The organism is Neobacillus niacini (assembly GCF_023715415.1).
Taxonomy (GTDB): domain Bacteria; phylum Bacillota; class Bacilli; order Bacillales; family Cytobacillaceae; genus Neobacillus; species Neobacillus niacini_C.
The window spans coordinates 288,357-346,027 of record NZ_JAMBOB010000001.1 but is presented as its reverse complement, the minus strand read 5'-3'; the positions used below and the strand labels follow the sequence as shown (position 1 = coordinate 346,027).

55 protein-coding genes and 1 other annotated feature (2 of these 56 cut by a window edge) are annotated in these 57,671 nt (G+C 38.2%); of the genes, 54 read left to right on the top strand and 1 reads right to left on the bottom strand.

The features are described from left to right. From M3189_RS01545 to pyrE, 45 genes are all read left to right on the top strand, one after another. On the top strand, positions 1 to 406 hold the end of the coding sequence (locus tag M3189_RS01545; RefSeq protein WP_251631157.1) for a 2-dehydropantoate 2-reductase. The gene continues 503 nt to the left of window position 1, outside the view; the window shows 406 of its 909 coding nt (coding positions 504-909); the start codon falls outside the window, past its left edge; it ends in the stop codon at positions 404 to 406. Continuing rightward, a complete protein-coding gene (locus M3189_RS01540; RefSeq protein WP_251631155.1) occupies positions 403 to 795 on the top strand; it encodes a DUF3397 domain-containing protein in 393 nt (130 codons plus the stop codon). The genes M3189_RS01545 and M3189_RS01540 overlap by 4 nt, the downstream gene beginning before the upstream one ends. 79 nt (positions 796 to 874) lie before the next feature. Then, on the top strand, positions 875 to 2,509 hold the full coding sequence (gene bshC, locus M3189_RS01535) for a bacillithiol biosynthesis cysteine-adding enzyme BshC (protein ID WP_251631153.1): 1,635 nt from the start codon (positions 875 to 877) through the stop codon (positions 2,507 to 2,509). 356 nt (positions 2,510 to 2,865) lie between these two features. Next, entirely contained in the window at positions 2,866 to 3,297 is a 432-nt protein-coding gene (gene mraZ / locus M3189_RS01530) for a division/cell wall cluster transcriptional repressor MraZ (protein ID WP_251631151.1), read from the top strand. 61 nt (positions 3,298 to 3,358) lie between these two features. Beyond that, complete coding sequence (rsmH, locus tag M3189_RS01525; RefSeq protein ID WP_251632056.1) at positions 3,359 to 4,291, top strand: 16S rRNA (cytosine(1402)-N(4))-methyltransferase RsmH; 933 nt, start codon at positions 3,359 to 3,361, stop codon at positions 4,289 to 4,291. A gap of 23 nt (positions 4,292 to 4,314) precedes the next feature. Further along, on the top strand, positions 4,315 to 4,674 hold the full coding sequence (gene ftsL, locus M3189_RS01520) for a cell division protein FtsL (RefSeq protein WP_251631149.1): 360 nt from the start codon (positions 4,315 to 4,317) through the stop codon (positions 4,672 to 4,674). Next, a complete protein-coding gene (locus M3189_RS01515; RefSeq protein ID WP_251631147.1) occupies positions 4,671 to 6,914 on the top strand; it encodes a penicillin-binding protein in 2,244 nt (747 codons plus the stop codon). The genes ftsL and M3189_RS01515 overlap by 4 nt, the downstream gene beginning before the upstream one ends. A gap of 89 nt (positions 6,915 to 7,003) precedes the next feature. Then, positions 7,004 to 8,923: a stage V sporulation protein D gene (locus M3189_RS01510; RefSeq protein ID WP_251631145.1), complete on the top strand. Its 1,920-nt coding sequence runs from the start codon at positions 7,004 to 7,006 to the stop codon at positions 8,921 to 8,923. A 183-nt stretch (positions 8,924 to 9,106) separates the two neighbouring features. Then, positions 9,107 to 10,567, top strand: a complete 1,461-nt coding sequence (locus M3189_RS01505; RefSeq protein WP_251631143.1) for a UDP-N-acetylmuramoyl-L-alanyl-D-glutamate--2,6-diaminopimelate ligase — start codon at positions 9,107 to 9,109, stop codon at positions 10,565 to 10,567. 2 nt (positions 10,568 to 10,569) lie between these two features. After that, positions 10,570 to 11,025 carry a hypothetical protein gene (locus M3189_RS01500; RefSeq protein ID WP_251631141.1) on the top strand — a complete coding sequence of 152 codons (456 nt, stop codon included), beginning with the start codon at positions 10,570 to 10,572 and terminating at the stop codon, positions 11,023 to 11,025. A 2-nt stretch (positions 11,026 to 11,027) separates the two neighbouring features. Beyond that, positions 11,028 to 12,002: a phospho-N-acetylmuramoyl-pentapeptide-transferase gene (mraY, locus tag M3189_RS01495; RefSeq protein ID WP_251631139.1), complete on the top strand. Its 975-nt coding sequence runs from the start codon at positions 11,028 to 11,030 to the stop codon at positions 12,000 to 12,002. Next, entirely contained in the window at positions 12,003 to 13,355 is a 1,353-nt protein-coding gene (gene murD / locus M3189_RS01490) for a UDP-N-acetylmuramoyl-L-alanine--D-glutamate ligase (protein ID WP_251631137.1), read from the top strand. Between the two features lie 63 nt (positions 13,356 to 13,418). Beyond that, the gene (gene spoVE, locus M3189_RS01485) at positions 13,419 to 14,519 is read left to right on the top strand and encodes a stage V sporulation protein E (protein WP_251632054.1); all 1,101 of its coding nucleotides are present in this window, start codon (positions 13,419 to 13,421) and stop codon (positions 14,517 to 14,519) included. Positions 14,520 to 14,673: 154 nt separating this feature from the next. Continuing rightward, the gene (gene murG, locus M3189_RS01480; RefSeq protein WP_251631135.1) at positions 14,674 to 15,777 is read left to right on the top strand and encodes an undecaprenyldiphospho-muramoylpentapeptide beta-N-acetylglucosaminyltransferase; all 1,104 of its coding nucleotides are present in this window, start codon (positions 14,674 to 14,676) and stop codon (positions 15,775 to 15,777) included. Between the two features lie 63 nt (positions 15,778 to 15,840). Then, positions 15,841 to 16,749, top strand: a complete 909-nt coding sequence (murB, locus tag M3189_RS01475; RefSeq protein ID WP_251631133.1) for a UDP-N-acetylmuramate dehydrogenase — start codon at positions 15,841 to 15,843, stop codon at positions 16,747 to 16,749. 193 nt (positions 16,750 to 16,942) lie between these two features. Continuing rightward, on the top strand, positions 16,943 to 17,743 hold the full coding sequence (locus M3189_RS01470) for a cell division protein FtsQ/DivIB (protein ID WP_251631130.1): 801 nt from the start codon (positions 16,943 to 16,945) through the stop codon (positions 17,741 to 17,743). Continuing rightward, a complete protein-coding gene (locus M3189_RS01465; protein WP_251631128.1) occupies positions 17,724 to 18,431 on the top strand; it encodes a DUF881 domain-containing protein in 708 nt (235 codons plus the stop codon). The genes M3189_RS01470 and M3189_RS01465 overlap by 20 nt, the downstream gene beginning before the upstream one ends. A 50-nt stretch (positions 18,432 to 18,481) precedes the next feature. After that, on the top strand, positions 18,482 to 19,222 hold the full coding sequence (locus M3189_RS01460) for a DUF881 domain-containing protein (RefSeq protein ID WP_251631126.1): 741 nt from the start codon (positions 18,482 to 18,484) through the stop codon (positions 19,220 to 19,222). Next, a complete protein-coding gene (locus M3189_RS01455) occupies positions 19,222 to 19,584 on the top strand; it encodes a small basic family protein (protein ID WP_251631124.1) in 363 nt (120 codons plus the stop codon). Before M3189_RS01460 ends, M3189_RS01455 begins: the two co-directional genes overlap by 1 nt. 129 nt (positions 19,585 to 19,713) lie before the next feature. After that, a complete protein-coding gene (gene ftsA, locus M3189_RS01450; RefSeq protein WP_095247735.1) occupies positions 19,714 to 21,003 on the top strand; it encodes a cell division protein FtsA in 1,290 nt (429 codons plus the stop codon). A 42-nt stretch (positions 21,004 to 21,045) separates the two neighbouring features. After that, positions 21,046 to 22,182: a cell division protein FtsZ gene (gene ftsZ / locus M3189_RS01445; RefSeq protein ID WP_251631122.1), complete on the top strand. Its 1,137-nt coding sequence runs from the start codon at positions 21,046 to 21,048 to the stop codon at positions 22,180 to 22,182. Positions 22,183 to 22,421: 239 nt separating this feature from the next. After that, positions 22,422 to 23,360 carry a sigma-E processing peptidase SpoIIGA gene (gene spoIIGA / locus M3189_RS01440; protein ID WP_251631120.1) on the top strand — a complete coding sequence of 313 codons (939 nt, stop codon included), beginning with the start codon at positions 22,422 to 22,424 and terminating at the stop codon, positions 23,358 to 23,360. Between the two features lie 44 nt (positions 23,361 to 23,404). After that, complete coding sequence (sigE, locus tag M3189_RS01435) at positions 23,405 to 24,124, top strand: RNA polymerase sporulation sigma factor SigE (protein WP_063251599.1); 720 nt, start codon at positions 23,405 to 23,407, stop codon at positions 24,122 to 24,124. Positions 24,125 to 24,292: 168 nt separating this feature from the next. Continuing rightward, complete coding sequence (sigG, locus tag M3189_RS01430) at positions 24,293 to 25,072, top strand: RNA polymerase sporulation sigma factor SigG (protein WP_251631119.1); 780 nt, start codon at positions 24,293 to 24,295, stop codon at positions 25,070 to 25,072. Between the two features lie 197 nt (positions 25,073 to 25,269). Then, positions 25,270 to 25,539, top strand: a complete 270-nt coding sequence (locus M3189_RS01425) for a YlmC/YmxH family sporulation protein (RefSeq protein ID WP_251631116.1) — start codon at positions 25,270 to 25,272, stop codon at positions 25,537 to 25,539. A gap of 72 nt (positions 25,540 to 25,611) precedes the next feature. Continuing rightward, complete coding sequence (gene pgeF / locus M3189_RS01420) at positions 25,612 to 26,436, top strand: peptidoglycan editing factor PgeF (RefSeq protein ID WP_251631114.1); 825 nt, start codon at positions 25,612 to 25,614, stop codon at positions 26,434 to 26,436. Next, the gene (locus M3189_RS01415) at positions 26,433 to 27,125 is read left to right on the top strand and encodes a YggS family pyridoxal phosphate-dependent enzyme (RefSeq protein WP_251631112.1); all 693 of its coding nucleotides are present in this window, start codon (positions 26,433 to 26,435) and stop codon (positions 27,123 to 27,125) included. The genes pgeF and M3189_RS01415 overlap by 4 nt, the downstream gene beginning before the upstream one ends. Further along, positions 27,122 to 27,556, top strand: a complete 435-nt coding sequence (locus M3189_RS01410) for a cell division protein SepF (protein ID WP_179160913.1) — start codon at positions 27,122 to 27,124, stop codon at positions 27,554 to 27,556. Before M3189_RS01415 ends, M3189_RS01410 begins: the two co-directional genes overlap by 4 nt. Positions 27,557 to 27,561: 5 nt before the next feature. Next, positions 27,562 to 27,825: a YggT family protein gene (locus M3189_RS01405; protein WP_095247726.1), complete on the top strand. Its 264-nt coding sequence runs from the start codon at positions 27,562 to 27,564 to the stop codon at positions 27,823 to 27,825. 34 nt (positions 27,826 to 27,859) lie between these two features. Further along, a complete protein-coding gene (locus M3189_RS01400; protein ID WP_251631110.1) occupies positions 27,860 to 28,633 on the top strand; it encodes an RNA-binding protein in 774 nt (257 codons plus the stop codon). Positions 28,634 to 28,726: 93 nt separating this feature from the next. Further along, a complete protein-coding gene (locus tag M3189_RS01395; RefSeq protein WP_095247724.1) occupies positions 28,727 to 29,242 on the top strand; it encodes a DivIVA domain-containing protein in 516 nt (171 codons plus the stop codon). Between the two features lie 50 nt (positions 29,243 to 29,292). Beyond that, positions 29,293 to 29,532: a binding site (T-box leader), on the top strand. 74 nt (positions 29,533 to 29,606) lie between these two features. Further along, positions 29,607 to 32,378 carry an isoleucine--tRNA ligase gene (gene ileS / locus M3189_RS01390; RefSeq protein ID WP_251631108.1) on the top strand — a complete coding sequence of 924 codons (2,772 nt, stop codon included), beginning with the start codon at positions 29,607 to 29,609 and terminating at the stop codon, positions 32,376 to 32,378. A gap of 146 nt (positions 32,379 to 32,524) precedes the next feature. Further along, complete coding sequence (locus tag M3189_RS01385) at positions 32,525 to 32,821, top strand: hypothetical protein (protein WP_251631107.1); 297 nt, start codon at positions 32,525 to 32,527, stop codon at positions 32,819 to 32,821. Between the two features lie 77 nt (positions 32,822 to 32,898). Further along, on the top strand, positions 32,899 to 33,390 hold the full coding sequence (gene lspA, locus M3189_RS01380; RefSeq protein WP_251631105.1) for a signal peptidase II: 492 nt from the start codon (positions 32,899 to 32,901) through the stop codon (positions 33,388 to 33,390). Next, on the top strand, positions 33,362 to 34,273 hold the full coding sequence (locus M3189_RS01375) for an RluA family pseudouridine synthase (protein WP_251631103.1): 912 nt from the start codon (positions 33,362 to 33,364) through the stop codon (positions 34,271 to 34,273). The genes lspA and M3189_RS01375 overlap by 29 nt, the downstream gene beginning before the upstream one ends. A 178-nt stretch (positions 34,274 to 34,451) precedes the next feature. Further along, the gene (pyrR, locus tag M3189_RS01370; protein WP_251631101.1) at positions 34,452 to 34,994 is read left to right on the top strand and encodes a bifunctional pyr operon transcriptional regulator/uracil phosphoribosyltransferase PyrR; all 543 of its coding nucleotides are present in this window, start codon (positions 34,452 to 34,454) and stop codon (positions 34,992 to 34,994) included. Positions 34,995 to 35,155: 161 nt separating this feature from the next. Beyond that, complete coding sequence (locus M3189_RS01365; RefSeq protein ID WP_251631099.1) at positions 35,156 to 36,466, top strand: solute carrier family 23 protein; 1,311 nt, start codon at positions 35,156 to 35,158, stop codon at positions 36,464 to 36,466. Positions 36,467 to 36,627: 161 nt separating this feature from the next. Beyond that, the gene (locus tag M3189_RS01360) at positions 36,628 to 37,572 is read left to right on the top strand and encodes an aspartate carbamoyltransferase catalytic subunit (RefSeq protein WP_251631096.1); all 945 of its coding nucleotides are present in this window, start codon (positions 36,628 to 36,630) and stop codon (positions 37,570 to 37,572) included. Then, positions 37,532 to 38,821, top strand: coding sequence for a dihydroorotase (locus M3189_RS01355; protein ID WP_251631094.1), 1,290 nt, complete (start codon positions 37,532 to 37,534; stop codon positions 38,819 to 38,821). The genes M3189_RS01360 and M3189_RS01355 overlap by 41 nt, the downstream gene beginning before the upstream one ends. After that, positions 38,818 to 39,924 (top strand): carbamoyl phosphate synthase small subunit, encoded by a 1,107-nt coding sequence (locus M3189_RS01350; protein WP_251631092.1) that lies wholly within the window; start codon positions 38,818 to 38,820, stop codon positions 39,922 to 39,924. Before M3189_RS01355 ends, M3189_RS01350 begins: the two co-directional genes overlap by 4 nt. Further along, positions 39,903 to 43,109, top strand: a complete 3,207-nt coding sequence (gene carB / locus M3189_RS01345; protein ID WP_251631090.1) for a carbamoyl-phosphate synthase large subunit — start codon at positions 39,903 to 39,905, stop codon at positions 43,107 to 43,109. The genes M3189_RS01350 and carB overlap by 22 nt, the downstream gene beginning before the upstream one ends. Continuing rightward, a complete protein-coding gene (locus M3189_RS01340; RefSeq protein WP_251631088.1) occupies positions 43,106 to 43,879 on the top strand; it encodes a dihydroorotate dehydrogenase electron transfer subunit in 774 nt (257 codons plus the stop codon). Before carB ends, M3189_RS01340 begins: the two co-directional genes overlap by 4 nt. Next, a complete protein-coding gene (locus tag M3189_RS01335; RefSeq protein ID WP_251631086.1) occupies positions 43,876 to 44,817 on the top strand; it encodes a dihydroorotate dehydrogenase in 942 nt (313 codons plus the stop codon). Before M3189_RS01340 ends, M3189_RS01335 begins: the two co-directional genes overlap by 4 nt. Then, positions 44,789 to 45,505, top strand: coding sequence for an orotidine-5'-phosphate decarboxylase (pyrF, locus tag M3189_RS01330; protein WP_251631084.1), 717 nt, complete (start codon positions 44,789 to 44,791; stop codon positions 45,503 to 45,505). The genes M3189_RS01335 and pyrF overlap by 29 nt, the downstream gene beginning before the upstream one ends. Next, positions 45,502 to 46,134, top strand: a complete 633-nt coding sequence (gene pyrE, locus M3189_RS01325) for an orotate phosphoribosyltransferase (protein ID WP_251631082.1) — start codon at positions 45,502 to 45,504, stop codon at positions 46,132 to 46,134. The genes pyrF and pyrE overlap by 4 nt, the downstream gene beginning before the upstream one ends. A 30-nt stretch (positions 46,135 to 46,164) precedes the next feature. On the opposite strand, the gene M3189_RS01320 is transcribed toward pyrE, so the two are convergent. Continuing rightward, positions 46,165 to 47,877, bottom strand: a complete 1,713-nt coding sequence (locus tag M3189_RS01320; protein ID WP_251631080.1) for an Rqc2 family fibronectin-binding protein — start codon at positions 47,875 to 47,877, stop codon at positions 46,165 to 46,167. A 213-nt stretch (positions 47,878 to 48,090) separates the two neighbouring features. Between M3189_RS01320 and M3189_RS01315 the strand changes: the two genes are divergently transcribed. The 9 genes from M3189_RS01315 to fmt all read left to right on the top strand — a co-directional run. Next, positions 48,091 to 50,769, top strand: coding sequence for a calcium-translocating P-type ATPase, SERCA-type (locus tag M3189_RS01315; RefSeq protein WP_251631078.1), 2,679 nt, complete (start codon positions 48,091 to 48,093; stop codon positions 50,767 to 50,769). A 119-nt stretch (positions 50,770 to 50,888) separates the two neighbouring features. Then, a complete protein-coding gene (locus M3189_RS01310; protein ID WP_251631076.1) occupies positions 50,889 to 51,764 on the top strand; it encodes a YicC/YloC family endoribonuclease in 876 nt (291 codons plus the stop codon). A gap of 60 nt (positions 51,765 to 51,824) precedes the next feature. Then, positions 51,825 to 52,088 (top strand): extracellular matrix/biofilm regulator RemA, encoded by a 264-nt coding sequence (remA, locus tag M3189_RS01305; protein WP_251631074.1) that lies wholly within the window; start codon positions 51,825 to 51,827, stop codon positions 52,086 to 52,088. Positions 52,089 to 52,099: 11 nt separating this feature from the next. After that, positions 52,100 to 52,714, top strand: a complete 615-nt coding sequence (gene gmk, locus M3189_RS01300; protein ID WP_251631071.1) for a guanylate kinase — start codon at positions 52,100 to 52,102, stop codon at positions 52,712 to 52,714. Beyond that, complete coding sequence (gene rpoZ, locus M3189_RS01295; protein WP_090758072.1) at positions 52,715 to 52,960, top strand: DNA-directed RNA polymerase subunit omega; 246 nt, start codon at positions 52,715 to 52,717, stop codon at positions 52,958 to 52,960. A 138-nt stretch (positions 52,961 to 53,098) separates the two neighbouring features. Further along, positions 53,099 to 54,322, top strand: coding sequence for a bifunctional phosphopantothenoylcysteine decarboxylase/phosphopantothenate--cysteine ligase CoaBC (gene coaBC, locus M3189_RS01290; protein WP_251631069.1), 1,224 nt, complete (start codon positions 53,099 to 53,101; stop codon positions 54,320 to 54,322). Then, on the top strand, positions 54,309 to 56,720 hold the full coding sequence (priA, locus tag M3189_RS01285; protein ID WP_251631066.1) for a primosomal protein N': 2,412 nt from the start codon (positions 54,309 to 54,311) through the stop codon (positions 56,718 to 56,720). The genes coaBC and priA overlap by 14 nt, the downstream gene beginning before the upstream one ends. Before the next feature lie 119 nt (positions 56,721 to 56,839). Beyond that, positions 56,840 to 57,325 (top strand): peptide deformylase, encoded by a 486-nt coding sequence (def, locus tag M3189_RS01280; protein WP_251631064.1) that lies wholly within the window; start codon positions 56,840 to 56,842, stop codon positions 57,323 to 57,325. Continuing rightward, positions 57,322 to 57,671: the beginning of a methionyl-tRNA formyltransferase gene (gene fmt / locus M3189_RS01275; RefSeq protein ID WP_251631062.1), read on the top strand. 607 nt of this gene lie beyond the right edge of the window; only the first 350 of its 957 coding nucleotides appear in the window; its start codon is at positions 57,322 to 57,324; the stop codon falls past the right edge of the window. The genes def and fmt overlap by 4 nt, the downstream gene beginning before the upstream one ends.

Sequence of the window (57,671 nt, the reverse complement as noted above, 5' to 3'; positions counted from 1 at the left end):
TCCTATTGTAATAAAAGACAATTATTATCAAATGATGGTAAATAAATTAATTGCCAATGCAGTAATTAATCCTTTAACAGCGATTCTTCAAGTTAAAAATGGAGAATTAATTACAAACACTTTCTATTTTGCTGCAGTTAAAAAACTATTTCTCGAAATCGCTTCTATTTTAAACTTAAAAGATCCAATTAGAAAATTTAGAAATATGCTTAGAATATGTAAAAATACAGCTGATAATCAGTCCTCTATGCTAAAAGATTTGGAGGCAGGAAGAAGGACAGAGGTTGATGCGATTCTTGGCTTTCTGTTAGATGAAGCAAAAAAACAACAAAAGCAGGCAATAAATATTGAGAATTACTATTATTTATTAAAAGGGAAAGAAAAGGCTAGGGAGGGAGTTAATTGAATTCATTTATCTCATCAATCATTACAATTTTCTTAACAGTACCTCTACTAGGATTTTTTATCATTTTTGTAATAAATAAGTTAATTACTAAAAACGCTCGAAAATCTTTTCATAAAGCCTTGGACTACTCAAACATTTTATTTATCTTGGCCGTTCACTTTTTATTAATAACCATATGGGGGAAATCCTTTTTCTGGTGGATTCTGTTATTTTTAATTATCATTGCAATGGTTTTTGCTGTAATACATTGGAGGATAAAGGGTGAAATTATCTTTACGAGGGTGTTTAAAGGCTTTTGGAGATTTAATTTTCTAATCTTCTTTTTAGCTTATATATCCTTAACTTTATTCGGTATATTACGGAGTGCGGTAACTTTTACATTTTCCTAAGCAAAGATTTTTTTTATTAGGATAGAAGATGTTATACTCATATGGAATGAATACGGTTGATTAGAAAGGAAGTACATAAATGGAGATTTTAAATCTCTCATTATCAGCAACGAACCGATTTGCTTCTAATTATCTTGAGCAATCTCCTGATATTTTGTCCTTTTTTCATTATCGGTTTAATGACTTTGGCGAAGATCAGAAGAGATTGGATGAATTAAGTAATAGAAGCTTTCCGCGTGAAGAAGTAGCTGATTACATTGAGAAATTTATGGAGCGTTTTCCATCCTCAGAGGCAGTAAATACATCTCTTGAAAAATTAAAAAAGTCAAATAGTGTAGTTGTCATAGGTGGTCAACAAGCAGGAATACTCACTGGACCGCTTTATTCAATACATAAAATAATCTCAATCATTAAATTGGCTGAGGAAAAAGAGAAATTGCTTGGAATTCCCGTTGTGCCTGTATTTTGGATAGCAGGGGAAGACCATGATTATCATGAGGTTAATCATGTGTTTATGCCGGTGGAGCAAAGAGTAGATAAATGGTCTTATCCAGAAAAAGTTAAACAAAAGAAGATGGTCTCGGATATTACCCTCAATAAAGAAATTTGCAGGGAATGGGTAAATAATCTTATTGAAAATTTCGGGGAGACGAATCATACTAAACAGTTAATTCGTTTTGCAGAAGGAGCGTTAGTGAAATCAACTACCTTTGTTGACTTTTTTGCCAATATTGTTATGGAACTTTTTAAAGAGAATGGCTTATTAATCGTGGATTCAGGTGACATCAATTTCCGTCTTTTACAAAAAGAAAACTTTTCTAAACAAATTCAGCACCATAGGGAAATTACGAATTATTTACTCGAACAGCAAAGTGTGATAGACAGGAATGGGTTTCCTATTACAATTGATTCAACTGAAAGAGCAGCGAATATCTTTTACTGTCATCCAAAATCACATGAGCGAATTTTACTCGAATTTGATTTGGAAAGTAATCGTTTTGTGGGGAAAAGTGGTGGAGTTTCCTTTACAAAAAACGAATTACTTGAAATTGCCAGCCATGATCCTGCGAAACTTAGTAATAATGTGGTGACACGCCCCTTAATGCAAGAGTGGCTATTTCCGACACTGGCTTTTATTGCTGGACCGGGTGAAATTTCTTATTGGGCTGAATTGAAGCTTGTCTTTGAACATTTTGATATAAAGATGCCACCTATTATGCCAAGATTAAACATTACCCTGTTGGAAAGAGCCGTTGAAAGTGATATAAATGAGCTGCAATTAGAGTTATCAGAGGTTTTAAGCAGGGGAAGTGTAGAAGAAAGAGATCGATATCTAGAATCTATAAAAGATAAAGAAGTTTCAGAACTATTCTCTTCACTAAAGTCTCAAGTTTTAAAGCAGTATGAGCTTATTGAAGCAAAAACAAATAAGCTGGATAAGAGTTTGCTGCCGTTAGTAAAGAAAAATGAAAACTATCTATTAAAGCAAATTGGATTTATGGAAACAAAGCTGGAAGAATCAGTAATGCTAAAGTTTGATGTGATTCTTAGTAAGTTTAACCGTATTGATTTATCCTTGCGTCCGGATGGTTTCCCTCAAGAGCGAGTGTGGAATATATTCTATTATTTAAATCAGTATGGAACTAATTTTATTAAAGAATTAATGGAACTTGAGTACCTATTTGATGGCCGGCATAAGGTAATAAAACTTTAAGAAACTTTACTTCAATGTGAGGTTTCTTTTTTTTTTTTTTTTTTTGCAATGCTGTGTTAAAGCTAATTATTGATATTGCACCCTGTTGATTTGCGCGGAAGGCACGAAGACTCCTGCAGGAGTACGGAGCAGGGGAGACCCCACAGGCGCCTTTTGCGCCGAGGAGGCTCCCCGCAACGCCTGCGGAAAGCGAAGTGCCTGGAGTGTAAATCAACAGGTCCGATTAACACAGCCATTTTTTTAAAAAAATTCTGGATAAAAAAGGATTTTAGCCAGCAATCAAGAATTATTAAAAAATAGGTGGAGGAAAGTGGGGGATTGTGGTACATTTTATATAGAAAGTGGGGGTACCGGGTATGTTCATGGGTGAATACCATCATAGCATTGATATCAAAGGTCGAATGATCGTACCATCCAAATTCCGCGAAGAACTTGGCGAAATGTTTATCATCACACGCGGATTGGATCAATGTCTATTTGGTTACCCATTATCAGAGTGGGCGCTGATTGAAGAAAAGCTTAAAGGCCTGCCTCTGACGAAAAAAGATGCCCGTGCATTCACCAGATTCTTCTTTTCTGGAGCTACAGAAAGCGAACTAGATAAACAAGGAAGAATCAACATTCCGGCACCATTGCTTCAATATGCAAAATTAGAAAAAGAATGTGTAGTTTTAGGAGTTTCCAATCGAATCGAAATATGGAGCAAACAGATTTGGGAGGACTATTTCTCACAATCTGAAGATTCTTTTGCTGAAATTGCAGAAAATATGATTGGTTTTGATATATAATGGACAAGTTATTCTATTATAACTTGAGTTTTATATCGTTCGATTGGAAAAGGTGATAATGATGTTTGAACATACAACTGTGTTACTGGATGAAGCTGTTAATGGATTGAATATTAAACCAAACGGCATTTATGTGGATTGTACTTTAGGTGGAGCTGGCCACAGTTCCCAGATACTTTCAAAACTTACTGATAACGGAAAATTGTTTGCCTTCGATCAAGACGAAATAGCTATTGCGCATGCAAAAGAGAAATTGTCACTCTATGGTGAGCAACTAACAATAATTAAAAGCAATTTCTTATACCTGAAGGAAGAGCTTGAAAAGCTTGGAATTGAAAAAGTTGACGGGGTTTTATATGACCTTGGTGTGTCCTCTCCTCAATTAGATACTCCTGAGCGAGGCTTCAGTTATCATCATGATGCACCGCTGGACATGAGAATGGATAATGAAGCGCATATATCAGCTTATGATGTCATTAATCATTGGTCTTATGAGGATTTGGTCAGAATCTTCTTCCGCTATGGAGAAGAGAAATTCTCTAAGCAAATTGCCCGAAAAATAGAGGCCAGAAGAGAGATTCAGCCAATTGAAACCACGTTTGAGTTGGTTGACCTTATAAAGGAAGGGATTCCTGCCCCTGCAAGAAGGAAGGGCGGACATCCAGCTAAGCGGATTTTTCAAGCCGTAAGAATCGCCGTAAATGATGAATTGGCTGTTTTCGAGAAGTCTATACAAAAAGCGATTGATATTCTTAATCCTGAAGGAAGGATAAGTGTTATTACCTTCCATTCTTTAGAAGACCGAATTTGTAAGGCTGCTTTTAAAAAGGCAAGTGAAATACCAGATTTACCGCATGGTTTACCTGTGATACCAGAGGAATTCAAACCTATTTTGAAATTAATAACTAGAAAGCCAATTCTTCCATCAGAAGAAGAATTAGAACATAATAATCGTGCCAGATCTGCAAAGCTACGAATAGCAGAAAAAATATAAAAAAATTATGTGGAGGGGAAAGAATGAGTAATCTTGCCAGGAAATTTCAGCAACAACAGCAAGTAGAACAGACAGTACAGGAACGTACTATTGTAAAAACAAAAAAGCACTGGCTTACACCTGGGGAGAAAATAATCGGAATCGTATTTACAGGGTTGGTTTGTTTTGGTGCTGTCAACCTCATCTCGAATCAAGCGGAAATTTACCAGGTAAATAAGGATATTCAGGAAGTTCAAACTTCGATAAATGAACTAGAAAAGGTAAACAATGACCTCCAGGTTCAAGTAAGTGAGCTTAGTACCTATGAACGGATTTGGGAAAAAGCAAAACAAATGGGGCTTGTTTTAAACGAAAATAACGTCAAGGTTGTGCACGAGAAATGAATAGGAAACAGCCAAATATGAATTTCGGAGCAGCTGGATTGTTTGTAATCTTCGGCCTGCTCTTTTTTATATTGCTTATTAGATACTTTTCCATTCAAATTACGGGTGAGGTCGGTTCCCAGCCGCTTGCAGCAAAAGCACAGCAGAAATACAGCCGAACTGGGAATTTGGATGCGGTAAGAGGTGTGATTTACGATCAAAAAGGGGAAGTTATCGCTGAGGATACAACTTCTTATACGTTGATTGCCGTTTTAGATAAAAAGATGACGACGAATCCCAAAAAACCTAATCATGTTACGGACCCGGAGAAAACCGCAAGGGAATTATCAAAGTTTATCGATATGGAAGAATCTAAGATTTATAATGTTTTAACGAAAGATCAGTTTCAGGTTGAATTTGGGAAAGCGGGAAGAGATATTTCGCACCAAACAAAAAAAGAGATTGAAGCTCTAAAACTTCCAGGAATTACATTTAAACGCGACTCGAAAAGGTTTTATCCGAATGGAATCTTTGCTTCTCACCTAGTTGGATATGCAGACAGAATTGATGAAAGTGATGGAAGCTACAATTACGTTGGGAAAATGGGAATTGAACAGACCTTAAATAAGGAGTTAACCGGTAAGGATGGACAAATTAATTACGAAAGTGATTTATGGGGGTATCTGCTTCCAAACGGTGACCAAAAGGTTACCCCAGCCAAGAACGGAAACGATGTCTACTTAACGATTGACAAGAAAATTCAAACATTCTTAGAAGATGCGATGAACAAAGTAGTAGAGGAATATAATCCGAAGAAAATCATTGCCATTGTTGCTGATCCAAAAACAGGTGAAATCTTAGCGATGGGACAGAGACCTTCCTTTCATCCTAAAACAAAGGAAGGGATTGATAACAGCTGGCATAATGAAGCCATTGAAACTTCTTTTGAACCAGGTTCAACGATGAAGATTTTCACGCTTGCTGCGGCAATTGAAGAAAATCAATTTGATCCCAATGAATTATTCCAATCTGGTTCTTATCGAGTAACATCTAAAGACAGGCCGATACATGACCATAATAGATCTGGATGGGGAACCATTTCCTACCTTGAGGGAGTTCAGCGCTCTTCGAATGTTGCATTTGCAAAGCTGGCAAATGAAAAGTTAGGTTTTGAAAAATTTCATGAGTATTTAATAAAATTTGGATTGGACCGGGCAACTGGTATCGATCTTCCAAATGAAACGTCTGGAAAAATTCAATTCACCTGGCCTATTGAAAAAGCCACTACTGCATATGGACAAGGGACAGCTATTACGCCAATCCAGCAAATTCAGGCGGCAACAGCGATTGCAAATAAGGGGAAAATGATGAAGCCTCATGTGGTGGACAAAATCGTCGATCACGACACAGGAAAGGTAATTCGTGATAATGTGCCAGAAGTTGTTGCCACTCCTATTTCTGGGGAGACTGCGAAGAATGTCCTCGATATTCTTGAAACAGTCGTAACAAATCAAAAAACGGGTACGGGGAATCGATATCAAATTGATGGCTATAGTGTAGCAGGAAAAACAGGAACGGCAAGTATACCAGATCCTAAAGGCGGTTATTTAGGGGGCCAAGAGGATTATATTTTTTCATTTTTAGGGATGGCTCCTGTAGATGATCCAAAATTAATTGTTTACGTTGCAGTTCAACAACCAGAAATTGAGCACTATTCTTTGGGCTCTATTCCTGTTTCTATGGTTTTTAATCCCGTAATGAAAAACAGTTTACAATACTTAAATATTCAACCTTCACAACAAGAAAAAGCCTCTACAACAAAACTAGGAGAGTTCAAAGGTCAAGCAGTAACAGAAACAATGAAAAAACTTGAAGAACAGGAACTTGAGGTAGTTGTTTTAGGAAAAGGAACAAAAGTAACGGGACAGCTTCCAGCTGCCGGTACAAAGGTTCTCGAAGGTGAAAAAGTTATCCTTCAAACTGAGGGTGAATTGAATGCACCTGATTTTACTGGGTGGTCACTCCGGGACGTGATGAAGGTTGCAAAAATATCAGGTGTTAAACTAAATTCTACTGGCAGCGGTTATGTGGTTAAGCAAAATCTCAAAGAGGGTGCGCTTTTACGGGAAGGAGATTTTTTAATCATTGATTTAAAAACTCCAGAAGAAATCTTGCAGTTAGAAGAAGAAGAAAATAAGGAAGTTGATGAAAATAGTAAGTTACCTGATGAAGTGACAGAAGATGTCCCATTAGGTGGATAATAGGCCTAGAACGGTATTAGTATTCGTTCTAACCAAATAAGTACAAGCATATAAATGAACGAGTAGGATAAAGGAGGCTCGTTCATTTTATGCGTGTTTCAAATGTAACTGTCCGTAAGAGGTTAATGATTGCATTGTTCGTGGGAATTCTAATCTTTTTAATCATTGATGTCCGACTTGGTTATGTACAGTTTGTTCTAGGTGATATGTTGACCGGTCAAGCTAAAGGATCTTGGAGTAGAAATATTCCTTTTGAACCCGAGCGCGGCGAAATAATAGACCGTAATGGTGTCCCATTGGCCACAAATGTTAGTGCTCCAACTGTATATGTAGTCCCAAGACAGGTCAAAGACCCTGCTGCAACTTCTGAAAAATTGGCAGCTGTATTAAATATTCCTAAAGAAAATGCCTATCGACAAATCACCCAGGGTGAATCGATTGTAAGGATAAAAGAAGGAAGAAAGATTTCTCATGAAAAAGCAAAAGAAATCAGGGCATTAGGACTCGAGGGAGTTTATATAGGTGAAGACTCAAAAAGGCATTATCCGTTTGGAAGCTATCTTTCACACGTTTTAGGATTTTCAGGAGTGGACAACCAGGGGTTAATGGGATTAGAACTGTACTATGATAAAGAGCTAAGTGGTGAAAGAGGATCCGTTAAGTTTTACGCTAATGCCAAGGGAGAAAGAATGGATGACATGGCTGATGACTACGAGCATCCTGTAGACGGCTTAGATTTAAAGCTTACCATTGATACCAAAATTCAAACGATTATTGAGAGAGAGCTTGATATCGCGGAGGCAACCTATAATCCTGATGGAATTATTGCAATTGCGATGAATCCAAATAATGGGAAAATTTTAGGAATGTCAAGTCGACCAACATTTGACCCAGCAAATTTTAGAAATGTTCCTCAAGAAGTGTATAACCGGAATCTTCCTGTATGGTCCAGCTATGAGCCAGGTTCTACTTTTAAAATCATCACGCTAGCAGCTGCGTTAGAGGAAGGAAAGGTGAATTTAGAAAAAGAACATTTTCATGATCCTGGTTCAGTAGAAGTTGCGGGTGCAAGGTTGAAATGTTGGAAACGCGGCGGACATGGAAGCCAGACTTTTTTAGAAGTAGTCCAAAATTCTTGTAACCCTGGATTTGTGGAACTAGGTCAAAGATTAGGGAAAGATACCTTATTTAAATATATAAAAGATTTTGGTTTTGGGCAGAAAACTGGGATTGATTTAGCTGGTGAAGGTTCAGGGATTTTATTTAATTTAGATCGAGTAGGTCCTGTTGAACTAGCAACAACTGCTTTTGGTCAAGGTGTATCGGTAACACCCATACAACAGGTTGCAGCCGTTGCCGCAGCAGTAAACGGCGGAATTCTTTATAAGCCATATATCGCAGAAGAATTAATTGATCCTGTTACAAAAGAAGTTGTGATGAGAAATACACCTGTGGAGAAACGAAGAGTTATCTCTGAAGCAACCTCTAAGGAAATTCGCCATGCTCTAGAGAGTGTTGTCGCCCAAGGTACAGGTTTTAGGGCTTTTGTTGACTCCTATCGAATTGGCGGTAAAACAGGAACAGCACAAAAAGCGCAAAACGGAAGATATTTAGAAAATAACTTTATCGTTTCATTTATGGGCTTTGCCCCTGCAGATGATCCAGAAATCGTTGTATATGTGGCGGTAGATAACCCCAAAGGCGGATTGATCTTCGGGGGAACCATAAGTGCTCCAATTGTAGGCAGTATTATGAAGGATGGACTTATGGCCATGGGTGTAAAGCCTAGAAAAGATCAAATTGAAAAAGAATTAAGATGGCCGGACACGGCGCCAATAACACTTCCTGACTTAACAGGTTTAACGAAGTTGGAAATTACCGAACAGCTGCTAAATCTTAAAATTGATGCAAGTGGTGAAGGTGATATTGTTGTAAGACAGTCCCCTGAACCTGGTACAAAAGTAAAAGAAGGTTCCACAATAAGACTTTATTTTGGTAAAGAGGAATAATTAAAGAAATAAAATTCTTTAAGTTAGGCGGCCGGAATGATTTCCGCCGCCTGTTTTTTTGAAATACTAAAGGATAAATGGCATTCTACTTTGTTTTGCTGTAAAATAAGGTGAATCTTTTTAAGAGAAAATTTTATGTGAATAATTGTTAGTATTGCAAAAGGCAAGAGAGGATTTGAGATTATGAAACTACATGACCTACTTCAACATTTGCACCTCCTCGTTCCTTATCAAGGGACGAATCCTGAAATTACAGCGATTGAAAATGACAATCGTAAGGTGCAAAAGGGAAGTTTATTTATTTGTATTAAAGGATATACCGTCGATGGCCATGATTATGCAGAATCAGCAGTGAATAATGGTGCTGCTGCAGTATTAGCTGAGCGTCCACTAGCTCTTTCTGTACCTGTCATAATCGTTAATGATACAACTAGGGCGATGGCAGTATTAGCTGATGCTTTTTATGACCATCCAACAAAAAAACTACATTTAATTGGAATTACAGGAACAAATGGGAAAACAACCACAAGTCACCTTATCGAAAAAATATTTTCTGATGTAAATCGGAGTACTGGTCTAATAGGTACCATGTATACAAAAATAGGCAGCCAGAAGATTGAAACGAAAAATACAACACCAGAAAGTTTAATCCTTCAAAAGGGTTTCCAACAAATGCTTGATGCTGGTGTAGATACAGCGATTATGGAGGTTTCATCGCACGCCTTACATATGGGAAGAGTCCATGGGTGTGACTATGATATAGCTGTATTTACAAACCTCAGCCAAGATCATTTAGACTACCATAAAACAATGGATGACTATAAGCACGCTAAGAGTTTATTATTTTCTCAGCTAGGAAATACATTTGACCCTAATAAACCTAAATATGCAATTTTAAATGCTGATGACTCTGCTTCTGAGATGTATCGAAAATCAACAGCGGCTCATGTTGTGACATATGGAATTGATAATGAGGCCGATTTCCATGCTAGAAATATTAAGATGACTTCTGCAGGGACTACTTTTGAAATAGTATTAAAAGAGAAGTGTTATCCAATCAACATACAGTTAATTGGGAAGTTTAGTGTTTATAATGTTTTGGCTAGTATCGCTGCTGGTTTTGTTTCGAATATTCCGATTGAGGAAATTATTCACTCTATCGAAAGTGTTAAAGGGGTAGACGGAAGATTTGAACTCGTAAATGCAGGACAAGAATTTACCGTTATCGTTGATTATGCACATACACCGGACAGTTTAGAAAATGTCTTGAAAACAATACAAAGTTTTGCGAAAAAGAGGGTTTTTGTAGTTGTGGGATGTGGAGGAGACCGTGATAAAACCAAGCGGCCATTAATGGCTGAAATTGCTTGTCGTTATGGTACAAATCCTATTTTCACTTCAGATAACCCAAGAAGTGAAGACCCTTTAGCAATATTAAGAGATATGGAGAATGGTGTCTCTGGGGAAAGCTACATTACCATTCCTGATAGAAAAGAAGCTATTGTTAACGCAATTAACCAGGCAGCTGATGGGGATGTAATCTTAATTGCAGGTAAAGGTCACGAAACATACCAGATTATTGGCAGTAAAGTTTATGATTTTGATGACCGAGTCATTGCTCGGGAAGCTATCGAGGAGAGATAGAAATGTATTTAGCGTTTGAAGATTTAGTAACAATATTCCCAGATTATAAGGGTATAAGAGAGGCAGATCATTTATATTTTACGGTTTCTGACAATGCAGACACAGAGCAGACAAGAGGTCTATTTATACCGTTAAACGATGATTCAGGGGAACTATTAGATGCCATCGCAAATGGAGCCATTGCAGCAATTTGGGATAAACAGAAACAGCTGCCGAGATATACCCCAAATCACTTTCCCATCTTCTTTACTGAAAATCCAACATCAGGAGTCCGGGATTTGTTACGATTTTATTTAGAAAAAATAGACGGAGATAATAAAGAGAAAATGAATATGACTAAATTCGCATTTTTAAATAAAAAACTTCTCAAAGAAAATAAAGAAACATATGATATAGCTGTAATGTTAGAAAAGATAGCTATTAATAACTCGAATAATGATATAGAGAGGAGGGGATAAGAATGCTGGAGCAAGTTATTTTTTTCACAATTTTAATGGGCTTCCTGATTACTGTATTGCTTTCTCCCATTTTTATTCCCTTCTTAAGAAGGTTGAAATTTGGACAAAGCATTAGGGAGGAAGGTCCCAAATCCCATCAAGTAAAAACGGGTACACCAACGATGGGCGGAATTATGATTTTGTTTTCCATTATAATTACCACTCTTGTCATGACTGGAAAGTTTTCTGAACCGACTGTTAAAACCTACCTGCTTATTCTCGTGACATTTGGATTTGGTTTACTTGGATTTTTGGATGATTTTATCAAAGTTGCATTAAAGCGTAATTTAGGGTTAACCTCTAGACAAAAGCTTTTAGGGCAAATTATTATTTCTGTTATATTTTATCTAGTTTATAAAGAAAATGGTTACCCTACGGAAATTACTATTCCAGGTAGTGATTACTCCATCGAATTAGGCTGGTTTTTTGTGTTTTTTATTGTTTTTTGGCTGGTAGGATTCTCAAATGCAGTCAATTTGACAGATGGATTAGATGGATTACTTTCGGGGACGGCCGCAATCGCTTTTGGTGCCTATGCTGTCCTTGCTTGGAATCAATCGCAGATGGAAGTGGCAATCTTTTCAGTTGCTGTAGCTGGGGCAGTTTTAGGGTTCCTAGTTTTTAATGCCCATCCTGCAAAAGTATTTATGGGGGATACAGGGTCACTCGCACTTGGTGGGGCGATTGCAACCATTGCTATTTTAACAAAGTTAGAATTATTGTTAGTAATTATAGGTGGAGTATTTGTAATCGAAACCTTGTCGGTTATTTTACAGGTTATCTCTTTTAAAACAACTGGTAAAAGGATTTTTCGGATGAGTCCGCTGCATCACCATTACGAGCTGCTTGGCTGGTCAGAGTGGAAGGTTGTTGTAACATTTTGGAGCGTTGGATTAATACTAGCGATACTAGGTATCTATATTGAGGTGTGGTTATAAGTGAAGCAGATAAATACGTATCTTCATAAAAAAATTCTTGTCCTTGGGCTGGCAAAAAGCGGGGTAACAGCTGCTGCTCTTCTACATAAGCTTGGTGCGTTCGTGACGGTAAACGATAAAAAACCATTATCAGAAAATCCAGAGGCCAGGGGGCTATTAGAGCAAGGTATTAAAGTCATATGTGGTGAACATCCTGTTGAACTACTTGATGAAGGATTCGAACTCATTGTTAAAAATCCCGGCATTCCTTATCAAAACCCAATCATTGAAGGTGCTACCCAGAAGGGAATACCTGTATTGACTGAGGTCGAGCTTGCTTACAAAATCTCTGAAGCGCCTTTCATTGGTATAACCGGAACAAATGGAAAAACAACCACGACAACGTTAATTTTTGAAATGTTAAATGCAGGTAAAAAGAAGCCTTTAATTGCGGGGAATATTGGAACGGTAGCATCTGGTGTAGCGGAAGAGGCAACTGCAGAAAATAATATCGTTATTGAATTATCATCCTTTCAATTAATGGGAATAGAAACGTTCAATCCTAAAATAGCCATTATTACAAATTTGTATGATGCGCATTTAGATTATCATGGAACTAGGGAAGAGTATATTAAAGCAAAAGCAAATATCACTAAAAATCAAACAGAAACAGACTACTTTATTTATAACGCAGATCAGCAGGAAGTGGTGGAAATTGCTGAACAATCCAGAGCTGCTGGTATTCCATTTTCGACAAAGCGTGTGTTGACGGAAGGTGCGTACATTAATGAGGGCTGGATTTGTTTTAAAGGCGAAAAAGTAATGTTAGTAGATGAAATCGCACTTCCAGGTGTTCATAATCTTGAAAATATCTTATCCGCTATGGCAGCTGCAAAGTTAACCGGTGTTAAGAATGATGCTATTCAAAGTGTCCTTAGAACGTTCACAGGCGTTAAACACCGTCTTCAGTACGTTACAGAAATTGCTGATAGAAAGTTCTATAACGACTCAAAGGCAACGAATATACTTGCCACTATACCTGCGTTACAGGCTTTTAAAAATCCTATTATTCTGCTTGCCGGCGGTCTTGACCGGGGAAATGAATTTGATGAATTAAAGCCATACTTGGAAAATGTGAAAGCATTAATCACTTTTGGTCAAACTGCAGCGAAAATTCAGCGTGTAGGGGAAGAAGCAGGAATAAAACAAATTAACACTGTCGATAATGTTGAAAAGGCCGTGCCTGTTGCTTTTGAATATTCAGAACCAGGTGACGTTATTTTGTTATCTCCTGCATGTGCAAGCTGGGATCAATATAAAAGTTTTGAAGTCAGGGGAGACATTTTTATCGAAGCGGTGCATAAGCTTAAGTAAGGGCTTGTCTTACAAGGGGGTTACCCCGGGATGCCCTAAAACTTGCTATTCGAGGTGTTAGGTGTGCCGACAAAGAGAACAACTCCTGATTTTATATTATTAATTTGTACATTTACGTTATTGGCAGTAGGGCTTATTATGGTTTATAGTGCGAGTGCGGTATGGGCGGAATATAAATTCGATGACTCATTCTTCTTTGCAAAGAGACAAACGCTTTTTGCGGGTGTTGGGATTGCAGCCATGTTTTTTATTATGAATATTAATTATTGGACATGGAGAGAGTGGTCAAAGGTTATTTTGATAATTTGCTTTGTATTACTTTTACTCGTACTCATTCCAGGGGTTGGAAATGTTCGGAATGGCTCGCGAAGCTGGATTGGCGTAGGTGCCTTCTCAATTCAGCCTTCAGAATTTATGAAGCTTGCCATGATTGCCTTTTTAGCAAAGTTTCTTTCTGAAAGACAGAAGTTAATCACCTCCTTTAAACAAGGACTTGTGCCTTCATTAGGCCTTGCATTTGTTGCCTTTGCCCTGATTATGCTCCAACCAGATTTAGGTACTGGAACAGTAATGATTGGCACATGTGTGGTGATGATCTTTATTGCTGGCGCTAGAGTTGGACACTTTGCCTTTTTGGGTTTAATCGGATTAGCAGGATTTGTAGGTTTGGTTGCTTCTGCACCCTATAGGATGAAAAGAATCACTTCTTTCTTAGACCCTTGGCAGGATCCGCTGGGGAGTGGTTTTCAAATTATCCAATCGCTTTATGCAATTGGTCCTGGCGGCTTATTCGGACTAGGACTTGGTGAAAGCAGACAGAAGTTCTTTTACTTGCCGGAACCACAAACTGACTTCATTTTTGCGATATTAGCAGAAGAACTAGGTTTTATTGGCGGATCCTTCATTCTACTTTTATTTGCATTGTTGTTATGGAGGGGAATACGTATTGCCCTAGGGGCACCTGATTTATATGGAAGCTTTCTGGCAGTTGGTATCATTTCAATGGTAGCGATTCAAGTTATGATTAATGTCGGAGTAGTAACTGGATTAATGCCTGTTACTGGAATCACTCTTCCGTTCCTAAGTTATGGCGGATCCTCTCTAACCTTAATGTTGATGGCTATAGGTGTTTTATTAAACATAAGCCGTTATTCTAGATATTAATTTACCCTGTTCAGTGAGGCAGGGTCTTTTTATTTATCTCCTTTTTTGTTTACATTTAGATAACATTCTTTTATCAATCATTTTCTTCTGTTAATTTTATAGTAAGATAGGATAAGAAATGAGCGTAATGCATTTTTTAATTTGAGGTGAACATATGAAAATAGTAGTTAGTGGCGGTGGAACTGGGGGGCATATTTATCCAGCTCTAGCTCTCATAAGAGAAATACAAAAAGACAATAAAAATGTTGAGTTTTTATACATAGGAACTAAAAGCGGTTTGGAAAGTACAATTGTTCCTCGGGAAAAGATTCCTTTTAAATCCATCCATATTACCGGATTCAAAAGAAAATTATCCTTAGATAATATCAAAACGATAGTAAGATTTTTAAAAGGTGCCAGGGACAGTAAAAAAATGTTAAAAGAGTTCCAACCTGATATTGTCATTGGAACAGGTGGATATGTTTGTGGGCCTGTTGTATATGCAGCTGCCAAATTAAAGATACCAACCATTGTCCACGAGCAGAATAGTGTTCCTGGGTTAACAAATAAATTTTTAAGCAGATACGTTAACAAGATTGCTATTTGTTTTGAGGAAGCAAGAGAATATTTTCCTAAGGAGAAAGTGGTGTTTACTGGTAACCCGCGGGCTTCAGAAGTCATTGGGCAAGATGGCATTAGAGGAAGACTTTCGACAGGATTAAGCACGACAAAGCCAGCAGTATTAATTTTCGGGGGAAGCCGTGGTGCAAGACCTATAAATGATGCTGTAGTTAAGGCGCTTTCTGAATTTGGTGAAAAGCCCTATCAAGTACTCTATGTTACGGGTGATGTGCATTTTGCTGATGTACAAAAAGAAGCTGAACTTGTCGGAAATCCTAAAAACGTAGTTATTAAGCCTTTTATTCATAACATGCCTGAGGTTCTGGCAGGGATTGACTTAGTTGTTTCAAGAGCTGGTGCAACGACACTTGCAGAAATCACGTCATTGGGGATTCCGAGTATTCTCGTGCCAAGTCCTTATGTTACGAATAATCATCAAGAAAAAAATGCTAGGTCATTAAGTGACCACGGAGCTGCAGAATTACTAATCGAGAAAGACTTAAATAGCAAAAGTTTAATTCAACATATAGACAAAATTCTGTTAGACGATGAGAATTTACAAATGATGAAAATAAAAGCAAAGAATTTAGGGGTGCCGGACTCGGCTGATAGGTTGTATAAACTTATGAAACAGCTTGTCCAAGGAAAACAAAAGTAGCCCAATACAGTTTTTAGCATAAACTAAAACTATACGTTTGTTTTGAAAGATAGGGTGATAAGAATGGACGGATTATTTACAGAATTACAAGAATTAAATATTGGCAAGGTTAAGAGAAATGAACTGCTATCCCAGCATACAACAATGAAAATTGGAGGACCTGCGGATATCCTTATTGAACCATCATCATTGGAAAATATCCAAAAAGTAATGACCTTGATTAAAGAACGTCAACTCCCATGGAGAGCTATTGGCAGAGGCTCCAATCTTCTTGTTTCTGATAAGGGGATTGAAGGTGTGGTAATAAAGTTAAGCTCCGGATTAAACCATCTATCCATTAATGAGTCCACGATTACGGTTGGAGGTGGACATTCTTTAGTAAGCCTATCAACATTGATTTCAAAGAAGGGCTTGTCTGGACTTGAATTTGCCAGTGGTATTCCTGGATCAGTTGGCGGTGCAGTTTACATGAACGCAGGAGCACATGGTTCTGATATTAGTAAAATTTTGACAAAGGCACACATCTTGTTTGAAGACGGGTCAATAGAATGGTTATCCAATGATGATATGGAGTTCACCTATAGAACCTCGGTCCTTCAAAAGAAGCGTCCTGGTATCGTACTTGAAGCAGAATTTATGCTGACAATGGGTGATAAAAATACGATTGTTTCCCAAATGCAAAAAAATAAAGATTATCGCAAAGAAACACAGCCATGGAATTTCCCTTGTGCAGGAAGTATTTTTCGTAACCCGCTCCCCAATTATGCAGGTAAATTAATTGAGGAAGCCGGGTTAAAAGGTTTCCAAATTGGCGGTGCAAAAATATCGGAAATGCACGGGAATTTCATTGTAAATGCCGGTAATGCAACTGCAAAGGATGTACTAGATTTAATTCAGTATATTAAAGATAAAATTCTACAGTTATATGGAATTAAAATGGAAACAGAGGTAGAAATTATTGGACGACAGTAATAAGAATTAGTCGTACTTATTACAAATTTTGTGTTATAATTACTCATTATAAATATGGAAAATAAACTGAGAAAATGAATGACGGCATGATTTTTCGTGCCGTTGTTTTCGCTTTTTAGGCAGGAAAAGCGGGTAGATATCATAGGTTTTCTTTTAGGACATGCTAAGCGTTAAACTTAATGGAGGGAAGTGTATGGATAAAGGTAAGATTGTCGCTCTTGAGGATCGAATTCCAAAGCTTAAAGAGCAAAGGCGCCGTAAAGCCAACAGAAGGCTTATTTTTCTTCTATTTTTGTTCTTTACCATGATTGCCGTCGTCGCTTATGTACAGTCGCCATTAAGTCATGTTAAAAAGATATCCATTAAAGGTAATGATCTACTATCAACAAATGAAATAATTAGTGTTAGTCATTTATCAAAAAAAACAAATATTTGGAGTGTTAAGAAAGATTCAATCGCTTCTAATCTCCAAAAGATTAATGTAATTAAAGAGGCAAAGGTAAAAATAATATGGCCTAATACAGTAGTGATAGAGATTGAGGAACGAAAAAAAATTGCTTATCTCGAGTCGGATAACTCCTATTCCCCGGTTATGGAAAACGGAAAAATCCTTAAGGATAGGGAAGTGGTTGAAATACCTATCAATGCACCCATTCTTTTTAAATTTAAAGAGGGAGCTATCCTTAATGAAACGGTCTCTGCCCTTCTTGAACTTCCGGATGGTGTTCTAAACGCAATCTCTGAAGTACACTATACCCCGAAAAAAACGGATCAATATCATATTACTTTATTTATGAATGATGGTTTTGAAGTAAGTGCTACATTACGGAGTTTTTCGGAGAAAATGGTCCATTATCCTTCAATCATTAGCCAATTAGATCCAAACAAAAAGGGTATTATCGATCTAGAGGTAGGTTCATATTTTAAGGCCTATGAATTGGAATCGGAGAAATCGGAGGAATCAGAAATTGAGAATGATAAAGGTGAAGGGTAAGCATGTAATTTTATCCCTTGTATGCCTTGTTCTTGGGTTTATGATTGCATTTTCTTATCACTTTACACAAAAAGAAATAAATCAAAAAAATACAAATCTAACAAGTAAGCAATGGGAAAAGACCTTAGATCTTAGAAACCAACTAATTGACATTGAGGAATTGAATCGGAAATTACAAAAGGAATTAAACCAAAAACAAGATAAGGTACTAGAAAACGAAAAAGACCTTTCAAAAGAAGCAGATGCTTATTTGAACCTTGCAGAAGATGCAGAGAGATACCGAATGTTCTTAGGTAAAGTAAAGGTGAAGGGACAGGGTGTAAAGGTACAGCTATCTGACGGGGCGTACGACCCAGAGGAAGAAAATATTAATAACTATCTGGTCCATGAACACCATGTTTTTAAAGTGATTAATGAACTTTATATCTCAGGTGCTGCTGCCATTGCCATAAATGGCCAGAGATTAACAAGCCAGTCTTATATACTATGTGATGGACCCGTTATTACCGTAGATGGTATTCAACATCCAGCACCGTTTGTTATTACGGCTATTGGTGATCCAGAGGTATTGACTTCTGCGTTAAACCTTACAGGTGGTGTAAAAGACCAGCTCGTAAACGATAATATAGTCTTTAGCCTAGAAAAACAGAACGAAATTATCTTAAATCCCATTTTAGGTAATTCATAGATAGTTAAATACGTCCACGAAAAGATAATATAAAAGGTTAGGTGAAAAAAGTGGACAAGCAGAAGAAAAATAATTTAAGTTTTATTGTAATATCTGCAGTAATCGGTTTTATGATTGCCATTCAGTTTCAAAGTGTAAAAGAACCTGTCGAACGCGATACTCGCGATTTATGGCAGCTCCGGGAAGCTTTGCTCCAAGAAAAGGAATTACAATCTGAGTTGGTGAGTGAAATTCGATCCATTGAAGAAAAACTTCTTGCCTATGATTCAAAGCAGAAACAAAGTAAGGAACAGGCATTAAGAGATACAATAAAAGAATTGAAGATTGAGGCTGGATTGACGCAAGTCAAAGGTCCAGGTTTATCGCTGAGAATTGAACCTATCATGGAGGAAATCCAAATAGGAGAACCGATATCAAAAGATGTGTCACCTGAACTACTAAAAAGGTTATTAAATGAATTGAATATGTATGACGCAGCATACGTTTCTGTAGATGGTCAGAGAGTCATTAATACGACTGTCATTAGAGATATCAATAATGAAACGAAAATTGATGGTCATGCAATATCGAGTTTACCTATAGAGGTTAAGGTTGGTGTAGACAATTTAGTCACAGCTGAAAAATTATACAACAGGATAAAAGCGTCCAAAGCAACAGAGGAATTTTTCACTGAAAATCTTAAGCTAATCATTTCAGAACCAACCTCTGAGCTTACCATCCCCGCATATGATAATCCTATCCGGATTCGATATTTAGAATCATTGAAGGCGAATGAAGGAGGGAATACATAATGTGGCTGCCGTTATTAGGATTAATCATTGGAGTACTCCTTGGTCTACTAACAGATATAAGGATTCCTGAAGAATATTCTAATTATCTATCGATTGCAGTTCTTGCCGCTCTTGATACATTATTTGGTGGGATAAGAGCACATCTGCAAAATATTTATGATGAAAAAGTCTTTGTTTCTGGATTCTTTTTTAATATTTTACTTGCTGCAAGTTTAGCTTTTCTAGGCGTTCATCTTGGTGTAGACTTGTATTTAGCAGCTGTTTTTGCCTTTGGTGTACGCTTATTTCAAAATATAGCTGTTATAAGACGAATATTATTGACAAAATGGTCAACAAACAAAGAAAAAATAGAAAAAAATTGATTTTTTTAAAGGGAATTATTTAGTTGTGACGAATAATTTTATAAGATATAGGTGTGTACTTTTTTATTAATATATCTTGTGAAATATAAAAGTTGTTCGACTGAAGTAATGCTAAGGAGGTGCCAAAGAATGAACAGCAATGAAATATATGTAAGTCTTGACATCGGTACATCCAGTGTAAAAGTAATCATCGGTGAAATTGTCAATGACTCTATCAATATAATTGGTGTTGGAAATGTTAATTCAGAAGGACTGCGTAAAGGATCTATTATTGATATCAATGATACCGTTCATTCTATTAAACGTGCTATTGAAGAAGCAGAAAGAATGATTGGAATGGAAATACGACAAGTGATTGTAGGTATTTCTGGCAATCAGGTTGCTCTTGAACCATGCCGTGGAATTGTAGGGGTTTCTAGTCAAAACCGTGAAATTACCAATGATGATGTTAGACGTGTAATAGAAGAAGCTCAAGTTGTTTCTATTCCTCAGGATAGAGAGATTATCGGAGTAATACGAAAACAATTTATCCTTGATGGCAAGGATGAAATTAATAATCCATGTGGCATGATTGGTGTTCGTTTGGAAGTAGAAGGAACACTTATCACTGGATCGAATGCTATTATTACAAATACACTGCGGTGTGTTGAACGTGCCGGTTTAGAAATTACAGACATAATTTTACAGCCGCTTGCCGCTGGTGATTATGCACTGTCAAAGGATGAGAAGAATTTAGGTGTTGCACTGATTGATTTAGGCGGCGGGTCTACAACCATAGCATACTTCGAACAAGGATACTTAGCTGCAACGAGTGTTATCCCGGTTGGAGGAGATTTAATTACGAATGATCTTTCAAAGGTTTTACACACTTCTACTGAGGATGCAGAAAAAATCAAAGTAAAATATGGACATGCTTTTTACGATGATGCCTCAGAGGATGAATTCTTTAGTGTTCCAATTATAGGAAGTGATCAGCATCAGCAATTTAATCAATTATATGTTTCTGAAATTATTGAAGCTAGAATGGAAGAAATTTTTGAATTAATTGCACATGAATTAAAACGATTAGGAATAAATGATTTGCCTGGAGGCTTCGTTTTTACAGGCGGTACTGCAAATATGCAAGGTGTTTTAGAACTTGCTCAATCTATATTCCAAAGTCCAGTTCGCAAAGCCGTTCCCAATTATATTGGAGTAAGAGAACCTCAATATACAACTGCGGTTGGTTTAATCAAATATGCATACAAGAATGCTAGATTACCAGGTGGGACCTTCGTCGCTTCAGCACCTGTATCCGAACCAATCGAAAAGAAAGTTCAAAAACAACAACAACAACAACCAAAAGCAAAGCCAGAAAAACATCCGGAAGATAAGATGTCATCAAAAGTAAAAAAATTCCTTGGTCTCTTTTTCGAATAAGCAAACACGAAAAGGAATATCGACGAATTAGGAGGATTTGTCATGTTAGAGTTTGATACAAATTTAGATTCTCTTGCTACAATAAAAGTTATTGGGGTTGGCGGCGGAGGAAACAATGCAGTAAACCGAATGATTGAGCATGGTGTTCAAGGAGTAGAATTTATCGCAGTTAATACTGATGCACAAGCTTTAAACCTTTCCAAAGCAGAAGTAAAAATGCAAATAGGATCAAAATTAACCAGAGGACTTGGTGCTGGTGCCAATCCTGAAGTTGGTAAGAAGGCTGCTGAAGAAAGTAAAGAGCAATTAGAAGATGCATTGCGTGGCGCAGATATGGTGTTTGTAACTGCTGGTATGGGCGGTGGAACAGGTACAGGTGCGGCGCCTGTAATTGCACAAATTGCTCGTGGTTTAGGTGCATTAACGGTCGGTGTTGTAACTCGTCCGTTTACATTTGAAGGTAAAAAACGTTCTAACCAGGCTGCAGGTGGAATCGGCTCAATGAAAGAGGCAGTAGATACTTTGATTGTAATCCCGAATGACCGCCTTCTTGAAATTGTAGATAAAAGTACTCCAATGCTTGAAGCATTCCGTGAGGCGGACAATGTACTCCGTCAAGGTGTTCAGGGTATTTCTGATTTAATCGCCGTTCCAGGTCTTATTAACTTGGATTTTGCAGATGTGAAAACCATTATGTCTAACAAAGGTTCTGCATTAATGGGAATTGGTATGGCAACGGGTGAAAATCGTGCAACGGAAGCAGCGAAGAAAGCAATTAGTTCTCCTTTGTTAGAAACGTCTATTGATGGTGCACAAGGAGTTCTGATGAATATTACTGGCGGCAGCAACTTAAGCCTATATGAAGTTCAAGAAGCAGCTGATATTGTGGCGACAGCATCCGATCAGGAAGTAAATATGATCTTTGGATCTGTCATTAATGAAGCTCATAAGGATGAAATCATTGTTACCGTTATTGCAACTGGATTTAATGAAGAAGTTATCCAGCCAAAGACAGCTCGTCCAGCATTTGGTCAAGCAAAACCTCAACTGGGTACTGTTAAGAGAGAGCAAAAACGTGAAGAGGCTCCACAAGAACCAGTACGTCATAACAACAACGCTCCTCAAGAAGAAACATTAGATATACCTACATTCTTACGTAACAGAAATCGTAGAAGATAATTTGACGAAAGGCATGGTCCAAAAGGATCATGCTTTTTTTGTTTAAATGTAATTAGACAAAATACGTTGTTTATAGTGGAAATTTCTGTTTTTTTGATTACAGAAAGTGACACACTTTAGCCCATGAAGTAGGTTATACTTTTTCCTAAACAGAATAATAGAAATGATGATGTTAATACACCCTTATGTATATTCATAAAGCTACTAATTGCTTTTTACATTAAAAGGGGGATGGCTTGTTGTCGGTATATTTAGATGTTATTTGGGCGCTTAATCTGTTATTTGATAGCCTGCTCCTGTATCTTTCTGCCATTTTTTTAAAAAGACCAATTGTGATATGGAGGTTATTTGCAGGAGGTTTTATTGGTTCATTAATTATCTTATTTTCATTTACATCATTAAATATCTATTCCAATCATCCAATATCCAAGCTTCTATTTTCAGTTGTAATGGTTTTAGTAGTATTTGGATATAAACGTTTATCTTTTTTCATTAAGGCGTTAATGACTCTTTATGTAACAACCTTTCTTATTGGAGGAGCGTTAATCGGAGTACATTATTTTGTTCAATTTGATGCAGAAATGTCAACAAAGGTAATGATTGCGAATGTTATGGGGGTTGGTGATCCAATCAGCTGGCTCTTTGTTTTGTTAGGTTTTCCTATTGCTTGGCATTTTTCAAAAAGGAATATTGAGGGTATGGAAATGACCAAGATTCAATTTGATCAGATTGTGAATGTCACTCTACGAATTCATACAGAATCCTATACTTTTAAAGGTCTCGTCGATAGTGGAAATCAGCTTTATGATCCATTAACCAAGCTCCCTGTTATGTTTGTTTCTATTAAGAATATCTTAGAAAATGTGGCTGAACCCGTAAAAAAAATGGCAGTCGATCCTGAATCTCTGATTCTTGGAAATATGGAGTTTCCGATTGAATGGCAAAATAGGCTAAGGATTGTACCTTGCCGGGTGGTAGGACAAGAGCACCAACTCATCGTTGCTGTAAAACCTGATTCAATAATGATTGACTCAAAGGGTGGAAGTTATTTATGTGAAAAAGGTCTTGTATCGTTTACTATGCAGCAATTATCGGCCGACGATGCCTTTCAATGTATTGTCCATCCAAAAATGCTCACCGGGCCAAAACAGCATGATGATTCGGCGAAAGTAAGCTAATAATACTATACTCGTAAATTCAGATTTTAGAAGGAGGAACTTGCGTGAAAAAATGGAGACTTCGCTTATCCTACTACTGGTATAAGATACTAATCAAATTAGGAATTAAAAGTGATGAGGTTTATTATATTGGCGGCAGCGAAGCCTTACCGCCTCCTTTAAGTAAGGATGAAGAAGAGCTGCTGTTAAATAAGCTTCCAGGCGGTGATAAGGCTGCACGATCGATTTTAATAGAACGTAATCTTAGACTAGTTGTGTATATCGCTAGAAAATTCGAAAATACTGGAATTAATATTGAGGACTTAATCAGTATTGGTACTATTGGCTTAATTAAAGCAGTCAACACCTTTAATCCTGAGAAAAAGATTAAGCTGGCTACATATGCGTCTAGATGCATTGAAAACGAAATTCTGATGTACCTGCGCAGAAATAATAAAATTCGATCTGAAGTTTCATTTGATGAACCACTAAATATTGATTGGGACGGTAATGAATTATTATTATCAGATGTTTTGGGAACCGATGATGATATCATTACGAAGGATTTAGAAGCAAATGTGGATCGAAAACTGTTAACGAAGGCTCTGCACCAGCTTAGTGATAGGGAAAAACAAATCATGGAGCTTCGCTTCGGACTAACAAATGGAGAAGAAAAAACACAGAAGGATGTAGCCGATATGCTTGGTATTTCCCAATCATATATATCCCGTCTTGAAAAAAGAATAATTAAAAGATTAAGAAAAGAATTCAATAAGATGGTTTAAGGTTAAAAAAAGATTTTTTTTGCTAGTGAAAAGACCATTGAAACTAAAGTAAAAATGGTATTTTTCGACAATCCCTTGGTAATTCCTTGGAAAGTACAAGTGCATATTTTTCCTTCTCAAGGAAATACTGTTTTTTGTACAGCAACTCCTATGAGGAGGGAAAAGGGATTGACTCGAAATAAAGTTGAAATTTGTGGCGTAGATACATCAAAACTTCCTGTATTAAAAAATGAAGAAATGAGATTACTCTTCAGGCAAATGCAAGAGGGCGATATTACAGCACGAGAAAAACTCGTCAACGGAAATTTACGACTCGTTCTTAGTGTTATTCAGCGGTTTAACAACCGGGGCGAGTTTGTTGATGATCTGTTTCAGGTTGGCTGTATTGGGCTTATGAAATCGATTGATAACTTTGATTTAGGTCAAAACGTAAAGTTTTCCACTTATGCCGTACCAATGATTATTGGCGAAATACGCAGGTACCTGCGCGATAACAATCCTATTCGCGTTTCAAGGTCCCTAAGAGATATCGCTTATAAGGCCCTTCAAGTAAGGGAACGATTAATGAGTGAAACTTCACGGGAACCAACAGCTGAGGAGATTGCTAAGGTATTAGAAGTCCCTCACGAAGAAATAGTCTTTGCACTTGACGCTATCCAAGACCCAGTATCCTTGTTCGAACCAATCTATAACGATGGCGGCGACCCAATTTATGTGATGGACCAATTAAGTGATGAACGAAATAAAGATATTAACTGGATTGAAGAAATTGCTTTAAAAGAGGGTATGAGGCGTTTAAATGAGCGCGAAAAGTTAATTTTGAGAAAGCGGTTCTTCCAAGGAAAAACGCAAATGGAAGTAGCCGATGAAATTGGAATCTCGCAAGCCCAGGTTTCGCGTTTAGAAAAAGCTGCAATTAAACAGATGAATAAAAATATTCAAAGCTAAAGCGGTCAAAGAGGAAACTGCAAATATGCGGGAACGGTCAAAGGGTGAATGCGCTACAGTAAGTAGCAGTTCACCCTTTTTTTCTCGTGCTCAAATTTTCCTCCATTGGGGAGTTTTATTTTTTCATTCATTTACAGATAAATTGACTAATCTAATCATATATTTTCATTAGGATAAAAATGGCGGGAGTGAGAGATATGGTCAAAATTTCTGAATTTCAGATTAAAGATGTAGTAAATGTGTCGGATGGTAAAAAACTTGGAAATATAGGAGATATTGAAATTAATCTTTCAACAGGTAAAATAGAAGCGGTTATCGTTACCGGTAATGGTAAAGTTCTAGGCTTTTTTGGAAGAGAAGAAGATATTGTTATTCCATGGAAAAATATAATTAAAATAGGTCAAGACGTTATTTTAGTGAGATTCAAGGCTATTGAAGAAAGGAATCCAGAAGAAATGGAAGTATAGAAATCCATCTCATCTTACGGTGACCAATTAAACGATTCATGGTAAACTAGAAAAAAACAAATGAGGTTGAATATGGAACCCTTTGCATATGAGAATCAATCATATCTTTCAATTAAAAATTGGATGAAGCAGTATCCTGGGCTTACTGCTGGAATAACAACCAAAAATGGCGGCAGCAGCACGGGACCCTTTGAAAGTTTTAATATGGGCTTTCATGTTGGAGACGAGAAGGAAGCTGTCTGTCATAATCGAAACAAGTTGGCGGAACTTATTCAATTTCCTGTGAAGCATTGGGTAGGGGCAGAACAGACCCATGGAACTCTAATTAGAAAAGTTACAAGTGTTGATCGAGGGTTTGGGTCTGATTCTTATGAAGATTCCTTTAGGGGGACCGATGGTTTTTATACAAATAAAGAGGGAATTTTATTAACTCTTTGCTATGCCGATTGCGTCCCTCTTTTTTTTATTTCTCCTGAACACCGGATGATTGGTGCTGCACATGCTGGCTGGAAAGGAACTGTAAATGAAATTGCAGGGAAAATGATAGAGAAATGGGGAGAAGAAGGAATAACTCCTAATCAAATTTTTGTCACGATTGGTCCATCTATTTGTAAAAAATGTTATATTGTTAATGATTATGTCATTAACTTTGTAGAAAATACTCTAGTAGATGTCGAAGAAAAACCCTATAATTTAATTAATGAAGGACAGTATACGCTGGACTTACCAAAACTGAATAAAATCATTCTTCTTAAAGCGGGAGTCCCGGCAGAAAATATTCAAATGACTAAACTCTGCTCTAGCTGTGATCAATTTGAATTTTTCTCTCATCGCCGTGACCAAGGTAAAACAGGAAGGATGCTAAGTTATATAGGCTGGAAGGAGACCTCCGAATGAAGGTTGCAGAAAATCTCATACATATCAGACAGCAAATAAGTGCTGCATGCCAAAGGGTAAATCGGGCTCCTGATGAAGTGAAGCTGATTGCCGTAACTAAATATGTCAGCACAGAAAGAGCCATGGAAGCAATGGAAGCTGGTATAATAAATCTAGGTGAAAATCGAGATGAGGGGCTATTAGCGAAGTGGAAAGTATTAGGGGACAAGCCCCTATGGCATTTTATAGGGTCACTGCAGACACGCAAAGTTAAAAATATCATTGATAAAGTAGAATATATACACTCTTTGGACCGAATTTCATTAGCAGAGGAAATTAATAAACGTGCACAAAAAAAAGTGAAATGCCTGGTTCAAGTGAATGTCTCTCAAGAACAATCAAAACATGGACTTGCTCCCGAGGATGTAATTAACTTTATTAAAAGTCTCCAGCCATTTGAGAATATTAGTATTGAAGGTTTAATGACTATGGCGCCATTTACAGATGATGAGGCGCAGCTTCGAACCTGTTTTCAAAGGTTAAAAAATCTTCGTGACCAAGTAAAGAATTACAACCTAGAATTCGCACCATGTACTGAACTTTCTATGGGGATGTCTAATGACTTTGGAATTGCCATTGAAGAGGGAGCAACGATGATTAGAATAGGAACGGCACTTGTCGGTGAGGCTGGTGAGGAGGATAAAAGATGACGATAAAATCTAAGTTAAAAACATTTTTCTTTTTAGATGATGATTTTGATGATAATAACCAGGATGAATATGAGAAGGTTGAACCTATAAAGCCCCAAAAGCAGCCTTCAAAGCCTCAAAATGTTGTAAGCCTTCAGAGTGTTCAAAAGGGTGCAAAAGTAATATTAGTTGAACCTAGGGTGTACGCTGAAGCACAGGATATAACGGATCATTTGAAAAACCGACGCGCAGTGGTCGTAAACCTTCAGCGCATCGGTCACGAAGAAGGAAGACAAATTGTCGATTTTTTAAGTGGAGCAGTCTATGCCTTAAGTGGTGATATTCAAAAAATTGGCTCTAGTATTTTTTTATGTACACCTGATAATGTTGAGATTTCTGGCAATATTTCTGAACTAGTGAAGGAACAAGAATATCATGATACGAGGTGGTAGTAGAAATGGATATGATTTTTAACTTTTTGATCCAAATTATTGGAATTTATAAATGGATGCTTATCATTTATATCCTTTTATCATGGTTCCCAAATATGAGAGACTCACAGATTGGGACAATTCTCGGTAAGCTATGTGAACCATTTCTAGAGCCTTTTAGAAGAATTATTCCACCAATCGGTATGATGGACTTATCACCTTTAGCCGCATTTCTTATTCTTTCTTTCGCCCCTCAAGGCTTAAGAGTTTTGCAGAACCTAATTTCTTAATTTAGCCAGCGGTGCATGGCCTAAGGAGTTCAACATGAATATTTATCAGCATTTTCGCCCAGAGGAACGGGAATATATTGATCAAGTATTACATTGGAAGGATTTTGTTGATTCCAGCTATACAACGAAACTTACAGATTTTCTTGATCCAAGAGAACAGCATATTTTAAAAACGATAATAGGTGAGAATGGAAGTATTAAGTTCCAACTATTTGGGGGTAATTCAGAAGGTGAACGAAAGCGGGCATTGATTATGCCGGATTACACCATACCTACTGCGGAGGATTTTCAAATTAACCTGTTTGAAATTGAATATCCCATTAAATTTGTCTCGATAGAACATCCCCAAGTCCTTGGCTCGCTTATGTCGTTAGGATTAAAACGAGGGAAATTTGGCGACATCCTAATGAAGGATGGACGTGTCCAATTTTTCTCAAGCTCTGAAATCAGTGACTATATTAAAAGTAATTTAGAATCGATTGGAAGAGCATCAATCCGATTAAAAGAGGTAGTTCTTGAAGAAGCGATTGCTGTTGATGATCTATGGATGGAACAGGATATTACTGTTTCCTCCCTACGTCTTGATACAATTATTTCGGGTATTCATCATATATCGAGGCAAAAATCTCAAGTCTTTATTCAACAGGGATTGGTAAAAGTAAACTGGACTACTATCGAAAATCATTCCTTTGACTGTCGAGAGGGCGACCTGTTGTCAGTTAGGGGCTACGGAAGAGTAAAGATTTTGTCAATTGAAGGAAGAACCAAAAAGGATAAATGGCGAATTGTCGTTGGAAAGCAAAAATAATTTTTTGTTTTTTGCAGGATATAAGAAAAATTTGTCGAATTTAAGCTCTATACATTAAATACATACAGAAGAAAGATTCTTGGAGGTGGCATCATGCCGTTAACGCCGTTAGATATTCACAATAAAGAATTTAATAAAGGTTTTCGTGGTTACGATGAGGACGAGGTTAATGAATTTTTAGACCAAGTTATAAAGGATTATGAATTAGTCCTTCGTGAAAAGAAAGAAATCGAAGAACGCTTAAATGAAATGAAGGACCGTTTAGGTCATTTTGTAAATATTGAAGAAACATTAAACAAGTCTATTATTATTGCACAAGAGGCTGGAGAAGATGTAAAACGTAATGCACAAAAAGAAGCCAAGCTCATCATTAAAGAAGCAGAAAAGAATGCTGACCGTATTGTTAATGAGTCACTTTCAAAAGCAAGAAAGATTGCTCTTGAAATCGAGGATTTGAAAAAACAGTCAAAGGTATTCCGCACTCGTTTTAAAATGTTAATAGAAGCCCAGCTGGATATGATAAATACAGATGACTGGGATCATTTATTAGAGTATGAGGTGGATGCAACCGAACTTAAAATCCATCAAGAGGAAGATTCCTTAGCTTGACGAATTGGTATTATTTCGCATATAATTTTCTAATAAGTAAATAAAGAATGGAAATGACAATGAGAGGGACAGTACATTTTTTCATAAACTTTTGAAAGCGAGCCGGGGATGGTGGAAGCCTGGGAAAAGTGAAAAATTGGAAGATCACCCTTGAGTCCCAAGCTGAAACTTTATGTTATGAAGAGTAAGCTATGGCGGGTTATTCACGTTACGAATCTTAAAGAGGATAGTGCTTTTTTGTGCTATTTATCAGGGTGGTACCGCGGGAATAAAACCTTCTCGTCCCTTTTATGGGATGAGAGGGTTTTTTTATTTGTCTATTGGCTATTCTGTTTATGATGAGTGTTACAGGAGGAATAAGAAAATGGAATATAAAGATACGTTATTAATGCCAAAAACTGAATTTCCAATGCGTGGAAATCTTCCACAAAGAGAACCTGAAATCCAGGCAAAATGGGAAGAAATGAATATTTACAAAAAGGTTCAAGAGCGGACTGCTGGACGTCCGATGTTTGTGCTTCATGATGGACCTCCATATGCCAACGGCGATATTCATATGGGCCATGCGCTTAACAAAGTGTTAAAAGACTTTATTGTTCGCTTTAAATCAATGAGCGGCTTCAATGCACCCTATGTTCCAGGCTGGGATACTCATGGCTTGCCAATTGAACAGGCATTAACAAATAAGGGCGTAAAGCGTAAAGAGATGACGGTAGCAGAATTCCGTCAGCTTTGTACAAAATATGCACTCGAACAAGTAAGCAATCAGCGGGAACAATTTAAACGTGTTGGAGTACGTGGAGATTGGGAAAACCCATATATTACTCTTAAGCCTGAATATGAAGCGCAGCAAATTAAGGTCTTCGGAGAAATGGCGAAAAAAGGATATATTTATAAAGGTCTTAAACCTGTATATTGGTCCCCTTCAAGTGAATCAGCTTTAGCTGAGGCAGAAATTGAATATCAGGATAAAAAATCACCTTCCATCTATGTAGGATTTAAAGTTAAGGATGGAAAAGGGGTTCTTGATACAGATGTTCAAATTGTCATCTGGACGACTACACCTTGGACGATTCCTGCTAACTTAGGAATTTCGGTTCATCCAGACCTAACGTATGTAGTAGTTGCAGTGAATGGAAACAAATACTTAGTAGCAGAAGCACTTCTTGAAGCAGTAACGAAGGAAATAGGCTGGGAAGACCTTGAGGTTATTCAAAAGCTAAAAGGAAATGAATTGGAGAATATCCTTGCTGCACACCCATTATATGGCCGTGACTCGTTAGTAATGCTAGGTGACCATGTCACAACAGATGCTGGAACAGGCTGTGTTCATACAGCACCAGGACATGGGGAGGATGACTTCCATGTCGGACAAAAATATGGACTTGATGTTCTTTGTCCAGTAGATGATAAAGGTGTAATGACAAATGAAGCACCAGGTTTTGAAGGATTATTTTATGATAGTGCAAATAAGCCGATTTCTCAAGCATTAGAAGAAGCAGGTGCGCTATTAAAGCTTTCATTTATCACTCACTCCTATCCACATGATTGGAGAACCAAAAAACCTGTTATATTCAGAGCTACTGCCCAGTGGTTCGCTTCCATTAAAGATTTCCGAAATGACCTTCTTGAAGCAGTTAAAGAAACAAAATGGGTACCTGCATGGGGCGAAACACGACTTTTTAATATGGTCCGTGATCGTGGCGATTGGTGTATCTCACGCCAACGTGTATGGGGAGTTCCAATTCCTGTGTTTTATGCTGAAAATGGTCAGGAAATCATTACAGATGAAAGTATTGAACATGTTTCTGGTTTGTTCCGGGAATTCGGTTCAAATATCTGGTTCGAGCGTGAAGCAAAGGACCTATTGCCAGAAGGCTTTAAACATCCGGGAAGTCCTAATGGATTATTTACAAAAGAAACAGATATCATGGATGTTTGGTTTGACTCCGGCTCATCACATCAAGCGGTTCTCTTAGAAAGAGACGACTTGGTTCGCCCGGCGGATTTATATTTAGAAGGTTCGGATCAGTATCGAGGCTGGTTTAATTCATCCTTGTCAACTGCAGTCGCAGTAACAGGAAAAGCTCCATATAAAGGTGTTTTAAGTCATGGATTTGCTTTAGATGGTGAAGGCAGAAAGATGAGTAAATCTTTAGGGAATGTCATGGTACCTGAAAAGGTAATGAAGCAATTAGGAGCAGATATCCTCCGACTTTGGGTTGCATCTGTTGATTACCAAGCCGATGTTCGTGTATCGGATGCAATTCTGAAGCAGGTTGCAGAGGTTTATAGAAAAATCCGTAACACCTTCCGTTTCTTGCTTGGTAACTTATCCGATTTTAACCCTGCAACAGATAGGGTTTCATACGAAAACCTTCGTGAAGTTGATCAGTTTATGCTTGTTAAATTAAATAAACTGATTAAAAATGTTCGAAATGCCTATGAAAATTATGAGTTTGCAGGAATTTATCATGCGATTAATAATTTCTGTACCCTTGACTTAAGTGCATTTTACCTAGATTTCGCAAAGGATGTTCTCTATATTGAGTCCGTTAACAATCATGAAAGACGTGCCATTCAAAGTGTTCTATATGACTCATTATTTGCATTAACAAAGTTAGTTTCACCAATTCTTTCTCATACTGCTGACGAAGTATGGAAATTCATTCCTGCTGTTACAGAAGAAAGTGTGCAGTTAACGGATATGCCAGAATATCAAGAACTAAACAATGCAGCTGCATTAGAAGAAAAATGGACTTCGTTTATGAAGCTCCGTGATGATGTCTTAAAAGCACTTGAAGAAGCTAGAAACCAAAAGGTGATTGGTAAATCATTAACTGCAAAGGTTACCTTATATGTGAATGAGAATACGAAAACACTTTTAGATTCAATTCAAGAGAATGTGCAGCAATTGTTTATCATCTCTGGATTTGAAGTCGCAGGAAGCTATGACCAAGCGCCTGAGAACGCAATTAAATTAGAGACTGCTGCCATACTTGTCACGAAAGCAGAAGGTGAAACCTGTGAACGCTGTTGGGTTGTAACACCTGAAGTTGGAAAAGATTCAGAGCACCCTACACTTTGCCCACGCTGTGCAGAAGTTGTAAATGAAAATTATACACACTTAGCTTAATAGGAAAACCCCATGAAAAATTTCATGGGGTTTTTTCATTTTTTATCCTTTTCCGTTAATTGTTGTTCCAGATGTCAAATGTTTTTCCGGGTCAGTTCAAATTAAGGGGAAATAATATAAAAAATGACTTAACGGAGGTTACAACTATGAATGCAATGCAGGAACAGCTGTTTTGGGAACTCCGTAAGACGCAATTTGAAATTTTAAAATCATTGAAAAATAAGCAGAAAAATGAATGGATGGTCCCTATATTAGAAGATGAATTAGCGGATATTTCAACTGCCATCCAAAAGTTAGAAGAAGGTAATTTTGGCCAGTGTGAAGCGTCAGGTGAACCTCTCCCCGATTATCTTTTGAAGATTATGCCGACAATAAAATCATCAAAGGATTCTGATAACTTAGAGCATTTTTACAAGAAACCAATTAATTCCGGCTTTTTCTAACCTTCCATTGTTGTTTCGCTAAAGATTATGCTAAAATGCTAAGGAAGTAAAGTCTTCATAGATGGGGGTATTCCTTAGTGTTTTATTATTTAATCGCAATTTTTATTATTTTATTAGACCAAGTGACGAAATGGATGATCGTCACAAAAATGCATCTTGGTGAAAGTATCCCAGTTATTGAGGACTTTTTGTATATTACTTCTCACCGAAATCGCGGTGCAGCTTGGGGAATCTTACAAGGACAGATGTGGTTCTTTTATGTCATTACTGCTATAGTAATCATTGCGATCATTTATTACATTCAAAAAGAAGCAAAGGGTAAGTGGCTGTTAGGTGTTTCGCTAGCATTTATGCTAGGCGGAGCGATAGGGAATTTTATTGACCGCTTACTTCGTAAAGAAGTTGTTGATTTTATTCATACGTATATTTTCAATTATAACTTCCCAGTTTTTAATATTGCGGATTCGGCTTTAGTCATTGGCGTAGTATTATTAATGATTCAAATGCTGCGTGATGAGCGTGAAACAAAGGAGAAATCATATGGAGAAAATGGAACACACCATTCTTGAAGAACAAAAAGGCGATCGAATTGATAAAGTTATATCAACTTTAGATGAGGAATGGTCAAGAACACAGGTTCAGCAATGGATCAAAGATGGAAATGTCCTTGTAAATGGACAAAAGATAAAAACAAATTACAAATGCAGTTTAAATGATGAAATCGAAATTAATATCCCCGACCCGGAATTACTCGATGTTATCCCAGAAGAAATGGATTTAGAGATTTATTTTGAGGATAAGGATGTTTTAGTGGTTAATAAACCTAGTGGCATGGTGGTTCATCCAGCCCCTGGACATCTAACAGGCACGCTCGTTAATGGATTAATGGCTCATTGTAAAGATTTATCAGGAATAAATGGCGTCCTTAGACCTGGAATTGTACATCGTATTGATAAAGACACTTCTGGACTTTTAATGGTGGCTAAAAATGACATGGCCCATGAAAAGCTTGTTAACCAATTAGTCGAAAAGACTGTTACTCGGAAGTATAGAGCCATTGTGCATGGAGTGATACCTCATGATTTTGGAACGATTGATGCACCGCTAGGGAGAGATACGAGAGATAGGCAAAGTATGACCATTGTGGATAATGGTAAGCATGCTGTAACTCATTTCCAGGTGATTGAACGATTTAAAGATTTTACATTTGTAGAGTGTCAATTAGAGACTGGAAGAACACATCAAATACGGGTCCATATGAAATATATTGGCTATCCGCTTGCTGGGGATCCTAAGTATGGTCCAAAGAAAACACTTGATATCAATGGCCAGGCATTACATGCAGGAATTCTTGGTTTTATCCATCCGAGAACAAATGAGTACCTTGAATTTGAAGCACCGCTGCCAGTAGAGTTTGAAGAGGTCTTAGAACAATTACGAAATAATCGTTGACACATTTATCGAATTATTGTACGATAACAACAGTTGAATATGCCTTTAAAACAGTCCAGTGAGGCTGAGAAGGAAACGGATTAATTGGTTGGGATACCTATGCCCATACTGATAAACTCTTACCTCTCACCTCGATAAGCGTGAGAGGTTTTTTTATTAAAATAGGCAGGTGTTGAGAATGAATCAAAAAGCCGTAGTATTAGATGCGCAAGCAATCGGAAGAGCCTTAACAAGAATTGCTCACCAAATCATCGAAAAAAATAAAGGGATTGAAGATTGTGTACTGGTAGGAATTCGTACTAGAGGAATATTCATTGCGGAGAGACTCGCTGCCAAAATCGAAGAAATTGAAGGCAAACCAATACCAGTTGGTGAATTGGACATTACCTTGTATCGCGATGATTTAACGAAGAAAACAGATGATCAGGAACCACTTGTTAAGGGATCAGATATTCCAGTACAATTAAAAGATAAAAAAGTGATTCTTGTGGATGATGTTTTATATACAGGACGTACGGTTAGAGCAGGACTTGACGCGATTATGGATCTTGGTCGTCCTGCTACTATACAGCTTGCTGTTCTAGTTGACCGAGGGCACCGTGAACTTCCTATAAGAGCAGATTATGTTGGTAAAAACATTCCAACTTCAAGTAGTGAAAAAGTAGTTGTAGAATTAGAAGATGTCGATAAGGTTGACCAAGTAAGTATCTTTGAAAAGTAAATAGTAACCCTTTAATTGCAGTCCTGTGAGTCTGACAAAGGGGAAAATGCCATAATAAAAGCTTAAATGGCATTTCCATACCCTCTTTGTACTCTCATGGACAAAGAGGGTTTTTTTATGAGAAAAAACACAAAATAATAAAAGATTATGGAGGAGAAAAATTGAATAATAAACCCATCTTAGACGTAAAAGAGATTCCCAATCCAGTCCAATGGCTCACTTTAAGCTTACAGCACTTATTCGCCATGTTTGGAGCAACCATACTTGTTCCCTATCTTGTTGGGTTAAGCCCAGCGATTGCATTGATATCAAGCGGTTTAGGTACACTTGCATTCTTAATGATTACAAAATGGCAAGTACCTGCATACCTCGGGTCTTCGTTTGCCTTTATCGTTCCGGTAATAGCGGCGAAAGCAACGGCTGGTCCAGGGGGCGCCATGATAGGTTCATTCCTTGCAGGTCTTGTTTACGGAATTGTCGCACTTATAATTAGTAAAGCAGGTCATCGCTGGATAATGAATCTTCTGCCACCCATTGTTGTGGGTCCAGTCATTATCGTCATTGGATTAGCGCTGTCTGGTACAGCAGTTAGCATGGCGATGAACAATCCCGCAGGTGAATATAGCTTGATTCATTTCTCGGCAGCACTGGTAACTTTAGCAGCAACCATTATCTGTACCATTTACATGCGCGGCATGTTGAGCATTATCCCGATTCTGACAGGAATAGTGATTGGATACCTTTACTCCTTTGCAATCGGCATTGTTGATTTTAAGCCAGTATTAGAAGCGAATTGGTTTGAAATGCCTGAATTCATCATTCCGTTTGTAAGCTATGAGGTAAAAGTAACATGGGATTTAGCTCTTCTAATGGTACCAGTTGCAATCGTAACTCTATCCGAGCATATTGGTCACCAGCTCGTTCTAAGTAAAGTAGTTGGACGTGATTATATTAAAGAACCTGGTTTACACCGCTCGATTTTGGGTGACGGAACAGCAACCATTATATCTGCATTGATTGGTGGACCACCGAAGACAACTTATGGTGAGAATATCGGTGTCCTTGCGATAACACGAGTATACAGTGTGTATGTCATTGCAGGAGCAGCCGTTCTTGCTACAATCTTTGGATTTATTGGCAAGATAACAGCATTAATCAGCACAATTCCAACGCCTGTTATGGGTGGTGTTTCCATCCTGCTCTTCGGAATTATTGCTTCATCAGGATTACGGATGCTGGTAGACAGTAAAATTGATTTTGGTAACAAGCGTAACTTGGTCATCTCATCTGTTATTCTTGTCATCGGAATTGGCGGTGCTTTTATAAAAGTTTCAGAATCCTTCCAGATTCAAGGAATGGCATTTGCCGCAATAGCGGGAGTTCTCTTACATTTAATCCTTCCTGGAAGAGAACCAGTAAGTGAGGATATGTTTGAACAAACAGTAGAAAAAGATAAGCAAAAAACAGCATAGAGAGAATGAACCTTTTAAAAATAGTCCAGAGAGGCTATAAGGGTGTAATACTAAGTGCCATCGTAATGTGCCTGCACATTGATGTACTTGGTAAGATTCAATTGCACCCTGGTCGATTTGATCAGGGCCTTTTTTTACTAAAATGGAGATGGGGGAATAGCATGTTAAATCACTTGCTAACCACAAATGAGTTAAAAGTGGAAGAGATACATCAAATTTTAACAGATGCTCAGCGTTTTGCGGATGGAATGAAATGGGGTCCAGAAGGTCAAATGTTTTCTGCTAACTTATTCTTTGAAGCAAGTACAAGAACAAAATCAAGTTTTGAAATGGCAGAAAGAAGGTTAGGATTAAACGTTATTCCTTTTGAAGTACAAACTTCGAGTGTACAGAAAGGGGAAACCCTGTACGATACAGTAAAAACACTCGAATCCATTGGCGTGAATACGGTAGTCATTCGCCATGGACAGGATCGTTACTTTGATGAGCTCGTTGGAAAAATAAATATCCCAATTATAAATGGAGGCGATGGGTGTGGGCATCATCCTACACAATCACTTCTAGATCTTTTAACCATCTACCAGGAGTTTGGAACTTTTACAGGATTGAAAATAGCCATCATTGGTGACATTAGGCATAGCAGAGTAGCCCGTTCCAATGCGGATACCCTGACAAGATTAGGAGCAGAGGTTATCTATTCAGGACCAATCGAGTGGTTTGATCATCATAGTCTAAGTGCTGCAAGATTTAGACCAATTGATGAGGCGATAGCTGATGCAGACGTGGTCATGCTCCTTCGTGTTCAGCATGAGAGACACCAAAAAAAGGGTAGCTATACAGCAGCGGATTACCATAAACAATTTGGTCTCACCTTGGAAAGAGAAAAGAATATGAAGCCAGAAAGTATTATTATGCACCCAGCACCAGTTAATCGAAATGTTGAGATATCAGATAGCTTAGTAGAATGCAAACGTTCGAGAATTTTTAAGCAAATGGAAAATGGTGTGTTCGTAAGAATGGCTGTCTTAAAGAGATCAATTGAAAGTATAAAAGGAGTGTATGAGAATGAAACTACTTATTCAGAACGCCAGCTACATAGCATCTAACGGTGAAACGAAACAGGCTGATATATTAATAGAAAATGGGATTTTCACAAGAATAGATGATCATCTTGAAGTAAGTGTGGATCGTACAGTTAATGCAGCAGGTCTGTTAGTATCACCAGGCTTTGTTGATTTACACGTTCATCTGCGCGAACCTGGCGGCGAGAAAAAAGAAACAATTGCTACAGGTACACATGCTGCTGCAAGAGGTGGTTTTACAACACTAGCGGCTATGCCGAATACAAGACCAGTTCCAGATTCGAAAGAACAAATGGAATGGCTTCAAACGCGAATTAAGGAAACAGCAAAAGTAAGAGTACTGCCGTATGCCTCCATTACCGTAAGGCAATTAGGAAAAGAATTAACAGACTTTGAAGCGTTAAAAAATGCTGGAGCCTTTGCTTTCACCGATGACGGTGTCGGAGTTCAAGATGCAAGCAAGATGCTCGAAGCAATGCAAAAAGCAGCAAGTGTGAACATGGCGATTGTCGCACATTGTGAAGAGAATACTCTGATTAACAAAGGCTGCGTCCATGAAGGATCTTTTTCGAAGAGGAATGGTTTAAACGGTATTCCTTCAGTTTGTGAGTCTGTTCAGATTGCAAGGGATGTCCTTTTGGCTGAAGCCGCTGGATGCCATTATCATGTTTGCCATGTTAGTACAAAAGAATCGGTTCGAGTAATTAGAGATGCAAAAAGAGCAGGGATTAAAGTTACTGCCGAAGTAACACCACACCATTTATTATTAACTCAAGACGATATTCCAGAAAATCTTGATTCGAACTTTAAAATGAATCCACCACTTCGTGATACTGCAGATCGTGATGCATTAATTGAGGGACTCCTCGATGGAACGATTGATTTTATTGCAACCGATCATGCACCGCATACAACAGAAGAAAAAAATGAGGGAATGAAGCTTGCACCTTTTGGAATTGTTGGATTGGAAACGGCATTTCCACTGCTCTATACACACTTAGTATTAAAGAACATTATTAGTCTTGAGCAATTACTTGAATTTCTAACGAAAAAGCCTGCGGAAAGCTTTTCGCTCCCTTTTGGAAAAATTGAAGTAGGAGCGCCAGCCGACATTGTTCTATTAAATCTTGACGAAGAAAAAGCAATTGACCCACAAGAATTTTTATCTAAAGGAAAAAACACTCCATTTGCTGGCTGGAATTGTAAGGGCTGGCCGCTAATGACGATAGCAAGTGGTGAAGTAGTTTGGGAGAAGGGACGTGTAACAGTATGAAAGCACAGTTAATTTTAGAGGATGGAACGATTTTTATCGGTGAAGGTTTTGGAAGTCATATGGATACAATCGGAGAAGTCGTCTTTAATACAGGAATGACTGGCTATCAGGAAATACTTTCTGACCCATCCTATTGCGGGCAAATTGTTATGCTAACGTATCCGCTTATTGGAAACTACGGAATCAACCGGGATGATTTTGAGACGATTACCCCTGCGGTGAAAGGCTTTATCGTAAAAGAAGCTGCAGAATTCCCATCCAATTGGAGAAGTGAATTTACGATGGATGAGTATTTTAAAATGAAAAATATTCCTGGGATTGCAGGTATTGATACACGTAAATTAACTAGAATTATCCGTCAATACGGAACTTTGAAGGGTGCAATTTGCTCGATTGAAAGTGATCCAAATGAAGTAATCAGTAAGTTAAGACAGACAAAACTGCCGATTGACCAAGTCAGAAGAGTTTCTACAAAAAATTCTTACCCAAGTCCAGGCAGAGGGAAAAGAATTGTTCTTGTCGATTTCGGAATGAAGCATGGAATATTACGAGAATTAAATAAACGTAATTGTGATGTTGTTGTGGTTCCATATCATACAACTGCGGATGAAATCCTTCAATTACGACCAGATGGAATTATGCTTTCCAACGGTCCTGGGGATCCAAAAGATGTCCCAGAAGCTATTCATATGATTAAGCAGTTACTTGGTTTAGTACCAATATTTGGGATTTGTCTTGGCCACCAATTATTTGCATTAGCATGCGGTGCCAATACAGACAAAATGAAATTTGGTCATCGAGGTTCTAACCACCCTGTTAAAGATTTAGCAACTGGGAAAATCGCGATTACGGCACAAAACCACGGATATACCGTAGAAGAAAAATCCTTACAGAATACCAGACTAGAAGTTACTCACATTGCTCTAAATGATGGTACGGTAGAGGGCTTAAAGCACATCGATTATCCAGCCTTTACCGTTCAATACCATCCAGAAGCTTCACCAGGACCTGAAGACGCAAACCATTTATTCGATCAGTTCCTTGCAATGATTGAAGCCCAAAAACAGGAGGTTTCCACAACATGCCAAAACGTACTGATATAAACTCCATTTTAGTAATAGGTTCAGGGCCCATTGTCATTGGCCAGGCAGCAGAATTTGATTATGCAGGCACCCAGGCTTGTATCGCTCTTAAAGAAGAAGGGTATCGAGTGATTCTCGTAAATTCCAATCCTGCCACGATTATGACGGATACAGAGATTGCTGATGCTGTCTATATTGAACCATTAACCGAGGAATTTGTAAGCCGAATCATTCGCAAAGAACGTCCCGATGCGCTTGTAGCTACTCTCGGTGGTCAAACGGGTCTTAATCTTGCGGTTGAGTTATCTAAATCAGGGGTCTTGGAAGAATGTGAAGTAGAAATTTTAGGAACGAAGTTATCAGCTATTAAACAAGCAGAGGACCGTGACTTATTCCGCAGTTTAATGAATGAACTGAGTGAACCCGTGCCGGATAGTGAGATTATTCATGAATTGGCGGAAGCACACGCATTTGTGGAAAAAATAGGATTCCCTGTCATTGTTCGTCCTGCCTATACGCTTGGAGGGACTGGCGGAGGTATTTGCCATAATTCAGAAGAATTGGACGAAATCGTGACAAGCGGTTTAAAGCATAGTCCTGTAAATCAATGCTTACTTGAGAAAAGCATTGCCGGATATAAAGAAATTGAATATGAAGTAATGCGTGATGGAAATGACAATGCCATCGTCGTATGTAATATGGAAAACATTGATCCAGTTGGAGTTCATACAGGTGATTCGATTGTTGTTGCACCAAGCCAAACATTAAGTGACAGAGAATATCAGCTATTAAGAAATGTTTCGCTAAAAATCATTCGTGCACTTGGAATAGAAGGCGGCTGTAATGTTCAGCTTGCATTAGACCCATATAGCTTTAACTACTACATCATCGAAGTAAATCCAAGGGTAAGCCGTTCTTCAGCTCTTGCTTCAAAAGCAACGGGTTATCCAATTGCCAAGCTTGCAGCAAAAATTGCAGTAGGTTTAACATTAGATGAAATGCTTAACCCGGTAACGGGTAAAACCTATGCAAGCTTTGAACCCGCTCTTGATTATATCGTAACGAAAATCCCGAGATGGCCATTTGATAAGTTTGAATCAGGGAACCGTTCACTTGGAACACAAATGAAAGCAACAGGTGAAGTTATGGCGATAGGACGCACCTTTGAGGAGTCCTTATTAAAAGCAATACGGTCACTCGAAGCTGGTGTCCATCATTTTGAATTAAATGGATCAGCAGACATCAGCAATGAATTACTTGAGAAACGAATTACGAAAGCTGGAGATGAGAGGCTCTTTTATATCGCAGAAGCATTAAAGCGAGGTATTACAGTTGAAACCATTCATCAATGGAGCCAAATCGATTTATTTTTCTTACACAAACTGCGCGGAATCATCGAGTTTGAAACAAAGCTTGCTGGGAACCCAATGGATATAGAAATTCTTAAGGAAGCAAAACAAAAGGGCTTCTCAGATAAAAAGATTGCTGAGCTTTGGGACCAAAAGGAAAAAGATATATACAATCTACGCAAAAATTTAGGTATGGTCCCAGTATATAAAATGGTAGATACATGTGCAGCTGAATTCGAATCAGAAACACCTTACTACTATGGAACATATGAGGATGAAAATGAATCCATTGTCACAGGCAGAAAGAGTGTGATTGTTCTTGGATCTGGTCCAATTCGCATCGGGCAAGGCATTGAGTTTGATTATGCGACTGTCCATTCTGTTAAAGCGATTAAAGAAGCAGGCTATGAAGCAATTATTATTAATAATAATCCAGAAACGGTGTCAACGGATTTCAGTATCTCCGACAAGCTCTACTTTGAGCCGCTAACAATTGAGGATGTCATGAGTATTATTGATTTAGAAAATCCTCTGGGTGTAATCGTACAATTTGGCGGGCAAACAGCGATTAATCTTGCTGCAGGTTTAGAAGAAAACGGGGTAAAAATTCTTGGAACAAGTCTAGAGGATTTAGATCGTGCAGAGAACAGAGATAAATTTGAACAAGCTCTCATGCAGCTCGAGATTCCAATGCCGCTTGGAAAAACCGCATTATCGGTGGATGAAGCAATCCTAATCGCTAATGATATCGGCTATCCGGTCCTTGTTCGACCTTCGTATGTTCTTGGCGGCCGTGCAATGGAAATCGTATATCGACAAGAAGAACTGCTTCATTATATGGAAAATGCCGTGAAAATTAATCCAGAACATCCGGTCTTAATTGACCGCTACTTAACAGGAAAAGAAATAGAAGTGGATGCGATCTGTGACGGTGAAAATGTATTAATACCTGGAATAATGGAGCATATAGAACGAGCAGGGGTCCATTCAGGGGATTCCATTGCCGTGTATCCACCTCAAACACTTTCAGAAAAAATTAAACAAACACTGGTTGAATACACAGAGAAAATGGCTAAAGGACTAAACATCGTAGGATTGTTAAATATCCAGTACGTAATATCGAAGGATCAAGTATACGTACTAGAAGTCAATCCACGCTCCAGCCGTACAGTTCCATTTCTGAGTAAAATCACGAATGTTCCAATGGCAAAAATTGCAACAAAAGCAATCTTAGGAATTTCAATAACTGAACAAGGCTACACGACTGGTCTCGTCCCTGAAAAGACGGGTGTTTATGTGAAAGTTCCAGTATTCTCATTTGCTAAGTTAAGAAGTGTTGATATCACACTCGGTCCTGAAATGAAATCAACTGGCGAGGTAATGGGTAAGGATTGCACACTTGAAAAAGCACTCTACAAAGGTTTAGTAGCTTCAGGAATGAGTATACAAAAATTCGGGACAGTATTGTTTACTGTTGCAGATAAAGATAAACAAGAATCATTAAAGCTTGCTAAAAGATTTGCTGCAAACGGCTACCGTCTAATGGCTACAGGTGGAACAGCGGCAGTACTTAAATCTGCAGGTCTGCCAGTAAAGGTAATTGGGAAAATTGGAGCAGAAGGCAAAACACTGCTAGATGTTATTCACCATGGAGAAGCCCAGTTTATTATTAACACCTTAACAAAAGGAAAGCAGCCAGAACGAGATGGATTTAGAATTCGCCGTGAAGCAGTTGAAAATGGGGTCCCATGCTTAACCTCATTAGATACAGCGGATGCGATACTTAAAGTGATAGAATCAATGAATTTTTCAGCTGAACCTATGGCTGTAGAGGAAAAGGAGGCGGTTTTTGCATGATAAAAAAGGAATTATGCAAAATCATCTCCCAAAAGGAAATTGCAAATGACATTTTTCAACTTACCGTTGAAGCAAATCTTGTGAATGAGATAAAAGCACCGGGTCAGTTCGTGCATATTCGGGTCGATAAGTCTTTCGACCCTTTATTGCGAAGACCAATCAGTATATCTTCGGTTGATAAAGGGAATTCTCAATTTACAATGATCTATCGAAGGGAAGGGAAAGGGACTTCCCTTCTTGCTGAAAAAGGCCAGGGGATGCAGTTAGATATTCTCGGTCCCTTAGGCAATGGGTTTCCTGTCAATGAACTAAGTCCAGGGGAAACGGCTTTACTAGTAGGGGGTGGAATTGGTGTGCCACCTTTATATGAACTCTCAATACAATTGATTGCTAAAGGGGTAAGGGTCATCCATGTCCTTGGCTTCCAAACCCAAAGTGCAGTATTTTATGAAAAAGAATTTTTGGACTATGGAGAGACCTATATTACCACCGTTGATGGTTCATATGGAAAAAAAGGCTTTGTAACGGATATTATTAAAAATTTAGAGTTTGATTGCCTATATACTTGCGGGCCAACGCCGATGTTGAAAGCAATTGAAAAAGAGTATTCAGATAGGAAACTGTTTTTATCCTTAGAAGAACGAATGGGCTGTGGCATAGGGGCATGCTTTGCTTGTGTATGTAAAAGCAGCGAAGACCCTTCCGGAGTTTCTTATAAAAAAGTATGCAGCGATGGACCAGTTTTCCGTGCAGGGGAGGTACTAATATGAGCCGATTAAATATAGAGCTTCCGGGTTTGAAACTAAAAAATCCCATTATGCCTGCATCTGGATGCTTTGGCTTTGGCAAAGAGTATAGCCAATTTTATGATTTGAGTAAACTTGGTGCGATTATGATTAAAGCTACAACGGTGGAACCTAGATTTGGCAATCCAACCCCAAGAGTGGCAGAAACCTCTGCTGGGATGTTAAATGCAATTGGTCTGCAAAACCCTGGTTTAGAGAAAGTTATCAGCAGTGAATTGCCATGGTTATCCCAATTTGATGTTCCAATCATTGCGAATGTCGCAGGTTCCGTTGAAGAAGATTATATTGAGGTAGCACGAAGCATATCTAAAGCTCCCAACGTCCATGCATTAGAATTGAATATTTCCTGCCCAAATGTAAAAACAGGGGGAATTGCTTTTGGTACGATTCCTGAAGTGGCACAGCAGTTAACTCGTAGGGTGAAAGAAGTTTCGGAAGTACCGGTTTATGTTAAACTTTCTCCGAATGTAACCAATATTGTAGAAATGGCAAAAGCAGTAGAAGCAGGTGGTGCTGATGGGTTAACGATGATCAACACGCTTGTTGGAATGAGACTTGATTTAAAAACAGGTAAGCCAATATTAGCTAATAACACCGGTGGATTATCTGGACCTGCAATAAAACCAGTTGCTTTACGGATGATTTATGAAGTTAGTCAAGCAGTAACCATTCCTGTCATAGGGATGGGGGGGATTGAGTCTGCTGAGGATGTTATTGAATTCTTTTATGCGGGAGCAAGTGCTGTAGCAGTAGGAACAGCCAATTTTGTGGATCCTTTTGTCTGTCCGACGATTATCGATGAATTACCTTTACTTTTAAATCAATTGGGTTATGAACATATCAGTGAATGCAGGGGAAGGAGCTGGAAAGAGCATGGAGAACTCGCTTATCATCGCGCTTGATTTTACAAATCGTAAAGAGGTAGAACAATTCTTACAACCTTTTAATCAAAAGGAACTTTTCGTGAAAGTTGGGATGGAGTTATTTTATCAGGAAGGTCCTGACATTGTTCACTTTTTAAAAGAAAGTGGACATCGGATTTTTCTGGATTTAAAGCTTCATGACATTCCAAATACAGTACTGAGTGCAATGAAGGGTCTAGCTAGGCTGGAATGTGACCTGGTGAATGTACATGCTGCAGGGGGCAAAGAGATGATGTCTGCTGCAATAGAAGGATTAGAAGCAGGGACTGCAGCAGGACGGAAGCGCCCAGCTTGTATTGCAGTTACTCAGCTTACAAGCACATCAGAAGCACAAATGAACAAAGAGCAGCTCATTTCTGGTTCTCTTGAACAATCCGTTCTACATTATGCCTCTTTAACTCAAGAAGCTGGTTTAGATGGAGTCGTTTGCTCTGCTTGGGAGGCAGTACCTATTCGAGAAAAGCTAGGTAAGAAGTTTTACACCGTTACCCCTGGAATACGGATGGGCAATGATAGCACTGGAGACCAGAAACGGGTTGCCACCCCAGAATTCGCAAGAAATGCGGGTGTTACCTCGATTGTCGTGGGACGTTCCATCACAAGATCAAAGGATCCAGTGAAAAGTTATGAAAAATGGATAGAAGCATGGGAGAGTGTTCAAGTATGAAAAAATTAATAGCAGAAAAATTATTAACGATAAATGCAGTTGCATTAAAGCCAAACGAACCATTTACTTGGACTTCAGGATTACGTTCACCTATTTATTGTGACAACCGCTTGACACTTTCCTATCCGGAAGTAAGAAAAGAGATAGCAAGAGGAATGCAATCTATTATTCTAGAGAAATATTCAGATGCAGAAGTAATTGCTGGCACTGCAACTGCGGGGATTCCACATGCTGCATGGGTTAGTGAGTTATTGAACTTGCCAATGTGCTATGTTCGTTCAAAAGCAAAAGGCCATGGCAAAGGAAACCAAATAGAAGGCAAAGTGGCAGCAGGACAAAAGGTTGTGGTTGTAGAAGATCTAATTTCTACAGGAGGAAGTGTCATTACTGCGGTCCAAGCACTGCGAGAAGCTGGGTGTGAAGTGCTTGGCGTGGTTTCAATATTTACATATGGTTTAGATAAAGGGAGGGAAGCATTCGCACAAGAAGAGATTAAAAGTGAATCACTGACTGATTTTGCTAATCTAGTGGAAGTAGCCATAGATAAGAACTATATCAGTAAAGATGATCAAGAGAGTTTACTTTCTTGGAGTAAATCCCCTTCAGAGTGGAGTAAGAGGTTCGAATAGACTAAAAGCCCCGGAAAATCCGGGGCCATTTTATTTTTTCTTAAGTTTAAGGACCATTTCCTCTTCAGGTGTAACATAGACAGTCTGTTGATTATCATAAATGACAAATCCGGGCTTTGCACCATTAGGCTTTTTAACATAGCGCACCTTTGTATAATCTACTGGTACAGAGCTAGAGTTTCGGGCTTTACTAAAATAGGCAGCCAAGTTTGCTGCTTCATAGATGGTTCCTTCAGATGGATCCTTACTTCGAATGACAACATGCGAACCAGGAATGTCTTTTGTGTGCAGCCAAATTTCATCTCTGGCTGCAAGTTTATTGGTCAAATAATCATTTTGCTTATTGTTTTTTCCAACAATTAATTCAGTACCATCGGAAGAAAGATAATGGTCAAGTATCGGCTTGGCATTAGATATCTTTTTCGCATTTCGTTTTTGACGACCTCGGATATAACCGCCTTCAATTAATTCTTCGCGTATTTCTTGGATATCTTTTGGTGATGCTGATTGCACCTGTTGAAGTAAATTTTCAAAATAAAATACTTCCTCACGTGCTTTTTCAATTTGTTCGATTACGATGGAAACGGAATTTTTTGCTTTCTGGTATTTTGAAAAGTACTTTTGCGCATTTTCTGAAGGTGTCTTCCGCGGGTCTAAGAGAATCGCTACCGTCCCGCCCATTTCATCATAATAATCGACCACTTCAATTTCCTTCATCCCTTTTTTAGCAGCATAGAGATTAGCTGTTAACAGTTCACCAAAGCGCTGAAACTGTTCGGCTTTCTCAGCCTCTCTTAAGGTATTCTCTAATTTCTCAATTTTTTTCTCATTCTTTTCTTTTTCATTGATGATTAACCGTTCGATATCATTTCCTTGCTGTTTTACCCGGTCACGCTCAGCCTTTCCAAAATAAAAACGGTCGAGCATTTCGCTTAAGGTTGAGAAGCTTTTTACTTCTCCTTTTACATGTTCAAGTGGAAAGAGGTAGTACACTTCCTTATTCTCTGTCGCAATAATAGAAGGCTCTATTGCTCCACTCTTGATTTTATCTATTATTTGAATGAACGTTTTAGGGACTGTTGTACGATTGGCAATCCCGCTTTGGAAAATAACTTCTTTTGCGAATAGTGGTGAGGTTCCAGCAAAATGTTCAACCAGCTGCCGATCAAGCTTTCCGCTATTAAAATCAATCTTTCTTAATACATCATCTTCAACTGCTAAGAACGGATTTTGTTTATTTTGTTCAGGCGGATAAATATAGGGCTGCCCAGGTAAAATGGCTCTATGACTGTTTACTGCAAACGAAACATGCTTCACGCTATCTAGAATAATGTTCCTTGTTTTATCAACTAGAATAATATTACTGTGTCTGCCCATTATTTCAATAATTAACTGCTTGTAGCTGATATCTCCGATTTCATTACGTCCTTTAATTTCAAAAATAATCATTCGATCATTTCCGACCTGATAGACATCCTCTAGAATATAGCCCTCAATATGTTTTCTTAGCAGCATACAGAACATAGGAGGTTCGCTGGGATTCTCGTATGCTTCGTTAGTGAGCTGTACTCGTGCATAGCTTGGGTGTGCAGAAAATAATAATTTTTGGTTCACTCCATTTGCACGGATTGTGAGAATTACTTCATTTTTATAAGGCTGATGTACTTTATTGATTCTGCCGCCCTTTAAGGTGCGTACGAGTTCATCGACCATTGCTTTTGTAAATAAACCATCAAATGACATGGAAAACATCCTTTACTTCAAACTGTTTCTTTTCTTTAGTATAGCTTACTAGGTAAGAGAATGTCTCTTACTAGGTTAGAGTATGTCTCATTTTATCTTGTTCAATTAGCTATGATAACTGTTCTAAATTATCATAGCATTTTTTGGGACGAGGCTGAATAAGCTTTCTTAAGAAGTATGTCTAAGAAATTTAGGGGGAAGTGAGATGGTCGGATGAAATTCCATGAGATGGAGATAAATCAAGTAGAAAAGGTCTTAGATACCGACTTTTCGTCTGGGTTATCACCGGAAGCTGTAAAGAAACGAATAGCCCAACATGGGCTTAATGAGTTGGAGGAAGGGGAAAAGCAATCTGCTTTACTCTTATTTTTTAGTCAGTTTAAAGATTTTATGGTTTTAGTGCTGCTCGCAGCCACATTATTATCCGGATTACTTGGTGAATATATTGATGCAGTAGCGATTATTGCTATTGTAATCATTAATGGTATTCTTGGCTTCTATCAAGAAAGAAGAGCTGAGAAATCCTTGCAGGCACTCAAGGAATTATCAGCACCACAGGTTTCCGTATTACGGGATGGACAGTGGGTGAAAATCCCTTCTAAAGAAATTGTTCCTGGAGATATCATTAAGTTTCAAAGTGGAGATAGAATTGGTGCCGATGTACGGATTATCGAATCTAGAAGTTTAGAAATCGAAGAGTCAGCCCTTACTGGTGAGTCTGTACCCGTGTCTAAGCATATAGATCGTTTGAAAACAGTAAACCCTGGAATTGGTGATATGGAAAACATCGCATTTATGGGCACGATGATTACTAGGGGGAGTGGTGCAGGAGTTGTAATTGCGACAGGGATGAAAACAGCAATGGGACAAATTGCCGATTTACTCCAAAATGCCGAAACACAAGAAACACCTCTGCAGCGGCGTTTAGAGCAGCTAGGGAAAATTTTAATAAGTGTAGCTTTATTGTTAACCGTTCTCGTGGTTGCAATTGGTGTTTTACAGGGACATGAGCTTTATACCATGTTCTTAGCAGGTGTTTCCCTGGCAGTTGCCGCTATTCCAGAAGGATTACCGGCAATTGTAACGGTTGCATTGTCGCTTGGAGTCCAAAAAATGATTAAGAAAAATGCCATTGTTAGAAAGCTTCCGGCAGTTGAAACACTTGGCTGTGCCTCGGTTATTTGTTCTGATAAAACGGGAACCATGACGCAAAACAAAATGACAGTTACTCATTTATGGAGTGGAGGTCACACTTGGACAGTTGACGGGGTTGGATACCAGCCTCATGGAGATTTTTATCGTGATAATACACAGGTTTCTCCAAAAGATGAGAAGGCGCTGCAGCAAATGCTTATTTTTGGGATGATCTGCAATCATTCAGAATTAGTGCTAAAAGAGGAAGATTACATTCTTGACGGAGACCCTACTGAAGGTGCATTGCTCGTAAGTGCTATGAAAGCAGGGTTTGACCGTACAAATCTATTGGATGAATTTACCATCATTAAAGAATTTCCATTTGACTCAACAAGAAAAATGATGAGTATGCATGTTAAAGATAAACAAGGCAGGAACTTTATTGTTACAAAAGGTGCACCGGATGTCATTATAGGTAAAAGTGAATCAATCCTCTGGGATGGCAAAACACAATATCTTGGGCAAAATGTTCAGAGTCAAGTGCAAGAGGCAATCAATAGTCTTGCTTCCAAAGCACTTAGAACCATTGCGATTGCCTTTAAACCTATTTCAGCCAATACCGTTATCTTAAGCGAACAGGAAGCAGAAAATAAATTAACCTTTATAGGTGTTCAAGGAATGATTGACCCGCCAAGACCAGAAGTGAAAGATGCGGTGAAAGAATGTAACGAAGCAGGAATAAAAACGGTGATGATAACAGGTGATCATATCATTACAGCTAAAGCCATTGCAGCTCAGCTTGGTATTTTAACGAAGAAAAGTATGGTCCTTGATGGAAATGCATTATCAACCATGTCGGTTGAAGAGCTTGAGGATGTTGTAGATAATGTATCCGTATTTGCACGCGTTTCACCAGAGCATAAATTGAAAATTGTTAAAGCTTTACAAAATAGAGGCCACATTGTAGCGATGACCGGTGATGGCGTGAACGATGCCCCAGCAATAAAGGCTGCAGATATCGGTGTGGCAATGGGGATAACGGGAACAGATGTGGCTAAAGAGGCTTCTTCTCTTGTATTGCTCGATGATAACTTTGCAACCATTAAGTCAGCCATTGAAGAGGGCAGAAATATTTATGAAAACATTCGAAAATTCGTTCGATACTTACTAGCTTCAAATGTAGGAGAGATTTTGGTTATGTTGTTTGCCATGATTATGGCACTACCGCTTCCACTCGTGCCGATTCAAATCCTCTGGGTTAATTTAGTGACCGATGGGCTGCCAGCAATGGCTCTAGGACTTGACCGGCCAGAAGAGGATGTAATGAAGCGTAAACCAAGGAGTCCAAATGAAGGAGTGTTTGCTCGAGGATTAGGCTGGAAAGTCGTTTCTCGGGGCTTCCTTATTGGAATAGTTACCTTGTTTGCCTTTATGATTGTCTATAATCAGAACCCTGCAAATTTGCCATATGCACAAACCATTGCTTTTGCAACTCTTGTTATGGCACAGCTCATTCATGTATTTGATTGTCGGAGCGAAAAATCAGTTCTATCAAGAAATCCATTCGGGAATCAATACCTAGTCTGGGCAGTTATTTCTTCCCTTGCACTAATGATTGTGGTAATCTATTACCCGCCATTTCAACCGATATTTCACACCTTACCAATTCTAGCAAAAGATTGGCTTTTGATTATAGGACTATCCTCTATTCCAACTTTTTTACTAGCCGGATCATTTTTGTTAAGAAAAACAAAATAAAGTGTGTTATAATGCAAAAGGTAGTAGAGGTTACTCTATTACCTTTTGTTAGTTTCCAGATATTAATAAACTTTACATAGTAGGTTAACGCTCATCTTCAATTGATTGGAGTGTACTTAATGGTTATAAGTATGACGGGCTTTGGAAGAAGCAGGATTGCTTCAGCCTCTTTTTCTGTGAATGTAGAAGTCAAAACAGTCAACCATCGTTTTAGTGAAATAAATATTCGGATGCCTAGGCACTTATTAAATGTTGAAGATAAGATAAAGAAAAAATTAAATGAGCATCTTCGTCGTGGCAGAGCAGAAGTTTATATAATGATTGAAGGGGAGGGTGCGGTAACACGAAAAATTCAGGTTGATTGGAAGCTGCTTGAAGAATACTACCTATTTATTAAACAAGCACGTGATAAATTCAATATTGAAGGAAACGTATTACTTCAGGATTTATTAACGCGTAATGAATTTTTACATATTGAAGAAAATGATGCTGGGAATGAAGAATTGGAAAATTTAGTACTTAAAGCTGCAGAAGAAGCGGTTTTAGTATGTAAGCAGATGCGGGTAACGGAAGGAGAAGAGCTAAGAAAGGATTTGCTCACTTCTTTGGGGCTTTTAGCTATAAATATAGATGAACTGAAAGAATTTGCGCCCCTAGTTGTCTCTGCTTATAAGGACCGATTAAGGAAACGAATGGAAGAGTTGGTTCAGGGACAATTTGATGAAACGCGGATAGTAACAGAGGTTGCTATATTTGCTGATAAAATTGATATTAATGAAGAATTAACAAGGTTAAAAAGTCATATTCAGCAATTTACTCAAACGCTGAACGAAGTAGAACCAATTGGCAGAAAACTAGATTTTCTTGTTCAAGAAATGAATAGGGAAGCGAATACAATTGGATCAAAAGCAAATGATTCAACGATAACAATTAAAGTCGTAGAGATAAAAGGTTTGCTTGAAAAGCTGAAAGAACAAGTACAAAATATCGAATAAGAGTGTTTAGAATATGTTTGACACGGCAAAAATATATTATTGATGATTGGATTGATTTTCATGTCGATTAAATTGATTAATATTGGATTTGGAAATATCGTATCTGCCAATCGGATAATTTCAATTGTAAGCCCTGAATCTGCTCCGATTAAGAGGATTATTCAAGATTCCCGCGATCGGGGTTCATTGATTGATGCTACATATGGAAGACGTACTCGTGCTGTAATTGTCATGGATAGTGACCATGTCATTCTATCAGCAGTACAGCCTGAAACGGTTGCCCATCGTCTGAGCGACCGTGATGAAATTATGGATGAAGGGTAGGATTATAGGAAATGCAGGAAAAAGGATTGCTTATCGTATTTTCTGGTCCCTCTGGTGTCGGAAAAGGAACGGTTAGAAAAGAAATATTTTCCCATCCGGACACGGCTTTTGAATATTCTATATCTGCAACAACACGTGCTCCACGCCCTGGAGAAGTAAATGGGGTAGATTATTTATTTAAGACACGCGATGAATTTGAAGAATTAATTAAACAAGGGAAATTATTAGAGTACGCAGAGTTCGTAGGAAATTATTATGGTACCCCTGTAGATTATGTGCGTGAAACCTTAGATGCTGGAAAAGATGTCTTTTTAGAAATCGAAGTCAAAGGCGCACGGCAGGTCAGGGAGAAGTTCCCAGAAGGTTTATTTATCTTCTTAATGCCTCCGAGTCTTTCTGAGTTAAAGAACCGGATTGTAACTAGAGGTACGGAAACAGAAGAGTTAATTAACAATAGGATGTTATCTGCCCGTGAAGAAATTGAAATGATGGAATTATACGATTATGTCGTAGAAAATGATCAAGTAGAATTGGCCTGTGAACGTGTGAAAGCAATTGTTGTCGCTGAACATTGTCGCAGAGAACGTGTTGAACACCGATATAAAAAATTACTGGAGGTCGAATAAATGTTATATCCTTCGATTGATTCATTGCTCAATAAAATTGACTCAAAATACTCACTCGTTTCTGTTGCAGCAAAACGTGCTCGTTCTATGCAGCAAACCCATGACGAAAGATTACCTAAATATGTTTCCTATAAGCATGTAGGGAAAGCGCTCGAGGAAATATACAGCGGTGAACTTACCTATCGTGTTCCTAAGAAATCAGAAACAGGTGCTATATACGGAAAAGATAGCAATATTGGCAAGTAACCACCAGGAAGGTCTGACAGCAGCAAAATGTCAGCCTTTTTTATTTTTTGTCGAAAGAGTGCTGTAAAAGATGAAAAAATAAAGTGTTTCTAGCATAATAAAAGAATAAATACTTGTTGAATAGAAGTGGGGGATACGATGATGTTGGATAAAAAGATTTTATTATGTGTGTCAGGTGGAATTGCGGTGTATAAAGCTGCTGCCTTAACAAGCAAACTTGTCCAAGCAGGAGCAAAGGTAAAAGTAATACTAAGTGACTCTGCAGCAAAATTTGTTTCCCCTTTAACCTTTCAGGCTTTATCTCGTAACGAAGTGTATATCGACACTTTTGATGAGAAAAACCCTAATGTGATTGCACACATCGATTTAGCTGATTGGGCAGATTTAATACTAGTAGCACCAGCGACGGCAAATACGATAGGAAAGCTTGCAAATGGTATTGCAGACAATATGATAACGACGACCTTATTAGCTGCAACTGCACCCGTTTGGATTGCGCCAGCGATGAATGTCCATATGTATGACCATCCGGCAGTGAAAAAGAACATTTCAATCTTGTCTTCATACCATTATCAATTTATTGAACCGAGTGAGGGCTATCTAGCTTGCGGGTATGTAGGTAAGGGCCGTCTAGAGGAGCCTGAGAAAATTGTAGAGTTAATAAAACAGCATTTTTCTAAAAAAAGCTCCTTAAAGCTAATTGGGAAAACACTCTTAATCACTGCTGGTCCAACAAGAGAAAATATTGACCCTGTCCGTTTTATAACGAATCATTCCACAGGGAAAATGGGATATGCTCTTGCAGAAGCAGCGATGAAAGAAGGAGCGAGGGTTCTATTAATCTCTGGCCCTGTCCATTTAACTCCACCACCAGGTGTCGATTTAATTAAAGTTGAGAGTGCAGATGATATGTATCAGGCTGTCATGAACAACTATGCTGCTGCTGATATTATTATAAAAACAGCTGCAGTAGCTGATTATACTCCTAAAGTTTCCTATGACCATAAGATGAAAAAGCAGCCTGGTGATAAGGTAATCGAGTTAGCACGAACGAAAGATATTTTATCTGAGCTTGGTACCATGAAGAGAAATAAGATTCTAGTTGGATTTGCAGCTGAAACTGAAAATGTAGAAGAATACGCACTAAAAAAATTAAAGGCTAAAAATGCAGATATGATTGTGGCCAATAATGTAAAATCAGAAGGTGCTGGATTTGGTATGGATACAAACATTGTTACGTTATTCATGCGAAATGGATCTAAAATTGAGTTACCAATAATGTCAAAGCTGGATGTTGCTTACAGGATTATTGAAGCTATTACTGCGTTGCCAAAGGATTTGGAACCAAATGAAAGTTGCTAGTGTAATCGTTGATGTTCCTGCAAAACAAACGGATAGAGAGTTTGATTATTTAATTCCAGATGAATGGTTAGAAACCATTCAGCCAGGTATGCGTGTAATTGTCCCTTTTGGTCCAAGAAAAATTCAAGGATTTGTTACGGAGATAAAAGCTCAATCAGAATATAAAAAGCTCCGTGAAATTTGTGAGCCGATGGATTTAGAGCCAGTTTTAAATAAGGAATTACTTGAACTAGGGAATTGGCTAACTGAAACTACGCTGTGTTTTAAAATTTATGCCTATCAAGCTATGCTCCCAGCTGCCTTGAAGGCTAAATATGAAAAGAAGGTACAGCTGTCTACAGGTATATCAATTTATGAATTACCTTTACAGCTTCAAGAGATTTTTAAAAATGAGGAAGCGATAAATTGGGATGACGCATTGAAAAATGGTCTGGTCCCCATCCTTCAAAGAGAAGCAGCAAAAGGCCTGCTGGAAGTAATCTATCTAGTAAAAGGAAAGCTGAATAAAAAGAAATTAAAGTATGTCAGCCCGCTCCTATCTCCTGCTGACTTAGAAGCTGAACACAATAGCTTATCACCTAGAGCCGAAAAGCAAAAACAGGCATTGAGGTACTTTATTCAAAAACCTGAACCAGTAGAACTGAGACATTTATCAGCCAACTTAAATATCTCAGCAGCGACCGTAAAAGCGCTTGTGGAAAAGGGACTCCTCACTGAACAGGATATGGAAGTTTATCGTGATCCCTATGAAAACCGGACTTTTACCAGGACGGAACCTTTGCCATTAACCAATGATCAGCAGGAAGCTATGGGGCCAATAGTAGGTTCAATTGAAGATAGGGTCCATGAAGTTTTCCTCCTCTATGGGGTAACAGGCAGCGGGAAAACTGAAATTTACTTGCAATCTATTCAGGATGTCATTGAGAAAGGCAGAGAAGCCATAGTTCTTGTACCAGAAATTGCTCTTACTCCACAAATGGTAAATCGCTTTAAAGGGCGTTTTGGCAATTTAGTTGCCGTATTACATAGTGGACTTTCAGCAGGTGAGAAATATGATGAGTGGCGGAAGATTCAGCGCAAAGAAGTCAAAGTGGTTGTCGGTGCCAGGTCAGCGATTTTTGCTCCATTCGAAAATCTGGGGATTATTATTATTGATGAAGAACATGAAACAAGCTATAAACAAGAAGAAATGCCTCGCTATCATGCAAGAGATGTGGCGATTGAACGTGCAGGTAAATATAAATGTCCGGTTGTCCTCGGAAGTGCTACACCTTCTTTAGAATCATTTGCAAGAGCTCAAAAAGGGGTATACAAACTGTTGTCTCTCCCAAACCGAATGAATCAGCGGGCACTTCCTGCTGTTGAAATTATTGATATGCGTGAAGAACTTAGAGCAGGGAATCGTTCCATGTTTTCTAGAAAGCTTTTTGAACTATTGAAGGAAAGAATCGATAGGAAAGAGCAGACTGTATTATTTTTAAATAAACGCGGTCACTCTTCTTTTGTTATGTGCAGGGATTGCGGGTTCGTGATGAATTGCCCTAATTGTGATATTTCCTTAACCTATCACAGAGTTAAGGAACAGATGAAATGCCATTACTGCGGACATGAAAGCCATGTGCCTAATCAATGTCCTGAATGTTCAAGTGATTATATCCGTTATTTCGGGACAGGAACACAAAAGGTGGAGGATGAGCTTGGTAAAATTCTTCCTGAGGCAAAGGTAATTCGGATGGATGTAGATACAACAGGAAAAAAGGGGTCGCATGAGAGGCTATTAAAGGAATTTCATGAAGGGAATGCCGATATTCTTTTAGGGACACAAATGATTGCCAAAGGACTAGATTTTCCGAATATCACACTTGTTGGAGTTCTCTCAGCAGATACAATGCTTCATTTACCAGATTTTCGCTCTTCTGAAAAAACGTTCCAGCTATTAACCCAAGTTAGCGGCAGGGCGGGGCGGCATGAATTACCCGGGGAAGTTATTATCCAGACGTATACTCCTGAACACTATAGTATAGAACTTGCTGGAACACAGGACTATGATCTTTTTTATAATCGTGAGATGATGATGCGAAAGGCACATCATTACCCGCCATTTTATTATTTAGCCTTAATTACCATCAGTCATGAACAATTAATAAACGTAGTTTCGGCAACGGAAAAGATTGCTGCTTTTGTACGGTCACGAATTTCTAATCAAGCAGTTGTTTTGGGACCTGCTGCCTCACCAATCCCAAGAATTAACAATCGATACCGCTACCATTGCCTTATTAAATATAAGCGTGAACCAGAGCTTACAAAGACGTTAAAAACCATACTCGACCAGTACCAAAACGACCCAAAAAGCGGATTACTAGTATCCATAGACGTAAACCCATTTATATTAATGTAAGATACTCAAAAATCGTTGATATAAAAGGTTATGATCAAGTATTTTGGGTGAAAATGAATAGTAATAAATTATAACAGATAAAAAAATCGGACAACTTTGAATCAGATGGAGGAACACCTTTGGCTATACAAAAGATTGTTATGTACCCTGCAGAGGTACTCGAAAAAAAGTGCAGACCTGTAGTGAAATTTGACAGAAAGCTTGCTAAATTACTTGATGATATGTATGAAACAATGATTGAATACGATGGTGTTGGACTTGCTGCTCCGCAAATTGGAATAGATGAAAGAATTGCCATTGTTGATATAGATAATGAACTAGGGACAATTGAGATGATTAATCCTCAAATCATAGAAACATCTGGGGAGCAAAATGGGCCAGAAGGATGTTTAAGCTTTCCAGATTTGTTTGGAGAGGTTACAAGACCAAATTATGTGAAGATTGAGGCCTATAATCGCAAGGGAAAAAAGTACACGCTCGAAGCAGAAGAATTTCTTGCTAGAGCGATTCTTCATGAAATTGATCATTTGGACGGGATATTATTTACAACGAAGGTAAGCCGATATCTCGAGGAAGATGAATTAAAAGGAGTAGAAATGGAATGACGAGAATCGTGTTTATGGGTACCCCGGATTTTTCTGTACCCGTCCTGCGTAGAATTATTGATGACGGTTATGAGGTTATTGGTGTGGTTACTCAGCCCGACAGACCTGTTGGCAGAAAAAAGGTGCTTACTCCACCGCCTGTCAAGGTTGAAGCGTTAAAACATGGAATCCCGGTCTATCAACCTGAAAAAATCCGCCAAAAAGATGAAATGGAAAAGATTCTTTCTTTGAATCCTGACCTCATCATTACAGCCGCTTTTGGACAAATATTGCCAAATGAAATATTAGAAGCACCAACACATGGCTGTATTAATGTTCATGCCTCTCTTCTGCCAGAACTTCGGGG

Excerpts from the sequence above, each read along its gene's own strand:
- priA (WP_251631066.1), top strand. The coding sequence starts at position 54,309 with ATGAAAGTTGCTAGTGTAATCGTTGATGTTCCTGCAAAACAAACGGAT.
- carB (WP_251631090.1), top strand. The coding sequence starts at position 39,903 with ATGCCAAAACGTACTGATATAAACTCCATTTTAGTAATAGGTTCAGGG.
- M3189_RS01350 (WP_251631092.1), top strand. The coding sequence starts at position 38,818 with ATGAAAGCACAGTTAATTTTAGAGGATGGAACGATTTTTATCGGTGAA.
- M3189_RS01360 (WP_251631096.1), top strand. The coding sequence starts at position 36,628 with ATGTTAAATCACTTGCTAACCACAAATGAGTTAAAAGTGGAAGAGATA.
- M3189_RS01395 (WP_095247724.1), top strand. The coding sequence starts at position 28,727 with ATGCCGTTAACGCCGTTAGATATTCACAATAAAGAATTTAATAAAGGT.
- M3189_RS01375 (WP_251631103.1), top strand. The coding sequence starts at position 33,362 with ATGGAGAAAATGGAACACACCATTCTTGAAGAACAAAAAGGCGATCGA.
- M3189_RS01355 (WP_251631094.1), top strand. The coding sequence starts at position 37,532 with ATGAAACTACTTATTCAGAACGCCAGCTACATAGCATCTAACGGTGAA.
- gmk (WP_251631071.1), top strand. The coding sequence starts at position 52,100 with ATGCAGGAAAAAGGATTGCTTATCGTATTTTCTGGTCCCTCTGGTGTC.
- M3189_RS01310 (WP_251631076.1), top strand. The coding sequence starts at position 50,889 with ATGGTTATAAGTATGACGGGCTTTGGAAGAAGCAGGATTGCTTCAGCC.
- M3189_RS01515 (WP_251631147.1), top strand. The coding sequence starts at position 4,671 with ATGAATAGGAAACAGCCAAATATGAATTTCGGAGCAGCTGGATTGTTT.
- mraY (WP_251631139.1), top strand. The coding sequence starts at position 11,028 with ATGCTGGAGCAAGTTATTTTTTTCACAATTTTAATGGGCTTCCTGATT.
- M3189_RS01470 (WP_251631130.1), top strand. The coding sequence starts at position 16,943 with ATGGATAAAGGTAAGATTGTCGCTCTTGAGGATCGAATTCCAAAGCTT.
- M3189_RS01335 (WP_251631086.1), top strand. The coding sequence starts at position 43,876 with ATGAGCCGATTAAATATAGAGCTTCCGGGTTTGAAACTAAAAAATCCC.
- bshC (WP_251631153.1), top strand. The coding sequence starts at position 875 with ATGGAGATTTTAAATCTCTCATTATCAGCAACGAACCGATTTGCTTCT.
- pgeF (WP_251631114.1), top strand. The coding sequence starts at position 25,612 with ATGGAACCCTTTGCATATGAGAATCAATCATATCTTTCAATTAAAAAT.
- M3189_RS01510 (WP_251631145.1), top strand. The coding sequence starts at position 7,004 with ATGCGTGTTTCAAATGTAACTGTCCGTAAGAGGTTAATGATTGCATTG.
- ftsA (WP_095247735.1), top strand. The coding sequence starts at position 19,714 with ATGAACAGCAATGAAATATATGTAAGTCTTGACATCGGTACATCCAGT.
- M3189_RS01500 (WP_251631141.1), top strand. The coding sequence starts at position 10,570 with ATGTATTTAGCGTTTGAAGATTTAGTAACAATATTCCCAGATTATAAG.
- ftsL (WP_251631149.1), top strand. The coding sequence starts at position 4,315 with ATGAGTAATCTTGCCAGGAAATTTCAGCAACAACAGCAAGTAGAACAG.
- M3189_RS01405 (WP_095247726.1), top strand. The coding sequence starts at position 27,562 with ATGGATATGATTTTTAACTTTTTGATCCAAATTATTGGAATTTATAAA.
- M3189_RS01505 (WP_251631143.1), top strand. The coding sequence starts at position 9,107 with ATGAAACTACATGACCTACTTCAACATTTGCACCTCCTCGTTCCTTAT.
- M3189_RS01455 (WP_251631124.1), top strand. The coding sequence starts at position 19,222 with ATGTGGCTGCCGTTATTAGGATTAATCATTGGAGTACTCCTTGGTCTA.
- M3189_RS01410 (WP_179160913.1), top strand. The coding sequence starts at position 27,122 with ATGACGATAAAATCTAAGTTAAAAACATTTTTCTTTTTAGATGATGAT.
- remA (WP_251631074.1), top strand. The coding sequence starts at position 51,825 with ATGTCGATTAAATTGATTAATATTGGATTTGGAAATATCGTATCTGCC.
- rpoZ (WP_090758072.1), top strand. The coding sequence starts at position 52,715 with ATGTTATATCCTTCGATTGATTCATTGCTCAATAAAATTGACTCAAAA.
- pyrF (WP_251631084.1), top strand. The coding sequence starts at position 44,789 with ATGGAGAACTCGCTTATCATCGCGCTTGATTTTACAAATCGTAAAGAG.
- coaBC (WP_251631069.1), top strand. The coding sequence starts at position 53,099 with ATGATGTTGGATAAAAAGATTTTATTATGTGTGTCAGGTGGAATTGCG.
- pyrE (WP_251631082.1), top strand. The coding sequence starts at position 45,502 with ATGAAAAAATTAATAGCAGAAAAATTATTAACGATAAATGCAGTTGCA.
- ftsZ (WP_251631122.1), top strand. The coding sequence starts at position 21,046 with ATGTTAGAGTTTGATACAAATTTAGATTCTCTTGCTACAATAAAAGTT.
- rsmH (WP_251632056.1), top strand. The coding sequence starts at position 3,359 with ATGTTTGAACATACAACTGTGTTACTGGATGAAGCTGTTAATGGATTG.
- M3189_RS01425 (WP_251631116.1), top strand. The coding sequence starts at position 25,270 with ATGGTCAAAATTTCTGAATTTCAGATTAAAGATGTAGTAAATGTGTCG.
- pyrR (WP_251631101.1), top strand. The coding sequence starts at position 34,452 with ATGAATCAAAAAGCCGTAGTATTAGATGCGCAAGCAATCGGAAGAGCC.
- M3189_RS01320 (WP_251631080.1), bottom strand. The coding sequence starts at position 47,877 with ATGTCATTTGATGGTTTATTTACAAAAGCAATGGTCGATGAACTCGTA.
- M3189_RS01465 (WP_251631128.1), top strand. The coding sequence starts at position 17,724 with ATGATAAAGGTGAAGGGTAAGCATGTAATTTTATCCCTTGTATGCCTT.
- M3189_RS01400 (WP_251631110.1), top strand. The coding sequence starts at position 27,860 with ATGAATATTTATCAGCATTTTCGCCCAGAGGAACGGGAATATATTGAT.
- ileS (WP_251631108.1), top strand. The coding sequence starts at position 29,607 with ATGGAATATAAAGATACGTTATTAATGCCAAAAACTGAATTTCCAATG.
- murB (WP_251631133.1), top strand. The coding sequence starts at position 15,841 with ATGGACGGATTATTTACAGAATTACAAGAATTAAATATTGGCAAGGTT.
- M3189_RS01315 (WP_251631078.1), top strand. The coding sequence starts at position 48,091 with ATGAAATTCCATGAGATGGAGATAAATCAAGTAGAAAAGGTCTTAGAT.
- M3189_RS01385 (WP_251631107.1), top strand. The coding sequence starts at position 32,525 with ATGAATGCAATGCAGGAACAGCTGTTTTGGGAACTCCGTAAGACGCAA.
- mraZ (WP_251631151.1), top strand. The coding sequence starts at position 2,866 with ATGTTCATGGGTGAATACCATCATAGCATTGATATCAAAGGTCGAATG.
- M3189_RS01340 (WP_251631088.1), top strand. The coding sequence starts at position 43,106 with ATGATAAAAAAGGAATTATGCAAAATCATCTCCCAAAAGGAAATTGCA.
- murG (WP_251631135.1), top strand. The coding sequence starts at position 14,674 with ATGAAAATAGTAGTTAGTGGCGGTGGAACTGGGGGGCATATTTATCCA.
- M3189_RS01415 (WP_251631112.1), top strand. The coding sequence starts at position 26,433 with ATGAAGGTTGCAGAAAATCTCATACATATCAGACAGCAAATAAGTGCT.